The organism is Bacillus cereus (assembly GCF_002577405.1).
Classification (GTDB): domain Bacteria; phylum Bacillota; class Bacilli; order Bacillales; family Bacillaceae_G; genus Bacillus_A; species Bacillus_A cereus_AU.
On sequence record NZ_NULR01000001.1, the window covers coordinates 519,042 to 576,712 of the forward strand.

A 57,671-nucleotide genomic window follows, 5' to 3' on the forward strand; every position below is an offset into this window, starting at 1 on the left:
GAAGCTGTATCCCTTTTATAACTCTTTTATAAACAGACCCAAAATTTTCTCCTGATGTTGACTGAAAAAGATGTGGCTCATTCCAAAATAAATGTACTTCTTCTGGATATTGCTTTTCTATATCCGCGATTGTTTGTCCTTCCCATATACCCATATTAATTTCATAGAAGTGCTCATCCGCTATAATGGGTATATTACGTTCACCTTTTATTAACTCCGCAGTATGAAGGGTCCTTTCACTCGGACTACTATAGATCGCATGAATCGATAAATCTTTCATTCGATCCCCTAATTGTTTCGCTTGTAACATACCATTTTCAGTTAAAGCTGAATTTTTCCGTCCTTGCATTCGTTTCGCCACATTCCATTCCGTTTCACCATGCCTTGTTACATATATAGTTGTTTTCATTTCTTATTCCCCCTCACCATTTTGGTCGTAATTCCCACGGTTCTACTCTCCCTACAATCCATTCCGCTCGTTTACTTTCAATCCCTTTTATAACCCCATCCGCTATTTCTTCATTGGTAAGCCATCTTCCGTATGCATCTTCTAAAATAAAGCCTAATATAATTCTGTGATAACTACATTGTGTACCACCTATTTTCAATGCGGTCATACGCGATGCTTTACTGCCCAAAATATGAAATAAACTATATGTTTCAGACGACAAATCTAGTTCTTTACAGATGTTTGATAGAGCATGCTTTGCACTTGAGTGTACCCATGCGACAACTAATGTTATTGGGCCATTTTTCTCAATTGTACTTTTAATAGCTAACTTTACATGGTCATCATTATGATAATTTAACGAAAGGCATGTAATATTTTCTGGTGCAGAACTCATTCGCTTAACACTTTCTAATTTCACTTCATCTCGTCCAATAATAGAAACATGAAACCCTTGATCACAAAGCCACATAGACACTTTCTTTAACATCCCTGTTCCACCAATTACAAGTGCATGCAAATGTTCTATCCCTCCTTAGTAAAATGTCATATGAGGTTTCTCATCCTTATAATAATTTAGGCGGTCTTGTAGCGTCCCTGAATGAAACTCAAACTTGTGACCATCAGGATCAACAAAATATATAGACTCACAATCTCTTACATCACGTTCTCTTCCTTGTAAAATATGAACATCATGTTCTTCTAACCGCTGTAGTAAGCCTTCAAAGTCTTCTTGTTCAACAGAAAATGCAATATGTGTATAAGATCGGTGAATTTCATTTCTCGGAATATGTGCCTCTTCATTAAGTGCTATCCATATCCCGCATATATTAAAATATGCAAGTTTTCTCCCTTTGGCCAATAATTTTCCTTCTAGTACTTTTTCGTAAAACATAATAGATTTTTTTAAATCGGAAACTGAAAAGCAAAGATGATTGATTCCCTTTAACAACTATGGCTCCCCCTTATACAAATAAAAGATGAGCGAAAATTCACTCATCTTTTATTATACTATTTTTTTGTAATATATGCCCATTTATAACTGAAGTCTCCACCAAACGTATGATTAACAATACCTTTTACATACGGCTTCTCTAAATACGCTGTACTTTGCTGATACGCAGGTGAGATTGCAGCGTCTTGACCAATTAAGATTTTTTCTGCTTCTGCAAGTGCTTTCCAGCGTGCTGCGTCATCTTTTAGTAGTTCTCCTTTTGATTTCGCTACTAAATCATCATACTTCGGATTAGAATAAGCCATTTCATTAAATGAGCTTCCAGTAACGAACATATCAATGTACGTCATTGGATCTGGATAATCTGGGCCCCATGCAGATAACGAGAATTCATATTGTAACTTCTTCTCTAAATCTAGTTTTTGTTTGTATGGTTGTTGCTTTAAATTCACCTTTATGCCCGGTAAATTTTTCTCTAACTCTTCTTTAATAAAGTCGCCTACTTTTTTACGGCTACCGTTATCATCATTTAGGAATTCCACTGTTATTGTATCTTGACCAAGTTCTTTCTTCGCTTCTTCCCATAATTTTTTTGCTTTCGCTACGTTATCTTTACTGTCACGGAAATTTTTATTTACAGAACGGAAGTCTTTTCCATCTGGTCCTGTCGTAAACTTTTCAGGTACTAAGAAATACGCTGGCAATGAGCCGTCATTTAAAATAACATCAGCAATTCCCTTTTTATCATATGCCAAATCAATTGCTTCACGAACTTTTTGGTTTTTAAATGTTGCATTTTGTTGATTAAAGCGTAAGAAATACATACGTGGATCTAGCTTCGTTTTAAATTCATCTGGCTTACTCTTTTTATATTTGTCAACAAATTCAGAACTTAGAATAACTCGATCTGCTTGATCACTATCGTATAGATTTACTCCTGTGCTCGTTTCCTTCACAATACTTACATTAATTTCTTCTAACTTTACAGTATCTTTATCCCAATAATTAGGGTTTTTCTTTAACTGATAACTTTGCTCATGTTTCCATTCACTCATTGTAAATGGTCCATTGTACAATAATTTATCTGCCTCTAATGCGTATTTATCCCCCTGTTCTTTCACATATTTTTCATTTAAAGGGAAAAATGTTGGGAATGAAGTAAGTTCAAGGAAATACGGTGCTGGTTGTTCTAATTCTACTACTAACGTTTTATCATCCTTTGCTTTAACCCCTAATTGATCTAACGGTAATTCTCCCTTATTTACTTTCTGTGCATTTTTCACATCGAATAAAATAAATGCATACTCAGCGGCTGTTGCTTTATCTAAAGCTCGCTGCCAAGCATATACAAAATCTTGCGCTCGAACTGGATCACCATTAGACCACTTTGCATCTCGTAATTCAAATGTATATGTCGTTTTATCCTCACTAATCTTCACATCTTTTGCCATACCTGGCGTTGGCTTATTATCCTTATCTAAACGATATAATCCTTCCATTGCATTTACAAAGGCACGGAATGATACAGAATCTGTTGATTTTGATGTATCCATTGAAGGAATTTCTGCTGTTTCTAGTAAGTTTAATACTTGCTTATCTGCTACTTCCTTACCTGCTTCTTTCTTCGTTGTAGATGCCTTCTCCCCACTTCCGCAACCTGCAACCAATACACTCGTCGATAATGCAACTGCAGCAATCGCTGTTACCTTTCTCTTCATTCTTCATTCCCCCAATCTATATGTATAAATGAAAGCCTGTATAATACATACATTATACAAAAGATTCAGATTATTTTAAATATTTATTTTTATAAACTAAAAAAGAAGGGGATAGAAATTGCTTCCATCCCCTTCTTTTTTAGTACATTTACTTGTAATCCATCCTCTAAATCAAACGGATTTTGAACCTTGAATATTTCTTCCATCATCTTCAAAAACTCTTCTTCATTTTTAGATTCACCATTAACCGTAAGGGAGTATGGTTCAATTTCACTCAATTTATAATCAACAATAAATTGAATTGTAACTTTTTGTCTTGGCATCCCTGGGCTGTATCCTTGAAATTCTACTAAATCCATACCTTCCGATCCGCGATAATATATCCACCCTGAATTTTGAAAATAGTTTTCAAACGATTCACCAATCGAAAAGAACGGATATTCATAAAGCGAGCTTGTACGTACTTTTTGTATAATATCTCGATCGGTCGGAAAAAAGAAATGACTGAAAAAAATACTAGCAACTGCTAAAATCGTAACAATTGTCGCTCCCATTCTACTTGTTCCGCCACTATCACGAATGAGATAATTTTCAACCGATACATCTTTAATTCCACGTGCTTTTATTCTATATATACGCCTTTCTGCAAATTGATAATATAATCCATTCGCAAAAATCCCCATCCCAAATAGGATAAAAACGAGTAATAAAAACGTGAGAGGCACCATATTAATGATTGGCAATGCTACGTTGAACCCCATATAATAAGAAAATGCATCACATGCTACTAATAACAGTATAAATAAAGTAGCAGGTAAATAATACTTACGATACCCTAGCCAACCTACATTGAAAATAGTAGCCCATCCATTCCAACTCCACCTAGCAATTCGCTTATTTTCAAGATCCCATTTTCTTTTGTAATATGGATATTGCCTCCCTACATATACTTCTAATTCTTTATCTATTAGCGAGCTTTCTTCACCTTGTTCATTGTGCAAGTTTCGTTGACAATTTGGACAATTCAACTGACTACTCACGCAAGGTTGCCCACAATTTATACATTCCAAAACAATCCCTCTTTCCTTCCACACTTCACTTCAAAATACCTTCGTGTTTTAACAACCACTCTTTCCTCCATAAACCACCCGCATACCCTACAAGCTTTCCACTCTTTCCTATTATGCGGTGACACGGAACAATAATTGAAATGGGATTACGACTATTTGCTCCTCCTATCGCTCGTACAGCTTTCGTATTTCCAACCTTCTCCGCAATATCTAGATATGAAGCACTTACGCCGTACGGAATAGTATAGAGCGCATCCCATACATTCTTTTGAAATGCTGTTCCCTCAGCAGACAGCGGAATTGTAAACTCTTTTCTTTTTCCTTTAAAATATTCATCTAACTCATTTATACATTGATCTATCATTTCATTTGTATTTTCTTCTTTTCGTTCATCAACAAATATAACAGACGTAATCCCTTCTTCGTTCGCTGTAATTTCCAGCAAGCCTAATTCACTTCCATAATAAGCCTGGTACATATGTCATCCTCCCATTCATTTCATATTAGCCATTGTAACACGAATAGACAAAATTTTTCGTATAGGCGTTTTATTAGTAAAGCAAAAAAGTGAATGATAAAATATAAGAAAATTCAATCAAGTCCGTTTAACAAGCAGTAATAGGGGGGCATATTAAACATGACTAATATGTACCCCCCCTTTATTTTTTATGACTTTTTACAATTTAGGTCTTGATAACATACATTTTCCGCGTTTTGTTGGTAGGACACGAATTAAGATTGAGCTATGGTAATAATAATTCCCCCTAAGATACCACGATTTTCAGCATGTCGATGAGCTTCAACAATTTGCTCCATTGGATAGTAGGAAGAAACTCGTCATAATTCCTCCTTATATTAAATCCTGAAGAAATAATCCCAACAATATATTCGAATAATTATATTGGAATTTCTTGCTCTACACATCTATACGTATTTTGTGTATTATATAGCGGAAGAGTAAGGTAAGAGTTACTCTTTGCCATTTTAGGAAAGGTTCTGTTGGAGACAACAGGACCTTTTTTCGTAAAAGGATTATTTTGTTCAGATTCTGGAAAAGTGTTAATATTCTTCATAAAGGAGATATACTGATGAAAAATCTATAAAAAAAAGTTTCTTTAATTGCTTTCATAGTAATAGTCCTTTTAATAATTTTATATTTTTGCGGTGTGTCACTTTTCTGGAACCAACTCTAAATTACATAAAAAAATAAGCCTCCTTGAATAAAACTCAATATTCCGTCAATAATGCAGACAACCCATTAAGTTACTTTCTCCTTGTTCCCCCTTGGAGAACCAAGCAGTTAGCTTTTGCTAGCTGCTCTTTTGTTTGAGATTAAAGCAGCGTTTTTGTTCAAAATGATGCCCTATCCATTTGGACGCATTTACCAGTATTTTCACCAAAAAATTCATGATATCGTTAATTAGTCGAGTACGTCATTACTTGACGATTACCCTTAGGAGCCCCGCAGACAATCGGGGTTTCTTTTATTTAAATAAGGATTTTGTTCAAATTTATTTATCTTTGCTTCTATACGTCAACTTGTCATAACATGAGTCACAGTAATAATCGCCAGATTCTTTTGTTATTCCCTTTTCTTAATCCAATGCCATGATTTCCGCTAACGATCTATCCGATATATAAGTATCGATAATATGGAAGAAGATTTAGAAATATTGAGTAAGAGTATACAATTTGGAGAAGTGTTTCTTAAAAATTCAGAAAAAAGACTGATTTAGAACTAAAAGACAAAATCATTATAGCTCTTTATAGAAAGTTACTCGAACAGGCCGATGCAAGTTATGTGTTAGCAGATCACAATTTGGAAGGTCCGTTAACAGTAATGAAAAGAACTATTTTTGAAACTTATTTATCATTAAGATACATATTACAAAAAGAAGAAGCGATAACCTTAAGAGCGTATAGTTATTACGTTGGTTTTTTAAAAGATGCAAAAATTGATGGGGAAGAATGGCTTTCGCAAAGAAAAATAGATATTTCAGATTTGAGTATAGAACATGACATTAATGGTATTACAGAAATACTAAATAACCCACTATTAAAAAACACTATAAAAGAATAGGAAGATACAAAAACGAATTCCGAAAGAAAATTCAGAAGAAAATACAATCCTAAATGGTACTCTTTGTACAACGGTCCAACAAGCATTAAAGCATTGTCTAACAAACTGATGCAAAACGAATCACTTGTTTACAAAATGTACGGATCATTCTCTCAAGAAGCGCATGGTTATAAAGCTTTAGATGCGTCTAATAAGATGGAGTTAATCGATAAACCTCTTGTACTTAAATCAATAAGAAGTGAAATAGACCCTAGTAATATAAGGGTTTGTTGTTCTTTTCTCACCGGAGCGATGTTTGAAGTTGTATGTTATTTACTACCAGATCGAGTGGACGACTGTGTAGAATTTGCAAACACAATTGGAATGAAAGTAGAAATTAATAAGTAGTAAAATATAAATTCGAATCATATTTCTCAATGAACAAAATAACTTAACATGGTAAAATAATATTTGGATGGGAGTCCAATACATATTATTAAAATTAAGATGGATCAAGTCGGAGGAAGGCACCTTAGGGTGTCTTTTTTCACGGTAAGGCATTACTCCTCTTTTCTTTTCAATTTAAACTTAAAACCAAGTGTAGCCTTGAAATAAAGTTTGATTAAATTAACTTAATAAGCCTTGATAAAAGAGCAAATAAAAAAAGCGCAATTCGAAAACAGATTGTTCAAAACACGCTTTTTCTATATTCAATTAAATCATCCTTTTATAAAAAAATTTGATAATTTTTGTGACCATTCCTCCATTAAAGCGCCCAATTGTTGAAGATCAATTAATTCATGTTTTTAAAACTTCCCCCTATTAAATTTCAATAAGTATAGGAACAATCATTGGCTTTTTCTTAGTATGTGTATATACATATTGTCGTATTGATTTTTTTATTTGTTTTTTCATTACATTCCATTGGTTTCTATTTGCTTCTTGTAGCTCGTTAACAGTTTTTATAGTAAGTCGATTAACGTCTCTTCGGAGTTCCGAGAAATCTCTATCCACAAATCCACGAGAAATGGTATCGGGTTCAGAAATCAGTTTTCCTTCCGATTTGCTCATAGTTAAAACAATCATGAGCATCCCATCCTCTGAAAGTTGTTTGCGGTCTCGTAACACAATTTCCCCAATATTATCGACATCCCCACCGTCTACGTAAGTATTCCCCACCGGTATTTTCCGGGTCTGACGGGCAATAGTATGTTCAATATCGACGACATCGCCATTATTGATGATAAAAGTGTTTCCTTTCTCTACTCCAACGGATTCACCTAACAAACGGTGATGGTGTAGCATTCTAAATTCACCGTGAATGGGAATAAAATATTTTGGTTTCATTAATGTAAGCATTAGTTTTAAATCTTCTTGATAACCATGGCCAGAAACATGCATTCCGGATGTACTTCCTGATCCATAAATCACTTTGGCTCCAAGTGCAAATAAGTTGTCTACGATACTTGTGATATTTCGTTCATTCCCGGGTATTGGACCTGCTGCAAAGATAACCGTATCTTCAGGTAAAATGTCGACACCGCGAAAGTTTCCAGTGGACAGGCGAGCAAGAGCAGCCAATGGTTCTCCTTGACTCCCCGTGCATAAAATGGCCACCCTTTCAGGAGCCATTTCATTGATTTCATGTGGGGCAATTAACATTCCATCTGGAACTGTTAAATAACCACGTTCCATAGCAACCGCTACGACATTAACCATACTTCGTCCAAGCAACGCAAGTTTTCGATTTGTTTTTTGCACTGCATTCACGACTTGCTGAACGCGACTAATATTTGAAGCAAAGGTAGAAACAATAACTTTGCGTTCGGCTTTCATGAAAACTGCTTCCACATGTTCACCTACCATTTGTTCCGATGGGGTCAAACCAGGACGCTCTGCATTGGTACTCTCAGACAATAGAAGCAAGACCCCGTCTTTGCCGATTTCAGCCATTTTATGAATATCCGAATTCTCATTATTCGCAGGGGTTAAATCAAACTTGAAGTCCCCCGTATGTACAATATTACCCTCTGGTGTGTGAAAGACTATTCCCAAGCAATCAGGAATACTATGGGTCACTTTAAAAAAACTTACACTTATTTCTCCTATTGTCAAGTTTGAGTTTGAGTTGATTTCAATAAGTTCACTTTCTCCTAGAAGTTTATGTTCTTTTAATTTGATTTCAATTAATCCTAGTGTGAAGCGTGTGGCATAAACGGGTACATTCAATTTTTTTAAAAAGAACGGGATCCCCCCGATATGATCTTCATGTCCATGTGTGACAATTAAAGCCCTGACTTTATCTTTATTTTCTACTAAGTAAGCTATATCAGGGATAATCAAATCAATTCCTAATAAACTTTCATCTGGAAACTTATTGCCACAGTCGATAATCACGATATCGTTTGAATATTCGATTGCATACATATTTTTCCCGATTTCATTCAAGCCGCCTAAGGCAAAGAGAGAAACTGCATTTTCTATTGTACTCAAATTTATATCCTCCCATTTTTAATATAATCTTAGTATGCCCTTTGGGTTTCCTTTTATCAGTGGGTTGAATGCTCGATCTTCCTATAAAAAAGGAAACTCTAGACTTGTTTTTTCTGAAAAATAATGACTACAACATTGATGTCTTAGTTTCCCACATCGTTATCGAGGTCTTTCCTCCCAGTGAGGTAGCTTCTTGGGCATGGGTCCGATATTGTACCGGGCTCATGCCTTTTAGTTTTGCCTTTGCTGTTTTGTATTTTATATTGTGAATCCATTGACAGTTACTTTTGCGTCTATAGTAAATCCTAATCCTGCAGCTACAGATGCCTACAACATTATTATCCTGCCAATATGGAGAATCATAGAAACATAGGTTATCCACTTTAGACACGACACGTTTTCCTACATTTAAATTGTTTCGTTCCAATCGAATGCAAAATGAACGAATACGTTTCTCCCTGTCTCACCAGATTTCTTGGATTTAAAGCCATTTTCCCTTTTAGGGTGATATAGTCCTTAAAATCTTGAATTATGGTTGGAATTTCATTCTGTTTGACACATATCCCCAGGCTATCTGGACATGATAAAATTGGTGTTCTCTTTCAGTAGATTAATTTTGAACAATAAGAAGTTCTCTTATTTACAAATTTATAAAATAAAGAAGCACTCAAAATGAGTGCTTCTTTGGTTTATACTCGTACTTGTTGTACTTGTAAAACTTTTAAAGTAAGATCTAGTACAATTTTTTCACGAAGAGTATCAAATGGCTCGTTTAATTCTGTTGGACAAGGGGAAAAGTCTAATTCGAAAAATTGAGCGCTGACTAATTCGCAATACGGTTGCTCGTTATAAAAAACTCTATTTTCGAAGAAGTATTTGTCTAAACGTGGTAAATCACCATTTTTAGGATTAATAAAGTGAGACGTAGTGTCTGAGGAAGCAGCTACTAAAGCTTGTGATAGAAAATCACCAGCTGTTAAATCAGCAAAACCAGAAAATGGAACATTTGCAATGCGGTCATATAGCACTCCATTACACTCATCATTTGCATATTCAATATTTTTACGAATATATCCTTGTACAAATAATTTCGCTCTTGTAACTCGACGGTAAGGTGTACCTTCTACTGGAGTGAATGCTACAGGAACTAACTTACATTGTGTTAAAAATGCATTTTTTAAGATACGTTTAATTTCAACTGCTGGAGGATCTAATGAAATATCAGATTCTACAACAATTTGAATTGTTCTTTCTGCTAATACAACTGGTACCTTTACAATCGGTGCTCCTGGAGTAGTAATTGGTGTTGCAGCTGCATCACTTAATGGTGTTTGAGTTTGTCCGTCTACCTGACAAGGTACATTAATTGGACATTGTTCGCTCATATTATCTAATCTCCTTTTTGAAATTACTTTAGATTTTTAAAACTATTCAATGTCAATATATTCGTTTTTTTCATTTATGTATGAGCATGTATACTAGTTTTTGAAATTTATTAATCGAGGTTTATTAATGTACTACAGACAATAATCTATAATTATCAGTATTTTATTAATAGGAGATGTTTTTATAAGGTATATTCACTTTATATATTTTTTACTAATAAGATTTATAGAAAGAAAGACCTGAGTTTTTTATTTTGTAGTTTTTAAATATTTTTATATATAGTTTTTTCAATGTGTACTTTTCTATATAATTTTGAGAGTAATAGGTTGATTTAGATAAAGTCAATATTTTAGGTGATTTGAATGTAAAATAATGTTTGGATGGAAGTCCAATACATATTATTAAATTTAAGATGGTTCAAGTTAGAGGAAGGCACCTTAGGGTGTCTTTTCTTTAATAAGGTGGCATCTTTTTACATGGATAACACTTTTAAGAGATTGAATTTATTTAGGTGTAAAAAATTTGTGAAGTATTGTACTTAAAGTAAAGAAGGCAGTTTTAAAAGAAAGGACATAACATATTTATTGACTTAATGAATGTATTAATAAAAGTGGTAATAAAGAGTTTGAATGTAGCGATAAATGGGTGATAAAAAATAGGTGTATCAAGCAAAGTGTTGATACACCTTAAAACTACATTGTTAAACAACATGTGTTGTCGTGTAGTATATCTTATATATCTTTAATTATTTTAGATTCAGTATTACATATTCTTCTCGGTTTTATTTATTCTATCGTTGTAATTTCATTTGAATTATAAGTATAGATACCTGATTCTTCTCGCAGCGCAGTTATATACATCCCTTTCGCAACATCTTTAGCTGAAATGGGTTTATACTTTTTGAAAGCCCCTTTAAATATAAAAGGAATAATACGAGATAACTTTTCAGCCATTCGTTCACCGAAACGAAATTCTTGTCGATTGCCTACTAATAAAGATGGCCTAAAAATGTGAATACCACCGATCACTAACTTTTGCAATTCCTCTTCCATTTTCCCTTTTACTTGTGAATAAAAGAAAAACGATTTAGGATTTGCTCCCATTGAAGACACAACAAGGAAATTTTGCACCCCTTGTTTTTCAGCTAGACAAGCTGCTCGTAACGTATATTCATAATCTACTTTTTTAAAATTCGCCTTTGTTTTTGCTTTTTTTATTGTTGTTCCTAGACAACTAAAAACATCATCTACAGCAAAAAACTCTTTATATTCCTCTAATACAGAATAATCTACTTGCTTCTGCTGTAACTTCTCATGTTGCCATTGCATTGGTTCTCTTACAAAAATAGTAACCGAATCGTAGTAATCTGATTCAAGTAATAGACGCGTTATCTCTTGCCCAACTAAACCACTTGCACCAAGTACTAACGCTGTTCGTGTATTCATATATGCATATACCTCTTAGTTTCCTTTTATCTCCTTCAGCAAAATACAACTTTTAGGAGTTTCCTTCTTTTTATATTACCATAAGTAAAGCACTATGCGTATGCATAGTGCTTTACTTACTCTTTTTTCTTTTCTTTTTCTTCCATTGGCAATTTTGTTATTGTTGATGCATCCCCTAAATTACTTATTAACCTTCTTAAAAAAATGAGAACAAAAGATAATGGCAATACTACCGCTAATATCAATAAGATGGCTTCCATTACGTAACCCAAATACTCATCCCCCTCTTCTCCCTCCTTTCAAATATATGAAAGCAGCGTTGTCACATATGCATGCATTCATAAAAATAATACATCTATATTTGACAACTTTAGAACAAAATCAAATCGTAATGATTATTATTTATTGCAACTTTATTAAAGATGTATTATACTAAGTTCGCAAACTAAAACGTAATTATTCCGTTTTGTATTAAAATGATATTTTTCTTCTATAATTGGGGAAATATATCCGTAAAAAAAGAAAAGAGGAGAACTTCATGCCTAAAAGATTGACTATATTTTCATTCTTACTTATTTTCACTTTAATTTTTGCTGGTTGCTCAAATAAAAAAGAAGATACTGCCAAGAAGGATGGAAAGCTAACTGTTTATACAACTATTTTCCCACTTGCTGATTTCGCAAAAAAAATTGGTGGCGACTATGTAACAGTTGAAGCAATTTACCCACCCGGTGCAGATTCACATACATTTGAACCAAGTCAAAAACAAACAGTACAAGTTGCAAAAGCCGATTTATTTGTTTATAACGGCGCAGAATTAGAACCATTTGCCGAAAAAATGGAAAAATCATTAAAAAAAGAAAACGTAAAAATTGTAAATGCATCTAAAGGTATTGAACTGCGTGCTTCATCTGAAGAAGAGCAGCACGATCATGGAGACGGTCATAAAGAAGATGAACATCATCACGATAAAGATCCACACGTTTGGATAGATCCTACTCTTGCGATGAAACAAGCAGAAAAAATTAAAAATGCACTTGTAGAATTACAACCGGAACATAAAAAAGAGTTCGAAAAAAACTTTGCAGCACTACAAACAAAATTTACTGATTTAGATGATCAATTTAAAGCTGTCGTTGCAAATGCAAAAACGAAAGAAATATTAGTTTCACATGCAGCTTATGGCTACTGGGAACAACGATACGGTTTAAAACAAATCCCAATCGCTGGAATTTCAGCATCTGATGAACCATCTCAAAAACAGCTTGCTGACATTACAAAAACAGTAAAAGAACATAACTTAAAATATATTTTATTTGAAACATTCTCTACTCCAAAAGTAGCATCAGTTATTCAAAAAGAGACCGGTACAACAGTTTTACGCTTAAATCATCTTGCTACTATTTCTGAAGACGATGCGAAAAATAATAAAGATTACTTCACTTTAATGGAAGAAAACGTAAATACATTAAAAGAAGCGACAAACTAACCAATTATATTTTCTAGTCGGCTAAATATGTCATTTAGCCGACTTTTTATGTTCTTCTGCTTGACTAGACTGAATTAACAAGTAAAATTATCCATATTAGCTTTTAAGCTATATTAATTTAGAAGGTGAGTTGGAATTATGACTCTTCACATTTGTGAAGTAACAGCAAAAAATTGGCGTTCAGTAGCTGCTTTAAACGTCGCAAAAGACCAGCAGCAATTTATTGAAAGTAATGCGTTTTCTTTAGCAGAATCATTATTTGAAGGAAATGGAACGTCAGTAGGTTTATTTGATGGAGAAACACTTGTAGGGTATGCAATGTATGGATGGTATTCGGAAAAACATAAAAGTATTTGGCTAGATCGCTTTATGATTGACCAACAATATCAAGGAAAAAGATACGCAAAACGTTTCCTTCGCTTACTCATTCAATTCTTACAAGAAAAATTTGAATGTAAAATAATTTATTTAAGTTTACATCCAGACAACAAACTCGCAATGGGACTATATGAGTCATTCGGCTTCCGTTTAAACGGGGATATTGATGACGAAGGTCCAGTTGTAGGTGTTGTAATGGAATTACTAATAGATGAAAATACAAGCCTGTGAAAACAGGCTTTTTATTATCCTTCGTTTTTTTGCAATCTAGCATTTTTCTACAAAGTACTTAGTTAAGCCCAAAAAATAAGTCTGCAATATACGCAGACTTATTTCACACACTCCTCAAAATGTTCTTGGAACCATTCTTTATTAATATCTTTACCGATGAAAACGACTTCACTTACTCGCTCTTCGCCTTCTTGCCACTCTCTATCGTACGAAGCAGCAAACAGTGTATGTACACCTTGGAAAACGATGCGTTTATCTACTCCATCAATCGATAAAATTCCTTTGTAACGATATAAATATTCACCTAGCTCTTGAACGACAGCTGACATCCACTCATTCAGTTTTTGTAAATCTAACGGACGCTCTTCACGTAATACAAATGATTTTACACCTTCCAGATGATTATGTTCTTTATGAGGGTAAATTTGTAACGTATCTTTCGTTTTAAACGTTTGAATTTGTAGTAACGATGGAATATCCACCTCACAGTTAGTCGCCTCGATTAACTTTGCAGTTGGGTTAATTCCTTGAAGTTCCTGCAGAAGATTGTCTTTTTCACTCTCTTCAATTAAATCTAATTTATTCATTAATACAACATCAGCAAATGCAATTTGTTCCTTTGCTTCTAGACCTTTTTCAAAATGTTTATGTATATGATAACTATCTACTACTGTTACAACACCGTTAATTTGGTATGCAGATTGAATAACAGGATCTAAAAAGAATGTTTGAATAATCGGACCTGGATTTGCAAGACCTGTCGTTTCAATTACTAAGCCATCAAAGTCCATTTTCCCTTCTGCTTTTACGTCCAGTAATTGTTTTAACGCAACAAGTAAATCTTCACGTACAGTACAGCATAAACAGCCGTTTGTCATCTCCATAATTTCTTCTTCAACATTCATAATCAACTGATTATCAATACCAATTTGCCCTATTTCATTTACAATCACCGCTAATTTCTGGCCGTGATTCTCTGATAAAATACGATTTAATAATGTCGTTTTCCCTGATCCAAGAAAACCAGTTAATATTGTTACTGGAATCATTTCGTCCTCTCCTTCTAGCTATATGTTTTTACATTATAGCATATAGAGAAAATCGTTTTTGTAGCAAAACATATTTATTGTTTGTACGCACCTCAAACTATATAATAATACGTAGTAAGAAAGCCTTTTCAAAATAATAATCATTCATCAAGGGGGTACTTATAATGGAACGAGTTCACATGGCCGAAACTCTAGAATTTTCTCGTATTATTCAAGGTTTTTGGCGTTTAGCAGAATGGAATATGACGAAACAAGAATTACTTTCTTTTATTGAAGAATGTATGGATATGGGGATTACTACTTTCGATCACGCTGACATTTATGGCGGATATACGTGTGAAGGAATATTTGGAGAAGCGTTACAACTAAAGCCTTCCTTACGCGAAAACATGCAAATTATCACAAAATGTGGAATCGCTCCCCCATCACCAAAATTTCCAGAGCGATATGTTGCGCACTACAATACAAGTACTGAACATATTATAAAAAGCGCGGAGGATTCATTGCAAAACTTACATACAGATTATATTGATGTATTGCTCATTCATCGCCCTGATCCATTTATGGATCCGAATGAAGTGGCAGAAGCGTTCTCACGCTTAAAACAAGAAGGAAAGGTTCGTCACTTCGGTGTATCTAACTTTTTACCTTCACAATTTAATATGTTGAGTTCATATTTAGATTTCCCGCTTATTACAAATCAAATTGAAGTATCTGCGATGCAGCTTGAGCACTTTGAAAAAGGGACAATTGATTTATGCCAAGAAAAACGAATCAATCCAATGATTTGGTCACCTCTTGCTGGTGGAGAAAACTTTACTGGTCAATCAGAACGCACCGTACGTGTACGTGAAACTCTACAAAAAGTTGCAACTGAGCTAGGTGTTAATAGCATCGATACTGTTATGTACGCATGGTTACTCGCTCATCCAGCTAATATGATGCCAATCGTTGGCTCTGGCAAATTGGATCGAGTAAAAACGGCTGCGATGGCAACAAAAGTTAATTTAGATCGCCAACAATGGTTTACAATTTTCGAAAGCTCTAACGGTCATCCCGTACCATAATATAAAAAAGAAGAGCTGTTTTTTTACAGCTCTTCTTTTTCATATGTATTTCTCGTCATTGCAAACACACACATATCCCTTAATCCGTTGCTATCTACCGTAACACTGGCACTTTCTAAAATACCCTCTAATTTAAAGCCTAATTTCTCTGGTATCGCTCTACTCTTCTTATTTAGAGAATCACAACGAATTTCTACGCGGTTTGCTTTTAGTTCAGAAAAAGCGTAATCTGTTATACCTTTCGCAGCCTCTACCATATAGCCCTTTCCACTAAACCTTGAATCAATCCAATACCCGATTTCAAATTGAGGTATATCCCAGTTAATACGATGTAATCCGCTAGATGCAATAAATTCACCTGTTTCTTTCGAAAAAACTAACAATCTCAAATCCTCACGCTGCAAAAATTGAATATGTGATTTTCTAATACTCTCTTCTATTTCTTCCGCTGTTTGCTCTTTTTGTGCAAAAACCATCCAAGGTTTTAATTCTTGCATTGAAGCTTGAATTGCATCATATACCACTTTACCGTCACCTGGTTTCGGCATTCGAATAAATAGCCTTTCAGTATAAAATTCAGAAGGAAAATCAAATAATAACGGATTCACTGTCAACACTCCCTATAATTCTTTTGTATATATAATACTATCCATCTCAAATTATACAGTAAAGAAATTTCTGAATTTTAAACGTTTTGTTCATTCACCTCTACTGCAACACGAACTCCAGATTCAATCGCACCTTGTATCCATCCGTGATATAACGTTGTATGATCGCCGGCAAAGTATATTCTTCCCTCTGGTTTTACAATGACTGGCTGTAATTCAGATTCTTGACCAGCTTGAAAAAGAGCAAATCCTCCAAGTGCATATGGATCTAATGTCCAACTTTTTGATATTCCAGACAAGAACTCATCATATACTTGACCACCTAATATCGTTGCTAAGTTTTGTAATGTGTAATAAATTCGATCACCCTTTGATAACCCATCCCATAACAATGCATCATAAGACCATGTATAACTTCCTAACATCATAGCAGGTCCTTTCTCTCCAATTCCATGGCTTGGATAATAGGCGTAACGAATTGGCAAATCTGTTATAATTCTGCCACCTAATTGCCCCTGTTCCTCCCAAAATCGACTTTTAAATTGAATTCCTATTTTCGTCGCAGGCATATAATGTAATTCACGAATTGCTTTCCATTTTTCATGAGATATAGAATCAAATGGATCTACTTCCACAAAACGCATCGTCGAAAACGGAATGGTAACAATAACTAAATCTCCTGTTATACTACTATATTCAAAAGTTTCCTCGTCCCGATAGAAAGCTGTCACTCCATTATCGTGTTGATGTAGCTTCATGAGTTTTTGATTATATATAATATTTTCTTTTAATTGTGGCAAAAAAGACTTTGGTAATCTATCATTCCCACCTACTATTTCACAAAATCCGCTTTCTTCTTGCATAATATACAAAAAACGTAACGTCTCTACGAATGACCTTTCCAAAAATCCTTCTAAATCTAATAGAACACCAATCATTTCAATCGTTACTGGCGAAAAGTACGTATTATATTGATAAGGATAATACTTTAAAAATTGTCCTGTAGAGTATCTCCCAAAATCCTTTACTACAACATCCCAATTTTTCTCTGGGTTCTTTTTTATAAAATTTATAATGGGCTGTACCGCTAACAATAGTAGTTCCTCAGACGTTTTCCCCACTACATTCATTTCCACAGGATACTTTAATATACTTGGATCTTTTTCATATTGTTGTAATGTCGTTTTCCGACCATTTACGTAAATGATATCTGTCTCATTCCTATTAATAAAAGGGCTCACCTGTAGCCCAAACTTTTTTATATATACCATCGTTAAAGTGTGTGCATACGGAATTCTCATCGCTCCAACATCTAAATATAATCCGGTATCTTCCATTCTAACCGTCTCAATACGGCCACCTACCCGGTTGTTTGCTTCAAAAATCTTCACTTCATGTCCTGCAGCCTTTAATAAAGATGCTGAAACTAATCCAGCCATACCAGCCCCTACTACAATAATTTGTTTCGGACGTGCCGTCTTCTTCAATCCCTTATTTATAACTTGTAACATTTCATCCATCGCAGTGTTATACATTATATCTTTCTGCACAATTCCACCCCTCATTTCACCAAATGGGCATTAGTGGTTTAGTGCATTTTATTCATAAATCTCCATAAACATAACACCGTAGCAATTGAAATATTCACTAAAAGTACATAAGGAATAACTCTCACCTTTCTTCATGCTTCGTATAATATAGCAACTGCAAAAAAGGAGTGGTTAAAAATGAAACATACTTACGACTACCATGCTACAAAAAAGCATTTAGAATTAAAGAAACAAAATTTATGTAAAAAACTTAGCAATATGAAACTATCTGCAAAAGAACGTGAACAGATTAGACGTGAAATTGACAACTATGAATATATTTTAAACCTAGTCGAAATGAATCATTATGAGCGAGGGTTCTCTCGTTAAAAGTGAATATAGAATGTATCCAATTTCTATCCTTTTCGGCAAGAAGACTTCATCTGATTTGTGTTACGGGTGAAGCCCAACAATTCAGGTGGAGATGAATTGCCGTCAGCAGGTAGACGAAACAATTTTGTTTCTTTTGTCTTACGATATAACCTGCCCTAGATAAGGAGGGAATATATCGTAGGACAACGAAATTAGATAATGATAATCATAATCATTTGGATACTTGAACCAAAAGGAATTACGATGAAGACCATGTTCACATTTTGTTCCGTTCCAAATATTGATTTGTCAAAAGTAATTAACAATTACAAAATTTTTTCTTTCCTAAGAAAGAATTGTAATGAACTCTTTGAGAAAGGTGGTGAAAACAATGGCTAGAAAGAAAGCAGTGAAAGTATTACGGAAACAAAAGAAAAGAGAAACTATGCAACGATTCACGCAGAAACAGAATATCGGACGAGCTTGCCTCACAGCTAAAGAATTTCGTTTACTGCAGCGTATGTCGCATAGTTCAAAAGTGTTGCGAAATGTTGGATTGTACACGATGAAACAAAGTTATTTGAACAATAACAGGATGGCTACTGTAAAAGAAGTGGATACTGCTATGCAAGCCGATATAAACTACTGGGGTGTTCAATCAAACTCTGTTCAAGCGATTCGTAGAGCCTTATTTACAGAAGTGAAGAGCTTTTTTAAAGCGTTGGAACAGTGGAAGAAAAATCCTGAAAAGTTCACAGGTCGTCCTAAGTTTCCGAATTATTCTCGTTCCACTGACAAAAGAATTATTGAAATCTATCAAGTGCCAAAAGTGGATGGGAACGGATATTGGATCATTCCGATGAGTGTTGCATTCAGAAAAAAATTCGGTTCCATTAAAATACGTATGCCAAAAAATTTAAGAAACAAAAAAATCTCCTACATTGAGATTGTACCGAAGCAAAAAGGTCGGTTCTTTGAGGTGCATTACACATATGAGATGCACGTTTCTCAAATGAAGAAACCATCCACGACTACGAGTAACGCTTTGAGTTGCGATTTAGGTGTAGATAGATTAGTAAGTTGCGTGGCAAATACAGGTGATGCCTTCTTAATTAATGGAAAAAAATTGAAATCTATTAACCGATACTTCAACAAAATGATACGTAATCTACAACTAAAAAATGTGGAAAATGGACTTTCAAAACGCGTTGTAACGAACAAAATGGCTGAATTATGGCATAAACGAGAACGACAAATAAATGGTTACATTTCACAAACGGTAGGCCTGTTGTTCAAAAAAGTGAAAGAATTCGATATAGATACGATTGTCGTAGGGTATAACACTGGTTGGAAACAAAAATCTGATATGGGAAAAAAGAATAATCAAAAGTTTGTTCAAATCCCGTTTCATAAACTGCTTGCGGCAATTGAGAATAAATGCATAAAAGAAGGTATACGATTTTTAAAACAAGAAGAAAGCTATACTTCTAAAGCTAGTTTTCTGGATAAAGATAGGGTTCCAGTTTGGTCTAAGAATGATAAGACGCATTATCGCTTTAGTGGCAAACGAATCACGCGTGGCCTGTACCAAAGTAAATCAGGGAAATGTATTCACGCTGATATTAATGGTGCATTGAATACATTGGAAAAATCAAAAGTTGTAGAATTGGAAGAGAATCTTAAAGTGAAAACGCCGATTCTATTAGAAGTACAAAAACGTAAGGCTGTTGCTTTGCGCATAGCTTAGTGGGTGCGTCAACCATCCATGTGTACTCGACTTGTCGGGGCTTGTAGCACACGCCGGATTCATCTGAGTGGTGGCTTCTTCCATAAGGAAGAACCGCTCTTTTTCGAAAGGGCGGTGCAAGTGGGAAAACAATCGTTCGTTGCCAGTACCAACGAAAAACATACTTGGGGTGTTACCGTCAGGTGGCATGAATGCTAGAGCGTCAACTGTCTAGTGATAGACGAAAAGACCTAGCATTCAAACTCAAGCCCCCCACTGAAACGTTTTATCTCAGTGGGGGTAGTTGACTTTGAGCATTTCATTACGCATTTTTCGTAAGTAAATATATAATAGGATGTACATTAAGATTGAGAGGTATATTCTATGATCAAATTAAGTGTGTTAGATCAATCACCTATTTCAGATGGTAGCACAGCAGCCCAAGCTTTTTCACATACAGTTACGCTTGCACAAGAAGTTGAAAAACTCGGGTTTACACGTTTTTGGGTATCCGAACACCATAATTCTGTTAGCCTAGCTGGTTCAAGCCCAGAAATACTTATTTCTCATATTGCAGCGAAAACGGAGCATATTAGAGTTGGTTCGGGTGGTGTTATGTTACCGCATTATAGCCCATATAAAGTTGCGGAGAATTTCCGCGTTTTAGAAGCTCTTTATCCAAATCGTATCGACCTCGGTGTTGGTAGAGCACCTGGTGGTATGCCCATAGCAACTCGCGCACTTCAAGAGGGAAAAATGGTCTCGCTTGATCAATACCCAGAGCAAATTGCAGATGTTGCAATGTACTTACATGATCAAGTACCAGAAAATCATCATTATGCAAATTTAAAGGCTACTCCAGTTATTCCAACATCTCCTGAAATGTGGATGCTTGGTTCTAGCGGAGAAAGTGCTAAAATCGCAGCAAACAATGGAGCCTCTTTTGCATTTGCACAATTTATTAATGGCTTCGGAGGTCCGGAAGTTATGAGGGCTTATCAAGAACAATTCCAACCTTCCTATTTAGGAGATAAACCAAAATCAATTGTCGCTATTTTTGTTATATGCGGAGAAACAAATGAGGAAGCGGAAAGAATTGCTTCTAGTTTAGATTTATCAATCTTATTACTAGAGCAAGGAAAACGAACGACTGGTACCCCTTCTATCGAGACTGCTCAAAATTATTCATACAGTGCTTATGATTTATTCCGCATTAAAGAAAATCGCCAACGTATGATCATCGGTAATCCGTCTTCTGTGAAAGAACAAATAGTAAACTTAAGTAAAGCGTACAATACTGATGAATTTATGATTGTCACGATTACTCATCAATTTGAACATAAATTACAATCTTATCGCTTACTAGCAAATGCTTTTAATTTATAATAGTAAAAGGGAGATACATCACCTACGATGCATCTCCCTTTCTTACTACTTATTGTTATCGCTTTCTATATATTCAATAGCTTCTCTTAATAATTCATCAAAATGATTAGGATAATCATGATTTAAGTTAGGTACAACTTTATACTTATGCTCTATATTGTTATCCCTTAATAATTGTACAAATTGCTGTGTACATTCGAAACAATCTTCATCTTGATCACCGCATACTATATATCCCTTTATATGTTTATCTTGCAATACTCCCAACAACTCATTCCATTCTTCAATCTCCGGAAGCCACGGTGCCATAAAAATAAAACCATCCACTGCTATATCTTTTTGTAAAATGGTATATAAAGCTACTCTTGCCCCAGCAGAAAAACCACCAATTATTACATTTTCTACTGAATGCTTCTCTATAAATTTATTGTAGTGCTCTTTTAATTCTCCTCTCCCTCTCTCTATATCATCCCAAACAAACCCATCTGAAAACTGAATTTGCGAAGACTGTGGTAAAGCTAACGTATAATCTTGTGTCAAAACAGATTTCCAATATGGTTCTATTATTCCTATATTTTCTTGATCACCGTGCATTGCAATGAATAGATTCTCCTTTTTCTTGCTGTCTACATATTTCACGTCTGCTCGTTCCGTTTGCTTTGCTAATTCTTCTCTTTCTTTACATAATTGAACCATTGTATGGAATTCTTCAAATTTATGTAGTGGTTTTAAATCATCGTCGGAAATTAAATACTCATTTTCATACCAAAACCCATTGTCTATAATGGCCTCTCTCATTAAATGTAATGCTTCTTTTTCTAGTCCTGCTGCACTTGCGAGCGCATACTTAAAATTATATATTTGTGCCTCATTACCTACTACATCTGTAGCATGTTCCATTATATAAGTGTATGCTTCAAAACTTCCTTCATTTGTATAACAACGTAACGTTTCATTTAATAACTGAATATAACTCATACTATTTTTCATATTGTAATTCCCCCAAAACTTTTTATCCCGCATTAACGGGCAGTAAGACCCCCACCTCAAAATTCAGCGAAAGCGAAGAAGTTAGGTAGGGGGCGAGCTACCCGTAAAATCCCGATTGATGAAGGCTAATAATCAGTGGGGGATGGACAATCCCCCCACTGATTAAAGTTTCACTTTATACTCTTTATTTATCGAACTTCTATCCCATTGTGTGGTCGTTGTATATAACTCACGCTAACAATACTTTATCCTCAGAGCGCTACTTAATAATTACTTCTCCTAGTCCAATATGTTTAGTATAAAGTTAAATAAACTGAAAAATCAATATTTTAAAAGAAAAAAAAGACAACAATATATTTATTGTTGTTTTCATTATATCTATCCGCTCTTTTGTTTTTTTCTATCTGGCTTACTTGAAACTAAATAATGTTTTTCTGAAATATATAAGTCTCTTTTTAATATACGATTTAAATAAGGCCCTAGTTTAACTCCGCATATGAGGCGATCTTCGCTATCTTCAACAATTGGGAACATTTCTTTTTCTGTTACGTATTGATCTACCGCCTTTTGTACGATATCAATTTCTTTAACTAGGTTTAAGTTTTCTTCTGTATGTTCAAATACCTCAAGCGTTTCCTTCGTAATAAGAAAAACATTTGTTGGAAATACGGGTAAATACGGCTTTAACAAATCATAGTTTACTGTATAATCATCATTTACTAATACTGTATAAACGATATTAGCATTCGTTTCTAGAAATTTGGCCATCGCTTGTTCTAGTTCATCTTTCGTAATTTCCCGCTCTTCTTTTCCAGTTCTGAAAAAACGAAACATTGCATCGCCTCCTTTTTACTATATTATAGCATAAAAGAAAACTGAAAAATCATAAAAGAAAAAACCATTAAAAGAATTTTTAAATGGTTTTTTCTTTATATATTTATCGTTATTTTAAGAATGCACTTAGCATCCACACATGCTGTTCTAATGTCGTATGAATTGCTAATAGCATATCAGCTGATGTTTCATCACCTGCTTCACCAGCAACTTCCATACCTTCTTTTAATTCTTGAATAAGTGCAGAGTAATCATTCACTAATGTTTGCACCATTTCTTCTGCTGATTCTTTGCTTGTCCCTTCGCTGACACTAGATGTAGCAAGATATTCTTTCATTGTCGCTAACGGTTTACCTTCTAACGCTAAAATACGTTCTGCTAACTCATCAATATACGTTCCGGCTTCATTATAAAACTCTTCAAATTTCTCATGTAATGTAAAGAAGTGTGGTCCTGTCACATACCAGTGATAATTATGTAGTTTCACATATAACACATTCCAGTTCGCTACCTGCTTGTTTAATACTTCAACAACATTTGTTTTCGTACTCATACAATCCACTCCTCTTATCTTTTAATAATCCTATTACATTTTACCATACTTTTCCTATCCTTTCGAACGAACGGCTCATATGTAACAAAGTTTTAACACCTATAATATTTCCCTAATGTCATTTAATTCATGTACTTTTTCAACTACTTCATATGTCTAATTAGCCTAGCTCGTACATATGCATAATAGTAAGTCAAGCTCATCATAGTAGAAAGAGGGGTTATATGGACAATCAACAATGGCAAGTAGCAAAGAAAGTTGCTGCTACTTATATCGGAACTGTCGTTGGAGCTGGATTTGCTACTGGACGAGAAATTGTTGAGTTTTTTACAGTGAACGGATTATATGGAACGATTGGCATATGTATAAGTGGATTTTTTTTTATTTGGCTCGGCACGAAGATGATGTTACTCTCATCACAAATCGGTGCTTTTTCAGCTCAAGAATTTAACAAATATTTATTTGGGGATGTATTCGGAAATGTTGTAAATACTCTATTATTACTCGTATTATTTGGTGTAACGAGCGTTATGTTATCAGGTGCTGGAGCGGTATTTGAAGAGCAACTTCGGTTACCTAGACAACTTGGTATTTTCATTACAGTGATTGCCTGTCTCATTATAGGTAGCCGCGGATTACAAGGGGTTTTTGAAGTAAATACACTTGTCGTACCTATTATGATGATTTTTATTATCGGACTTGCTATTACAACCTTTTTTCACAGTACAACTCCTATTAGTAACACTATTCCCGCAGAAAGCTGGAATATGAAGTGGATTACTAGTCCTATTACATATGTCGCCTTAAACCTTTCTCTCGCCCAAAGCGTTCTCGTCCCATTAGCCAGTGAAGTAAAAGATCGAAAGGCCATTTTATGGGGCGGTATTTTAGGTGGTGCAGGACTTTCTTTAATTTTATTATGCAGCCATTTAGCTATCTTATCAGTCGACCAATTTTATCAATATAACATCCCGATGGCTGAAGTCATAAGAAAATTCAATGCAACTTTTCACTTTTTCTTTGTTCTTATCATTTTCGGTGAAGTGTTCACAACTTTAGTTGGCAATGTGTTCGGAATGACAAAACAAATGCAATCTATCACTGGATGGAAAAATAATAATATTATTATTTTCATTTTATTAATTAGTTATTGCTTTAGTTACATCGGTTACAGTGAATTACTCCATATTCTATATCCTATAATCGGATGGGTAAGCATCATCTTACTTCCAATCATTGCTTTTAAACAACTTCAAAAAACATAAAAAAGCAGCCATGTTATTGGATGCTTTTTTATGTTCATTCACAATCATCACATACTTCCCAATACGGCCCCATTTCCAATGCTAAATGTGGCTTTAATTGCAACCGAATCATTCGACTAGGCATACGCTCTAAAACGAATTGAATGCCTTCTTCATCTTCGTCTAATTCAACTTTTGAAATCGCAATTCTTTGCATAGTAGAAATAGGAATTCCATCTTTATATAAAGTGATTTTCACCTCATCATATTCATTAAAATACAATTCAACGCTCATTTCATTTTTCAACATTTCATCAACAATTTCATATTTATCATTTTGTTCCTGGATTATATATTTCCAGCCGCCTCTAGCTTCTTCCTTTGGAGCTGCTTGAAATAATGTCATCAAATCCTCGTATAGCATAAGATAACCCCTCTCTTACTAAAAAACGATGAGTATTTTATATACCCTTTATCTCTATCACTATCCATATGTATTGTACCATATATCAACGTTCTTACCGTATTCATTTGCTTCGTCAACCTACACAAAACACCTAATTCTATCCTCATCATTATGTATATTACCCATATTTTCCTAAAGGTTTCAAATATCGTTAACCTTTAGTGCATGAAAATTCTGCTCCCCCATTTTTTATTGGCTTATAGACCATCTTTTCCTTGATAGTAAGACCGCCACAAATAAAAAAGAAAAGAAGAGTGATTTATATCACTCTTCTTAAAAGAATTTCCCTGTAGCAGCTAATGCTAATACTATTATTAAGATTGTAAATAATAACGATACAATGAAACTAAAAATAGGTAATACTTTTTTTTCATTCCTCTTAAATAATAACTTTAAACTAAGAAGAATGTTTACTGGAACAAGTATAAAATAAAAATATTTAACAATTTGCACTGAGCTATTCGAAAGTGATTTTAATATAAACACTTCAATTAGAAAAACAATAAAAAATGAAATACTTAACCAAAATGAGACATAACTAAGCCAAGAATGTCTTTTTGTCCCCCAATACACTCCCATAACAATCTCCTTTATTTGTATTCTATATGATTATAATTATACACAAAGTTAACAAATACCTCTATTTTTCGACAAACATTATACAAAATACACCTTTAAATATCATAGAGATACTCTCCATCTCCATTTGATTTTACATAATAAAACAGACTATCTCAATAGCATACTGCTATTTTGGGAGACAGTCTGTTCTCTGTTAAACTTTAAATCTTTCAATTAATACTTGTAACTCTTCAGCCATTTGAGATAATGTGCCCGCTGCAGAACCAATCTCCTCCATCGAAGCTAATTGTTCTTCAGCTGAAGCCGCAACATTTTGTGTACTCGTCGCATTATTCTGTGCTGTCATTGCAATTTGACCTACAGAAATAGATACTTCATTTGCACCATTTGACATCCCATTTGCCGTTTCAACCATCGTTTTAATTTGATCAGCAATTTCATTTGTAGATTGTAAAATCTCAGCAAAGTTTTGCTTTGTTTCATTTGCGATAACAAGTCCAGATTGAACTTCTTCGTTTACATGATTCATAGATTTTACTGTCTTACTCATGTCATCTTGAATTTCACATATCAATTTACTAATTTCACTGGAAGATACACTAGACTGCTCTGCCAATTTGCGTACTTCATCTGCAACGATTGCAAATCCTCTTCCATGCTCACCAGCTCTTGCAGCTTCAATTGCCGCATTTAAAGCTAGAAGATTTGTTTGATCTGCAATATTTTGGATTACTTCTAATATGTCACCAATTTGCTTTGATTTATTATTTAATAACTGTATAACTGCATCTGATTGTGATACAGATTCTGCAATATACTGCATTTGATTTACTGTTTTTCCTACTAGTTTCCCACCATCTTCTGCTTTTTCACGAGTATGAGTAGAAGATGTATTAATAGATGTTGAACTATTTGCTACAAGCTGAATCCCTTCTGTTACATCAAACAGTAACATAGCACCCTTTTCTACGCTTGTTGTTTGTGTCGTTGCCCCACTTGATATTTCATCCATGGCCATTGTAATTTGTTCAGTCGCTTCACTTGCTTGTCTTACACTTGCAGTTAGCTCTTCTGATGCTGCTGCAACATGCCCAGCCGAAGTGTTAATCCTTCCAATTAACGTTCGCAATGCATCTGTCATCTCATTAAATCCTTTTGCAAGTTGACCAATTTCATCATTAGAATGAATTTCAATTGTTTGTGTTAAATCTCCTTCACTTATTTCTTTAGAAGTGACAACTAATCTCTTTAAAGGATTCGTAATAGAAAGTGTCACAAAATAAATAAGTGTTCCCCCTACTACTAATGCAATCAGCATAACAATTAACATATTATATAATACAGGCTGAGCAGCTTCAATTACTTCATTAGAGTACATCGTCCCACCGATTTTCCAACCTGTTTTTACATTTGTAGCAAATACCATTTTCTTTTCACTATCGCCATAAGAATATGAAAATGCACCGTGATTATCTTCATAAATTTTCTTTGCCCAAGAATCCGCCGCTTTATCTCCAGAGTTTTCTTGAGGATGAGCGATTATTTTTTGTTTTCCATCTAAAATGAAAGCATATCCTTTTTTACCAATATTGATTAATTTTGTTGTTTTTAATAAATTATCTAAGCTTAAATCTAATGCAACAACACCGTTTTTATCCTCTGTTTGTTTTGCAATTGTTACGACAATATGTCCATTTCCTTTTGCCTTATACGGCTCAGTAATAACAATACCACCTTGTTTTGCAACTGCATCTTTATACCAAGAACGCTCTGTTGGGTCATAGTCTGCTGCCATTTGTATATTTGGTTCTTGCACAAATTTCTTATCATTTCCGGCAACATATACTTGTTCAACATCTTTATTCAAATTAATATATTGAGATAATATTTTCCTTAATTCATCTTGATTATCTCCCTGATACATATTACTTTGAATCATGCGTGCAAAATTATTTACATCATTAAATTTTTCTTCAATCATTTGATTGATTAAATTATCTAATATTTTTATGTTGTCCTGAGCACTTCTCGTAATTTGCGATTCAAAATTCTTTTTAGCTGTTTGATAAGACATGCCCCCAATAATAGAGACTGCTGCGATTAAAATTACAAAAAATGAAATTAATAGCTTTTTTGCTACTTTCATATCACGAAACCAATTTAATAGTTTACCCATTCTGCTCCTCCTACTTTTCAATATTTAAATTGTGTTAATTGTGAATTTCCCCTATTCCCTAATTACTATTTTCATAACCTATTATGATGAATACTTTGTAAAGTTTAAACAATTAATTTCTCTTTGTCCATATATACAGATAATATTATTATAAAATTTACATACAAAAAAAACCAAAGGGGCACCCTTTGGTTTTTCACAATTTTTTATGCTGTTTAGAAATCTTCTTCCACTTATCACGTTCTGCTCTTGCAAGAATAGCATCTTGTTTTCTTATAAAATACGCCAGTTCTCTTTGCAATTTTTTATAGCTTTGCAAACGATCTATCGTAATACGTCCATCATCAATTGCATTATGCACTGCGCACCCTGGTTCATTCGCATGTTTACAATCCCGGAAACGGCATGTGTTTGCTAGTTCTTCAATATCAGAAAATGTTGTTTGAATTGCATCGCTTCCTTCCCAAAGCTGCAACTCCCTCATGCCAGGCGTATCAATGACTAAGCCCCCACTAGGTAGTTGGAACAACTCACGATGAGTTGTCGTATGCCTCCCTTTACTGTCTTCCTCACGTATATCTCCCGTTTTCGCTACATCAATTCCTATTAGCGCATTTAACAAAGTAGATTTCCCTACCCCTGATGATCCTACTAAAGCAATTGTTTTTCCTGGAGAAACGAATTGTTTCAACGAATCAATGCCTGCATTCTCTAAACTATCAACGACGAAAATAGGAACACCAATTGCAACAGCTTCCGTTTCTACAATTTTTTGTTCCACATCTTCACATAAACTACTTTTTGTTAAAACAATAACAGGCATTGCACCACTTTCATACGCTAATAATAAATAACGCTCCATTCTTCTTACGTTAAAATCATGGTTAAGTGCATTTACTAAAAATAGATAATCTACATTTGCTGCTATAATCTGTTCTTCCGTTCGATTACCAGCTTCTTGTCTTGAAAAGGAGCTTCTTCGCAGAAAAACACGATGAATAGTCGCTTTCTTTTCATTCTCTATTTTCTTTATATATACCCAATCACCAACTGCTGGGTAATCTCCCTTCGTTAACGCTTCATGACGAAACTTTCCAGACAGTTCTGCCATATATTCACCATCGTTACAAATTATGCGATATATATGCTTGTGCTCAAGTAAAATACGACCTACTTCAAAGTTCTCTACAGCTTGTTCTTCAAAAAAAGAATCCCAGCCGAACGATTCTAAAATATTTTGATTCAAATGAATATCCTCCCTAGTTTAAACTAAGTGGAAGGATTGCGCGCTACCTTACTGAATATCGCCCTTTCCATCCACCTTTGTATTTGGTTTATTATTCATATAAGTTATTTTCGCCATAATACATCACCCCGTTCTTATTTTAATTACTCTCATTATATGGAATATCCTTATAAAAAGCCACCTTATTTGACGTAATTTTCAAACAACTTATTTTTCGGCATTTTAAATTGCCACGATGACTAATGTCATCTTCTAGCACATGAACTCCTTTCTGCGGTCATTTTATTGTAGAAACTCTTCATATAATAAAATGAGATACATCTGAATTTTCCGTTATAATTAAATCGAATAAGGGGCATCCCCCAAACAAACTTTCTCAATATGGTTATATGAAATATTAAAAGGAATCAATATGTAAAAATCGAATCTTATTCACTAAAAGGAGTGGATTCGATGGAAATGTATCAATGGCTAACCGCTGTTCTCGTTGGTGGCATTACTGGCTTCGTTTCCCATCTAATCAATAACCAAGGTAAGTTATTGCTTCCACGCCGTTTGAAAACTTTTTTTCATTTTGGTTTTTTAACCGATATTTTTACCGGCTGCCTAGCTGCACTTCTCGGACTCGTTTTATTCGATGCCACCTTAATAAAAGAAATAATAAAGGTGTCCATTGTAACTGCTATTTCCGGTCAAACGTTTTTACTTCATCAGGCTCTTGGTGGTGAGCAGGCTAAAAATACGCAAATTGGGAAAGCTGATGAGAAGATTCAGGAAATTGACAAACTATTACGACGTTAATCTATACTTTCTTTAAAAATTATTGTTATAATGAAAAATAAATATTTTCTATTGCGTCGTTTGTCAGAAGAAAGGGTGTTTCGTATGACAAAAAAGAAAATAGAAGATTTCTTAACAAACTCCGAAAAAGAGGAACTGCTAGAAAACTATAAATGTTTACGAGAAGCCCGCACAAAAAGCGAAGCTAACTATTTTGGTGAAGCAATAGACCATCTATTAAATACAGTAAAAAAGCGAATTATTGAAGAAACAGGAATACATGATGAAAATGCAGCAACTGTACAATCAAAGAGAAAAGCACTGTTTTAGTTACATTAGCTAAAACAGTGCTTTTTATTTACAAGGATTTTCACCATAAACATTTTTCACATTACTTTCACATCTATTTCACAAATACTTGTACTTCAAAATGATAAACTAAGTACATCCTTTTCCAAGGAACGACATGCCGATATATAAATCCCTATCTCTATAGGGATTTTTTATTTATTCGCGATTTTTGTTGTAACTCCCCTCCAATTGAACTGACCCTTTCTTCTAATCGCTACGTTCATAAAATACTTCAATTAATATTTTTATACTATATGCTGTTTATATAGTATAAAAAGGAAGATTAGCATTTGTTCCTACTCTTCTAATATCGATTCAATCTGTTTCATGTCCTGTTCATTCAATGAAACATCCACCGCTCTTACACTTTCTCTTATTTGCTCTGCCCGCTTTCCTCCAGGAATAACAGTATCAATTCCTTGTTTGTTTAATAACCACGCTAAAGCTAAATGCGATACTTCGATATTCTTTTCTTCAGCTAAACCTTTTAACTTTTCCACTTTCTTAAAATTATTCTTATATGTATTTTCTTCAAATAAATTTACACTTTGGCGCCAATCACCTTCGTTCAATTTAAAATCTTCTGTATATTTACCGCCTAGTATTCCAAAAGCAAGAGGTCCATACGGAATAAATGAAATACCAGCTTCTATACAATACGGTAAAAGTTCCTCCTCAGCAGTACGATCTAACATGTTGTAAGGCGATTGTACTACATCTATATAACCATCTTGATTCGCTTCTTTTAATTGTTCTATGTTTACGTTTGATATTCCAATTGAACGAATTTTCCCTTCTTCTTTTAGACGAATGAGCTCTCCAATTGAATCTATGTAACTTGTTTCAGAATTTGTAAAGTGTAAATAATATAAATCAATATAGTCAGTCTGTAATCTTCTTAAACTATTTTCCACAGCATTTCTTAAATAACTTGGTTCATTATTAATATACGTTTCTCCATTTAATAACGGCTGAATTCCACCTTTTGTAGCAAGTACAAACTCATGGCGATTTCTTTTCAATACCTGGCCTACTAATTCTTCTGATCTACCAAAACCGTATGAATCCGCTGTATCAAAAAATGTAATTCCTTGCTGAATAGCTTCTTTTATTAATCGTTTTCCTTCTTCCTCATTCACATCAGCATATAAATTATGTCCCCCCACAGCATTCGTTCCTAACCCCAACTTAGAAATATTTAGTCCTGCCTTTTGCAATTTTGTATACTTCATTTTTTCTCCCCCTTTATTTCTATTGTTCGAATATATTCGAACAATAGAAATATACCATTTTATATGTTATAGTGCAAATAACTTAACTTATACAAGCAGGTGAAAAAATGCGTACACTCTATCATCCAAATCGAGAAGAAATTCAATTCTCTTCTGTCTTATATGCACTTAGTGATCAAATTCGTTTACAAATTGTAAATATGTTACTAGAGAAAAATGAACAATCTTGTGGCTCCTTAAACATTCCTATCGCCAAGTCAACTTTATCTCACCATTTTAAAGTTTTACGTGAGTCAGGTGTTATGTATACGCGTCTCGAAGGAACACAACGTTTTATTTCAATTCGTGAAGAAGATTTAAATGCTAGATTCCCTGGTTTGTTACAAGTTGTATTACATGCGACAGAGCCATACTAAAAAACCTCTCATATTCATACGAGAGGTTTTTTAGTAATTGCTATTCTTTTAATAAATCTATTAATCCATTTCCTTCAGATGTACGCTCATACCCTAAAGGTACGGTTCTTTTTATTAGTTGTGCATATATTTCTGGCTCTGATAACTTTCTACCATATTCTCTCTCGCACTGCTTAATAAGAAGTGCTAATGCTCCAGCAATATGTGGTGTCGCCATTGAAGTTCCACTTAATACAGCATATTTCCCCTCTGGATACGTAGATAATATTTCATCACCTGGCGCTACTAAATCAATTTCTTGATTTGAATTACTAAAACAAGAAATTTTCCGCTCTAAATTGACTGCACCAACTTCAATTACCTCAGAGTAAGCACCTGGGAAGTCAAGTTCCTCTGTGTCATCATCACAATCCCCATTATTTCCAGCAGCACATACAACGAGTACATCTTGCCTTACCGCATTTTGAATTGCTTCATGTAATTCCGGAACGTCTTGCGGACCACCAAGTGACATTGAAATGATTCTCACTCTCTCTTTATTCGGCCCTCTCCAATTTACAGCATAATGAATAGCCTCAATAATTTGCTCATAACTTCCAGAACCATCTCCCGCTAAAACTTTTAATACTAACATTTTAGCAAGTGGTGCCACTCCTAATACGCCAACACCATTTTCAGTCGCTGCAATCGTCCCAGCTACATGAGTACCGTGTCCGTTATTATCAAGATAAGTATTTGGATCACCTTCATAATCTTTCGTGAAATTTTTCCCACCTATAATACGATCTTTTAAATCTATATGGTTAATATCACACCCTGTATCTAAAACGGCAATGACAATATCTTGTCCTTTCGCGCTCTTCTCCCATACTTGTGGAGCGTGAATCAGTTGTACACCTGGTGGAATTTCATTTACTTGTTCAACAACCTTGTTTACGGTAAATGGAATCAAATGTATACCTTTTTGTTTATTCGCCGTACTACTGTTCATCGTAATCCCTCCTGAAAATGTATTATTTTCATTTCAGACCACTTTGGAATAGGTTTAAATGTAACATTCGTTTTATCCGTTCTCTTCTCCTTCATTTCAAATATTTCTCAATATAACTTACTAACTTTTTATTTCTCTTGTAATTCAACTACTAACAAAAATAAAAGGACCAATTTATGGTCCTTTCATAGTCTTTTAAAAGAATAAAATTTAATCTTTTAAAATAATATAAATGAAGACTAAACCTCACTCTTATTTAAAAATTTCTCTATTTCTTTTATTACATGTTTCGCTCCATCTATACTAACAGTAATGCTTCCATTTGCTAATGATATGTTCTGGTCTGAAACATCACCTGTTATTTGACACGCATTGTAAGGTTGATATTTTTGTAAAATGACTTTGTCTTCTTCTACAAAAATTTCAAGTGGTGATTTGATTTGTATCCCTAATACATCTCGTAATTCTTTAGGAATAACAATTCTTCCTAGTTCGTCTACTTTTCGAATAACTCCTGTTGCTTTCATATTACTCCCCCCTTACTCTCTATTAATTTTTCCACCTCGCTATTTCCATTTTATCACCATTTGGTAATCCTTGTCTCTTTTTATAAATTTTTGTACTCAAGTTAAAAACACACATTTAACGCATACGTAATCTCTCTTTCAATTGTTTTAAGTAACGAGATCTTATAATTAAAAAGTATACAACTTGGATTCCTATGAAAATACTTAATACAATCGCATTTTCTTTAAACAATGAGTACTCAAACATCTGCCCTAGCGCAGTTAACGCTACTGCTCCATGTAATGTTGCAACACCTATTGGAACGAAGAATAAAAGTGCTAAACGGATTGTAACTACTTTCGATAATTCCCCGCCCGTTAATCCCACTTTTCGAATCATTTCGAACAAGCGAGTATCGTCCTCTAAATCGGAGAATAACCGAAAGTAAAGAAAGCTTCCTGCACAAACGAAAAATACAATTCCGATAAAGAAACCTACGAATAAAATAGGTCCTGCGATTTGTAAACTTTGGTTTTGTTCGTATTCTTCTGCACTAAACGTTGCATGTTCTTCATAAGGCTTCATCTGATGCGTAAGTTCTTTACCAACCTCAATTTCATCTCTTGTTCCTTCTGTTTTGTACACATAATCTCTTTCCTCTTTAAATCCATCTTGTAATGCATCATACTGATTGTTAGAGATTACATAAACGTTTCCTCTTAGTATTTTACTTAATGAAGAAGTATTAACTTTTTTAACTTTTAAAGATTCATTCATATTTGGTAATGCAATTTCATTTCTTTCTTTCATCGGAGGTCCTGGTATATCGACTGACAAAAATAAAGCTTCTTTATTTGATATCGTATTAATGGTTTCTCCTGTTAACTTTGCATATTCCTTATAGTCTGATTCCTTTATAAAGGTGGCGCTTCTTAACGACTGCTCCTCCGTTTTTTTCGTCGAAATATTCGTTTTTGAAGCTACTATATTATATTTCTTTAATCCTTCGTCAATCATTTGTATATGCTGTGATTCATTACTATTTCCTTGCTTAGAATGATAGTGAAACGCAATTGGTCTCTCCATAATCTCCTTTGTCATTGATGTAAAGCCAACTAATGTACCTATTGCTGAAAATGCTACAGTTGAAATAATCGTCACAATAAAGAACATTCTTGCATTATCTCTCATCCGGTACGCTAAATCTGATAAAGTAATAATATTTGTCTGTGTCCAATAGAAACGTTTACTTTTTTTACATAGTCGAATAATAAATACGCTCAACTGCTTGTACAGCAAATATGTGCCAATGATGACTACCGTTGTTACTGGAATCATCATGAAAAATACCATCGCACCGTGTGACATAAGCGCTCCTGTATATCCCGCACTAAGCAGTATGACTGCTAATATAGAAGAAATAATGGATGCTTTCGGTTCCGGCTTCGCTTCTGCTGACCCTCTAAACAATTTCATAATTTTATTTTTCCGAATCATTCCTGCACTAAACAATGAAATGATCATAAATAATACGAAAAACATTATACTCGTCACAACAATGGCTTTCATTGGTATGTAATAGGATAAGGAAATATCTAACTTTAATATCATCGGGGCTACAAATATTAATATTCCGGAAAATAACATTCCTGCAAGAATTCCAAAAATAATTGCCCCTATCCCAATCATAATATTTTCAAAAAAGATAAGACGCTTTAATTGATATTTTGTCATACCTAACATCATTAATATTCCTAGTTCACGCTTTCTCGTTTTTAAAAACATTCCCATTGAATATAAAATAAAGAAGAATGTAAATAAGTAAATAATAGACTGTGCAAAAGACATACTTACGAATACGTACTGCCCCAATTCTCCTGCACTTAATGCCGGATGAAACGCAAAAAATGAATACACAAAAAAGGCCATAATAGCAAATGCGCTACTCAAAAAATAGGCTGAGTATGTCCGTCTATTTCGCGTTACATTCCGATATGCTAGTTCTCTAATGTTCATATTACTTCTCCGCCCTTCTACTAACTATGCTTTTATAGTAGTAAAGTACGGAAATACCTTCCATCGATTCAAATGACAAAAACCTTACATTATTGAAAGGTTTAAAAAATTGCTTATACGTTGCACTTTCATTATAATGACTACATTCATATTCATACACGCATCCTATTGTATATTCGTTAGTTTTGCGAAATAATAAAGGATATAAGTATGTATCAATATATACATAAAAATTTTTTACAGCTTTAATATGAATAGGAGGAAAATATAATGACATTACAAGAACAGATTATGAAAGCATTACATGTTCAGCCTGTAATTGATCCGAAAGTAGAAATTCGTAAACGTATTGATTTCTTAAAAGATTATGTAAAAAAAACAGGTGCGAAAGGATTTGTACTTGGAATTAGTGGTGGACAAGACTCTACATTAGCAGGACGCTTAGCACAGCTTGCAGTTGAAGAAATTCGTAAGGAAGGTGGTAATGCAACGTTTATCGCTGTTCGCCTTCCTTACAAAGTGCAAAAAGATGAAGATGATGCACAATTAGCATTACAATTTATTCAAGCTGATCAATCAACTGCATTTGATATTGCTTCAACAGTTGATGCCTTTTCAAATCAATACGAAAACTTATTAGGTGAATCATTAACTGATTTCAATAAGGGTAACGTGAAAGCACGTATCCGTATGGTTACACAATATGCAATCGGTGGACAACACGGCCTACTTGTTATCGGAACGGATCATGCTGCAGAAGCTGTAACAGGATTCTTCACAAAATTCGGAGATGGTGGTGCAGATTTATTACCATTAACAGGATTAACGAAGCGCCAAGGACGTGCTCTATTACAAGAATTAGGTGCAGACGAGCGACTTTACTTAAAAATGCCAACTGCTGATTTATTAGATGAAAAACCAGGTCAAGCTGATGAAACAGAGTTAGGTATTACATATGATCAATTAGATGACTATTTAGAAGGTAAATCAGTTCCAGCTGACGTTGCTGAAAAAATCGAGAAGCGTTACACTGTGAGCGAACATAAAAGACATGTACCAGCGTCAATGTTTGATGATTGGTGGAAATAGAGCATAAAAAAGAAGCTAATCTCTTTTAGCTTCTTTTTTATGTTTTAACGATATACCCCGATTCTTTTCTCCAGTAAATCCTGTAAGCAATCTTCATGTTGTTTATTGAACAACGGGGGCATTTCGTCTAACGGGAAAAACTTCAAATCCAACGTTTCATCACCGTCTACTTTTTTCTCTCCTCCAACAATTGAGCATGTAAAGAATATCACAATTGACTGGGCTCTGTCTCCATTTGGATATGTTTGAAAATATTTTGTATACACCCCGATAAGCTCATTTATTTCTACATCATAACCTGTTTCTTCTTTTATTTCTCGAATCGCAGTTTCTGCGGCAGATTCTCCGATTTCCATTGCACCACCAGGAAACCCCCAAGCATTAAAGTCTCCTCTTTTTTGCAGTAATACTTCTCCCTCTTTATTAAATACACAACCACCCGCAAAGTTTAAAAAAACATAATCATGCCCTACTTTTTTACGTAATTCTTTTATATAATTAGCCATCCTCTTCCCCATTTCATACATCTTTTATCGCTACTTCTTATCTTTTTCAAGCAATTCAATAATTCGATCTAGCTTCTGGTTCATATTCATCACATGCTGTTTCTTTGCGGCGTTGTTTTGCAATAATCTTTTTATAAACAAAGTAAATGATAGGAAAAACAAAACGATAAGTCCAATTACAAAACAAGTATATATCAATGTAAACATATTATTCTCGAACAAATTCATTTAGATTCCACATCCTTCCACTTTTATTTTATCACATAATTCTGTTTTTTGAAGTAATGCATAATAAAAGAGCATCTTTTACAGATGCTCTTTTTCATTCCTTAATACGTAAATGTAATTGTCGCTAATGAATAACCTGCCATTGCACTATAAGGCGCCACTTGATAAGATACACGCTTGGCACCTTTTGGCCAATTTATCTCATTTAACACTTTCTTTATATCTTGCATTGTTCCATCCATAGACTGCTTATATCGTACTTCTACCTTTTCTGGCTTGGAAGAGAATTGTTGCTGTAATTTTTTCTTAAATTCACTGTAATTTTCTGCCCCATATTGTGCAGACAAATATATTAAATTTGTTTCTTTTAACATTTGTTCATATGCAGCAGTTTTTGAACTACCAGCTTTTATTTTGTTTGTTAATTCACTAAAGTAACTTGTAGTTGCTGCTGGATATTTACTACGATCCCATTCATGATCTTTACTTAATTGCTCATCAGACATATTAAAATATGAATATGTTACGTGCCCAGCTTTATCAGGTACTGGATCATCGAATGTCGTATCAAGGTGGTACCACTTGTTTTCAATGTTCACTAAATTCCAGGCGTGAGCTTGTCCATTTCCTGTACCTGTTACAATATGATTTTGAATACCCGCTTCTTTTAGTAACTCATATGTTAATAATGCATATCCTTGACAAACGGCAGAACGATTCGCTAATGCTTCATATGCTGTATATGCTTGATAAGAAGTATCATAGGATACATGTTTCACAACATAATCATGAATAGCTTTCACTTTTTCATGTTCATCCATGCCTTGTTTAATGATAGAATTTACAATTGATTTCACCTGAGACTTTACATACTGTGTTTGTTCTTTTGATTCACGATATTTCACTTGTAATGTAAATGTATAATTCCCAGGCCTCCCTTTTATAGAATATTTAGTAGACTCTACATTATATTTCACATACTCATCGGCATCTACAATTTTATTATATTCTTTGTATAATTGGTCCATAACATCTCTAGCATTTCTATCTTTTGTTTTATATACGATTGTAATATTTTCGTCTCGATTATCAATATGTTTTTTTAATTCTTTGCGAAAACCTTCTAACTGCTTAGCATCTGATTGTGTAGTCACTGCAGTCGATGTAGTTACCGCATAAGATACAGACGACGCGTGTAAGCCACCCATTACAATTGTTGAACAAAGTGCGGCAACTGTCACATACTTACTTGTCTTTCCCATCTTGTCACCCCTTACATTCTATAACTATACGAAAAAGCATCGTATAGTTTCAGAGTATACAATATTTTTTAAAATAGGTCATATGAGATTATGCATATTTAACATTTTAAAAATGGTTGTTCTTTTAGAAAAAGAACAACCATTTTTTTAGCAAGTTTGTAACACACAGCATGTATTTTCAAAACATCGATTTTTTAAATCTTCATTTCCAATACAGAAATATAGCATTCCTAATTCTCCCCAAACCATATTACAATTTTTATGATCTGAATCGATTTGGAATAACAGTGTCATTTGCTGTGGATCTATCCCCATATATTCTCCTGTCTCATGTAATACTTCCTCTTGTACAGAGAATGGCTCACCAAACACTTGATGATTATCATAGTTGTCTGGGATTAGCTCTTCAAGTAATTGCAAGAAACGATCTGAATCTGCCTCATCTTCAATGAAAAGCTCTGGTAATTTATACGTCAGTTCAAAAGTAATTGCGCATTGTATATATTTCGCTTGCGTTTCATCTGCTCTTCGTAATTGCTCTACAGGTATATCATAATAAAGTACACGCCCAGCTTTAAGTGGATCCACATCTTCTTCAAAGTAATTTTCAATACTAAAGAAATATAACATTCCTGTCTTAGGAAGATTATGATCCATACCAACGTTTTGCAAATCACTTAAATTAAATTGCGCGACAAAATGTAACGGATTTCCTTTATACATTGGATATTCAAATGAATCCGGTAAATCAGGAACTCCCCCCATTTTCGAACTACCTATCGCTATTGTTTCCTGCTGATTCGGCACAACTTTTATACAAGGAAATACAGTATTAATAAGTTCCTCTTTTAAATGTGTCAGTCCATATTTATCAATTAATACTTCAATTTTCTTTTCCATAAATTCTCCTTACATTTCTATACTTATTTGTATCATAGCACAAAGATTATACTCCATTCATCGTAAAACCAACAAGCCTTCAAAAAACGGGCTCATCCTTCATACGCGAACAAGTTTAAAAAAGCATAGTATACATTGTTCCTACAAACACGATAGTTCATTATTTCTTCCAGTACATTTTCCCCTCGTTCATTTCATTTTTAATTTAAGGAGGAATTCCACATGGGTTACGGATATAGTTGCGGCGGTTACGGCGGTGGTTACGGTTACGGCGGTAGTTGCGGTGGTTGTGGTTATGGAGGTTTCGCTTTATTAATCGTTTTATTTATCCTTCTAATCATCATCGGAGCTAGCTGTTGGGGCGGCGGATTCGGCTGCTAGTAAAATTAAAAACTATTGAAAAAAGCACGTACAATACGTGCTTTTTTTCCATTTTCAAATTTTCCATCTGAAAGGAAGTATGTTTAATGAAGATTGATGGTGTTTTTGAAGGAGGCGGTGTACGCGGAATTGCACATGTAGGGGCAATTTGCGCGTTAGCTGAAAAAGGTTATGAATGGGAGCGCGTAGCAGGGACATCAGCTGGTGCAATTATCGCAGCGCTTGTAGCTGCAGGCTATTCTTGTTCAGAGTTAAAAACCATTATAACTGATATTGATTATAACAAATTTACGAAAAAAACTTTTATTGACAGAATTCCATTTATCGGAAAAGGACTAAGCGCTTGGTCTACTCTAGGTATTTATTCTAATGTATTTTTAGAAGAATGGCTCGAAGAATTACTTCGAAAAAAAGGAGTTCATTTATTTACAGATTTACCTGATCTAAACAAACTTAAAATTATCGCTTCGGATATAAGCAACGGTAAAATGGTTGTCTTTCCAGATGACTTACCAAGCTACGGATTTTTAAATTATCGCTTCTCTATCGCTAAAGCTGTAAGAATGAGTAGTACAATCCCTTACTTCTTTGAACCAGTAAAATGGAGAACTCCAAAATGGAAGCAACCTTGTTATATGGTAGATGGAGGCATTTTAAGCAATTATCCAATTTGGATTTTCGACTCACCTACCTCGCCTCGCTGGCCTACCTTTGGATTTCATTTTGTAAAAGATGAGATTCAAGCTGACCCTGCCCACTATGAAGAACCTATTTCCATGTTCAAAGGACTATTTAAAACAATGATGCAAGCTCATGATTTACGTCATTTAGATAAGGAATCAAAAGCAAGAACAATCACAATTCCAACAGGAGCTATTACAAGTACAAATTTTGAGTTAACAAAAGAAGAAAAAGAATGGCTTTACAATTCTGGTTATAATGCTGCTAATAAGTTTTTAGAATCTTGGAACTTCAGACAATATGTTGATGAATATAGAGACGGAAACCAGGATCGCAAAACAAAGCGGTATTTCCGTCAACTTGACTCATAATACTATTATTTTTCATACGTAAACACGTAACGCTTTCAAAAAAAATAAGCCTAGTAATATCATATATTACTAGGCTTATTTACCTCCTATATAATTATTATACGTTTCTTAAGGATACGTTAACCCCTCAGCTTCCTCCGCAGTAATAACAGTGTATCGATTTCCCGTTCTTAATCCTAACAATTCTGCTTTTTCAATTGCTTCCTGCTTCGTATCCGCATAAGCAGCTAAATATTTATCCCCATTGATAATTTGGCAAATTACATATTGTTTCATTATTTTCTCCTCTTACTTTTTCATTAGTTGTGCAAGCTTTTTTATACCTATTTCAATTTCTTCTAACGTTGCGTATGAATATGATAGGCGCAAAAATTGGTTTGCACTTCTATCATACAAAGTACCTGGATTTAATAAAATCTTTTCTTTCAAAGCTTTGTCAAATAAACTACGATTTGAAACTGGAACACTCATATGTAGCCAAATATAAAAACCACCTGCCGGTTCATACCATGTCGCTATTTCACTACAATACTTCTTTAACATACTCACCATAAAGTCCCTACGTTTTGTAAGCTCCCCTCTTACAAACTGTAAATGTTCTTCATACAATCCATCTTTAAACCACTCTGCGGCAATTTGCTGAGATATAGAACTCGATCCATAATCTGTTTGCATTTTTATGTCTGCCAATCTTTGAATGACTGGCTCAGGTCCAACAATCCATCCAATTCTTAATCCTGGACTAATTACTTTAGACATGCTTCCAATATGTAGTACGATTCCATTTTTATCATATGCTTTTAAAGGTTTCGAAATAGGGGTATCAAACCATAAGTCTTGATACACTGCGTCCTCTATAATAGGCAATCCAATTTCATTGCATATCTCCATCACTTCTGTCCGCTTCTTCGTATCCATGCTAAAATTCGTTGGATTATGAAAAGACGGGATTGTATATAAAATAGAGGCATTAAATTGCTTCTGATATTTCGCAATATATGACACATCTAGCCCACTCTCATCCATTGGCATTCCAATTAAACGTATTCCTGCTGATGGAAAAACATTGAGAGAGTATAAATATGATGGTTTTTCTAATAAAATGGATGCTCCTTTCGGAAGAAGCCCAATAGAAATAAGTTGAAGTGCTTGAATTGCTCCTGAAACAATCAATATAGAGTCAGGAGATACATATATGCCATGCCTTTTTAAATAATCCGCAATTTGCTTCCTTAAATTAAGATTACCTTTTGGCTGTTCATACCCAAGTATCACGTTTGATTTTAAAAGCTTATTCATTACTACTTTCATCTTTTTTTCGGGTAAAAGACTTGGCGCGAGCTCACCTGTTCCTAAACGAATTACATGCGGATAAAATTCAGCTTGATTAATCTCTTGAATAGCAGGCAGATTCGGATAATGAAGTCCTGTTTCTACATAAGACTGCCAATTAGGCGGGGGTGCGTATGTTGAAGCATTTTCATTATTATTTACAACAATTGTTCCTTTCCTGCCATTCCCTTCAATGTATCCCTTTGCGACTAGTTCATCAACAGCCATGACAATCGTACTTCGATTCACACCAAATGTGTGTGCCAAATCTCTTTGTGAAGGTAATTTCGTTCCAACAGTCCATTCTCCATTAACAATTTTTTCTTTTATATACGTTTCTATTTGTTTATACAAAGGAGTCGCTAGAGACGTATTCGGTTTCCAAACGAATCTTTCCATCATATCACCTTACATTCTTTTTGGTTGGCAACCTCCCCAACCATATGGATGGATACAAATCTTCTTTTCTTCTATACAATATACACTATCATAATGAATTTAAGTAGGAGGTAATATGATGAGTGAAGCAATTATTCATGGTATCATCCTTGCATTCGGTCTTATCATCCCATTAGGTGTCCAAAATGTTTTCGTCTTTAACCAAGGTGCAAGTCAACCAAATATTTGGAGAGCAGTACCTGTAGTATTAACTGCCTCTATATGTGATACGTTACTAATATTAATTGCAGTGCAGGGGGTCTCCCTTGTACTCCTTACTTTTTCTTGGCTAACTAACGCGTTATATATGATTGGTTTTTTCTTTCTCATATATATGGGCTTGGTCATTTGGAGAAGTAACCCTTCTAATGATGTAAAACAAGAAACAAGTATGCCGTTAAAAAAACAAATACTTTTCGCTGCATCGGTTTCGTTATTAAATCCACATGCAATTTTAGATACGATCGGTGTAATTGGAACAAATTCAATTCAATACATAGGAAGTGAAAAATGGGCTTTTACAGCTGCCACTATTATCGTTTCTTGGATTTGGTTTATTAGCTTAGCTTTAGCTGGGAAATTTTTAAAAAGGCTAGACTCGACTGGAAAAACAATCGCATTATTAAATAAATTTTCAGGACTCATCATTTGGGGAGTCGCGCTTTATATGTTAAAACAAGTTATTTTTAACTAAATACAGAGAACCGCATGCTAATTACACATCATGCAGTTCTCTTTGTAATTATGAAGTCGGTTCCGTGTTCTGTTTTACCATCTTTGTATCTTTTGCTGGTTTAATCCAAATCATTGCTATAACAGCACCAATAACAGCGAAAACACTCGTTAAATAAAACACTTCATGATCCGCCCCTTTCATAAAAAAAGAATATAGGGGCGGTCCAGCTGCTACACCAATAAATCGCATTGAACTATAAAATGACGTAACTGTTCCCCTCTGCTCCTTTTCAATCCCTTGTGTAATTAAGGCATCTAAACACGGGAGTGCCATCCCAATTCCTATTCCCATAATAACGAGACAAAGAAGTAGTAAATAGATTCCTTTTATAAATAAAGGTATTACGACTGATGCAGCAGCCAGTAAAAAACCAATATAAATACACTTCTTCATAACACTTTGATTATCTCCAATTTTTTTACCAGCCATATATGAACTAAGTGATAGTACAAGCAAAGGAATAGCAAGTACACATCCTTTCCATATACCATGAATGTCATACTTTGACTCCAGTATAGTAGACAAATAAAAGAGAATTCCGAATAAAATAAGCATAATAATTGCACCTAGTACAAAAATGGCAATTAACCATCTTCCTTTTTCTCGAAACGTAGAGATAATAGATTGAATAAATTCTTTTAGTGGTGGTATTTCTCCTTCTTGTTTCTTCGCCTTTACTAATACCAATAATAAAACAATCGATATTACACATAAAACTGGAATTGCCCAAAATGGTAAGAACCATACAATGGCAGCTAGAGCTGATCCCAATATGGGACTCAATACTTTTCCAAATGTATTTGACGTCTCAATGATTCCTAAGCCTGCACTAACCTGTTTTTCATCTTTGTATAAATCACCTACACATGGTATGACAACTGGCATAGCACCAGCAGCCCCAATACCTTGAATTGCTCTACCTATAAGTATCCAAGTGTAGGGATTATCAACTTTCCATGACACCCAACCAGTTACCGCTCCTCCGATAGCTGCAATCAGTAAACTAGGAACCATTACCATCTTTCGTCCCCATCTATCTGATAAATAACCAGCAATCGGAATGAGCAAAATTGCAACGATAGAATAAATTGTTATAATCATGGATACTTGAAACGATGAAATATGTAATTTCTTTTCAATAGTCGGCAGGATTGGAATAAGCATTGAATTCCCTAATGTCATAACAAGTGGAACTGATGCAAGCGCAATCAAACAACAGTTTTCTTTTTTTAACATGTTGATTTCTGAACCTTTCATCATATATTTCTTACCATATAATAGCCCTGCTGGAACGTAATGTTCATTCCACCAGGGCTATTACATCGTTACTACCTTCCCATTCACAACAAAAGAAATAGGTTAAAATATAGCGTTATTTCTATTCTTTGAATCCAGTTCGTTATATATCCATACCAATTAATTGAAAATAAAAAAGAAAGGAAGGATCCTTCCTTTCTCCTATAACCTTCTACATTTAGCGAGTATATCCGCCACCAAGCTGTTGTTCTGCCATCGCTACAAGACGTTTTGTGATTTCACCGCCTACAGAACCGTTTGCACGTGAAGAAGTATCAGCTCCAAGTTGTACACCGAACTCTTGTGCAATTTCATATTTCATTTGATCTAGAGCTGCTTGTGCTCCATGTGATGCCAATTGATTAGCGTTACGATTTCTAGCCATTACCGATCACCTCCTTATTTATATATAAATTGTGTTAAATTTGAAATTAAATACATGGTAATTTTTGGTTATTTTTCTTCATAAAAAAAGAGTCTCTAAACGAGACTCTTACATCATTTCACTTTAAGAAGTTACTACTACCAAATTTCTATTTGTTAATACTTTCATTTCTTCTCTTAATATCTCTTTCGCGTTATGTCCAAACCATTCGAGTGAAGCGAAATGGTCAGTATCTCTTACTTCCTGAATAATCTCATCATAATTTACGATACCTTCAAATAATGGAACCATACCAATTCGGCTTCCTGCTGCTGCATATACATTATTAGGTTCAAACACATGTAAATAATCCGCTGACGATATATTCTTAAAATGATAATGTTGTATCCACGGCCTTAATCGTTGGAAACTGTCTATTGGATCTGCACCAGACTCCCATATATGAAGAAAATCAAGGTTTATTTTCAAATTTGGATGATTTACTTCTTCTAATAATTCCAGAGTAGAGGGCAACGTATCCGTTAACGTATTCGGATGTGTTTCTAACAGTACATACATATTATGCTGAGCAAATAAATCACAAATCTTGCGAATTCGTTTTACATACTCTTTCCTCTCTTGGTCCGAAAAATCTTCGCTACCTTTTTGTCCAGCAAATGTACGAATTTTGTTCGTTTTAAACCAATTAGCTAATATTACAAGTTGTTCACATTTCTCTATCGTTTTTTCAAAATCTGCCGATAATGATAAGTCTAAGTAATCACTTATCATCGTAATTTCCAAGTTTTTATCCTTTAAACAATTCAATTCTCGTTCTGTCGTTTCATACTCTTGCATATACAAATTTTGTGCATGAGTCCCCCACAATTCAATCCCTTCAAAACCGTTTTCGTATGCAAATTGAACAATATCAGTAAATGAAATTAATTGATGGCGAAATGAAATGGTACATAGCGAATATTTCATAGGTTTAAACTCCCTTATCTTAAATTCAATTAACTTTTTAAAGAGTTATGACAGACTGACTTGTCTTCATATCTTTCCATAACAGAAACTGTCTCTCTAATTCACCCTTAATTTGCAGTTCCATTGTATTCATTTCATCTAACTTTTCAACAATTGATAATAACATATCCTTATTGTTCGTCATCGCCATCTTAATTGCACGATACTGTACATTTGTAAATCCTTGTACAATATCTTCCACCCGATCACACCAATAATCAAACTCTTGCTCTGAATATTGTAACGTTTCGCGGAAATATGCAAAGGCATGTTCATAACTATATTTACGAATTGCAAGTACTGGTATTTGTTTTACTGCTGCTACAAGCCCAGAAAGCGAATACCCATCTTCCTCGTTTGCCATTTTTACAATTAAATTTTTTAATTCCATAGTCAATTCATTATCATATTTTTTGAATGTTTCTGCGAAATAACTAGCTACCATCTCTTTTGTTGGCTCCTGAACTCCTTCAATATCAATGTAATACCCTCCACCAAATGGGTTGTCTTGAACAGAGTGAAGCACTTTTTCTCTTTCCATATTCCCTTCCCAGCGAAAATCAGGATCTAGCATAAACCATTCTTCTTCTATCTCTGTTTTCGATATCATTAAATAATGAGGAAACGGTTTTTGATGAAATTTATTTTCCCTCTCTGGTAATAGAGACATATCAACCATTACAATTACGAAACGATTTTCAGGCTTATTTTCTACTAATTCTAAAAATGTTTCTACATTACTACTTTTATCTTTTGCATGATCATACCATTCGTTCACTTTAATACCATACAATTTTTCAAACCAAAGTAAGTAATTATCATGGTTAATATTTTCAGAGTGATACGAAATAATTCCGCCTTCTGTTATATCAAAATCTCCATCCCATAATCCAAAATAAAATGGACGAAAATCTATATCGCTACGCCTTTTAATAATTTCACAAAAACAACTCACTAAACAGTGAACTTTAATTGAAGTCATATTCTCATCCACTTTCCTAAATATTAGTTATACACATTTACTTCTTGTAACGGCTGTAACTCCTCCATGAAATCAAGCAAAGATCCTACAGTAAGAAACGCCTTTGGATCTACCTCATCCTCTGGGACACATAACTTCAAATCCATTTCTATGTATACGATGAGCTGTAACATCATTACCGAATCTATATATAAATCTTGATTTAATCGCATCGTTTCTTCTAAATGCGTTACATTTTTCAGTTCCATTTTTTCTTCCATAATTTTCAACACTGCACTCTTTAACGTTTCACGTCTCATACTGTAACCTCTCCCATCTCTAGTAACTTTCTACTTACTTTTCCAGTTTTATTTTTCGGGATTTCAGTTACACTTTCAATTTCATTCGGAACTTTATAAGACGGTAAGTGCTGAATACACCATTCTCTTATTTGCACTGGATCTATATGAGAGATCACTTTCGCTTTAACAATTTCGCCCATCACAGGATGTTTCCCGCGATATACAATTGCCTCTTGAACGCCTTCTAATCGAAGCATCGTTTCTTCTACCTCTATAGGAAAGACTTTTAATCCTGAAACATTAATTACATCATCCATGCGTCCCATAAAATGAAGGCCGCGCTCAGATTTATACCCTAAATCTTTCGTATAAATTTCCTTCTCGTTCATTTTCACTACGATTTCTTCAGGTACATTTTCATCTGAACATATGCTTATACTCGCATGAGGTAGTGGCTTTCCTAAATCTAAATGGCTTTCCATATCATGGCATATACTAATACAACCAGCTTCAGAACAACCATATTGCTGCATCATATACGTTGTCATTTCTTTTAGTTTATAAAATAATGCTTCTGGCAAAGGGGATCCTGATGTCATAATTTTGTGAAACTGAAACGTTCCTTGTGGAAAACTCCCCATAATATGCAGCATAAGTGGTACTGCATATATAATATGTTTTTCTGTATTTCGAATTATATTTAATGCGAATTTAGGGTTTTTATTCGTAATGATTATTGGCTTGCTACCTCTCGTAATTGCAGATAACGTACCACATATTAATCCGTATGAATGTGAAACAGGGGCCATAACGATTGGCACTTCATCTACTTCACAGTTTAAAGCTTCATTATAAGCAGTAATTTCTGTGTCAACTTCCGTCCATGCTCGGCAAATCAGTTTCGGTTCTCCCGTAGTTCCTGAGCTATATTGTAATAAAGAGGGCTCTTCTAATAATGTTTTTACTACTTCTAATTTTGTGAAGTCGCTATATTCTCCATATAAAAGCCCCGTACAAGTTGCACGTCTTGCCATTTCAATAGCCGTATCTTTTGGCGTATCTTCATGTATAAGCAGTACAGACGATTGCTTTTCTTTTAAGAAACGTACAAGTGTAATAATATCAAATGGATCTTTCAGACAAAGTGCAAATCTATGTCCCTTTGCTTCTTGAAATTGTTCCATTTCCTCGTAAACTTGTACTCTCGATTCAAAATCACTTTTGCTATACTCTTGTTTATTAACGATTAGCATAATTTCCCCCTGTAACAACTGATTTTTGTATTGTAAGTTGCTTTGCCCTATACAATGGATTTGGAACTTCATGAACAAGTGATTCCACATCCAAATATAATCGACGCTTCGTTAATTGCTCGGCATAGAATGTAGGAGTGTATAATTGAATGTTTTCAAATCTATCTTTTAAATGTGGATATTTTCTTAGATGGTTTTCAATTTCTTCGACAACCATCATCCAAAAACTGTCTTCGTTCCATTCATATTCATCCGCAAGTACGAAAGCTAATTCTCCTAAATTAAATAAGAAAAGTGCATCTAATACCATCTCTTGCAAACATTCGATACGATCCATTTCAAAGAAATCATTCATTTTTCCATTCGCATACGTTTTATGTATTTTAGTAAAATCAGGACATTTTTCAATTTCTTTTAAGAATGGACGATAAAACTCAATTCCTTCATGAAAGTCCTTTAATGCAATACGGACAGGGACTCCTTCTTTATGAACTAAAATCATATTTTGACCGTGTGATTCTAATGCAATTCCATGCTCTACAACAAGATGTAAAACCGGTATTATCGCTTTTTGAATGAGTAATTGCAGCCAATTTTCTATTCCATATTTGTTTAACCATGCATCAATAATTGGCGTCCCATCTTTCCCTTTTGCATATAAGCCGTTAAAAGGAACTGCATCCTCTTTTGTATCTAAATACTCATGAACGCTTTCACGCCAAATACACCCTAATGAACCATATACAGATTTCTTATTCGTATCATACGTTACACTCGAGAACTCATGTAACAAAATCATGCGCGATTCATCTCTTAAATATGGATCATGACTTACGACATCATGTAACCAATTCGATATAGCTGGTGCACTCACAACAGAATATGGTTTCAACGTACGGAGCGTTGAAGTGTTGAGTATATTCAGCGATAACTTCACATATGGTTTCTTTAGATTCGTAACATTTCTTAATGTCCTCATAGATTGTTGTGCACAATAATCATCTTCTGATTTTCCTAAATAAATAATACATTTATCCTGTATATGATCAGCATAATTCGGAATGATGAAATTCTCCCACTGCCAAGGATGAACAGGTATAAACACGTACTGTTTTGGATTACATCCCGCGCTGTGAATTCCTTCCATAAACTCTTCTAATTTACGCTCGCCAATCTCATCTATTAAAATTTTGTCATAAATTACTTCATTCTCATAACCTACACTTGTGTATTTTTTATGAGCTGCAATCCATATGAGTTTCATTGGCTGCATAAACTCATATCCGTATTGAAAATTATCACGATATTGAAAGCCAATACGTGCTTTATAGCTAGGATGATAGGGATGACCATCTATTAAATGACTTTCAAACTCATCGTAAGATTTTCGAGTGTATTCTTCCTTATTATTTCTTTCATATTGTGCAATCGTGTCTTTAAATATCGTTTGTTCTAATTCGTAAATAAAAGAATCTAATTTAGTTCGTTCCACGTTAACAACTCGAAAAACTTCTTCCAAAAATTGCGACACAGATTGTATTTCTTGTTGTTCATCTTGGACTCTTACTATTAATGAGTCTAAAGAGATACGTCCGAATGTCACTCTTTCTCTTCCATAGCATTGGTACGAAACACTTTTGTTTTCTTCATCAAGTCCTTGTATAATAAACAGAATTTTTTCTTCCTTCTCTACACGAACTGGTGTTATAATCCCCTCATAAATTAACGATTCTACTAATTGACGTAACACTCTTCTTCGCACTGAAATGTAATCTTCTGATTCGAGTGCCCTCAATATTTTCGTGTGATACATGCCCATGCTCATAAATCCCTCCACTTTATGACGAAACACAAAATCCCATTATTTGTATTACGTGAAATTTTATCGTTACTTATGAACGAACTGCCACTTCTCTTACAAGTGGATTATCTACTTGTACATAAATTGCTTGTTCTAAAGGATTTGTCAGTTCATCAACATCAAAAAATCTCGTGAGTAAATTCGCTTTACATGCCAACTTATCCTCTTCCAACAATTCTCTTAAAAATGTAGAAGGTTCACGGTTATATGGAAGGAATGATTCAAGTACAGACCTTAATTCCAAGAGAAGAATTTCCTCCTTAATTAATCCCGCTGCACCAAAACCGTTAATGAGTCCAAACATATGATTAAAAATTAAATAGTAACGAAATCTTTCATCTACAATATAATCGTCATATAAATTTCCAGTTCGTTCTCCAATACCAGATAACTCTTTATTAAGCAGCTCTTTCATTGAATTACAGAAATAAAACCCTTGATTATCACGGAAATAATATTTTACTGGATAACCATCCTTTAGCTGAACAACGCTATTTTGCTGATGTGCCTCTAATCCAACTCCATACCGTAAATACATCCATACCATCGGCTTTAAAGAAATATCTATATACCTTCTAAACCACTCTAAACTTACTTCTTCACAGCTTCTACCTTCTAAATTTGCTAGGCGATGAATGATATTCGATAAACGAGTACGTTCCCCAGGTATAGCGTCTTGAACTAACCCAGCAATTAATGTAGCGTCATTTGCATATTCACCATAAAAAGGATTCTCTCGAATAATCACTTCAAATCCAGATTCTTCTGTTCCGTAATGTAGTGTAATAAATGCTGGATCACAAATAAAATCGAAGCCTGGAAACTTTTCTAGCACTTCACCAATTGCCGTATTTAACATTTCCTTTCCTTCAAGACCACTCTCAAGTTCTTTCAGTTTATTAATACGCATTGAATTCGTTACTTTCACTGGAAATGAAAACTTAAGCATATATTTTGAATGGGGATGATATAGCGTCCTAAGTGATGATGTTGCCATATAATACTTTCCGGCAGGTCCAATATATTCAAGTACTCCTTGATCTATCCAATCCTGTACGTAAGGTTGGTGTAATAGCCATTCTGCCTGAAGCGGATGAATAGGAATTAATGAATATTCATCTTCCTTACAGTACTTCGCTATAAATTCCTTACTAACTATCTCATCATTACTTAATTCTTCTTTTATAATCTTTGTTGTAGAATCTGATAATAACGATTTTTCATTTACTATACTTTTATGTGCCCGAAAATAATGAAGCTGGCATTCTCCTTTTAATTCTGGAGAATACATTGCACTTTTCCAATCCAATATACCTTGTCTACTTTTTGGTGTAGGATGAGTTAAATGCCCAAATAATAAAGACTGCTCCGCCTCTATAAAAGTTGTATGGAAACCATATAATGCAGATGTATCTTCTGTTCTCTCTTTCATAAATTCCTCAATATTTTGACAACTACGAATAACTCGAAGCATCAGTTCAGCAGGATTAGTCCCTTCTCCGTAATTGATAGACATCTCTTTTGTTAAAAATGTAATAACTGTAACGTAATCTGCTTTTATAAAAGTTTTACTTTCTCCAATTTGATAATAAAACTGTTCTCCAAACAAATGACGATCTGTTGGAGATTTATATATAACCTCTCCATACAAAGTAACGTTCTGTGCCGATAGCCGACAGCATAAATATGTGGGAACTGTATTTCTATTTAACGTATTACTGAAGATATTTTCCATTCTTTCATCCTCTGTAATCCATTCTCCACTTCCTGTTTCTCTTAAATAACAGTTTAAAAAGCTTTGTATTGTTGCATGTTCTGCGATTTGTTTCGCATGCTGCATACTGCTCCTCCTCTTTATATTAAAGCTATCGAAATTTTATATTATAAACAATAATTGAATATCATTATCAATNNATTGATAATGATATTCAATTCAAGAGTATATTTCAGAATTTTTTCATCTAATTAAATTTTTCTTTTTTTCTATCATATCTTTAATCTTGTTAAAAACATGATCAGAAATATCTTCCTTTCAAACTAATCGCTTAATATTTTCTGCATTTTTCATCATTATTGATCCTAAACGATAAAAAAGGTACACCCCTAATTGGTATACCTTTTTGTTTACATAATATTATTATTTTGCATTAGTCCTATAATTGCTTATATACAAGATTTAAATCTCTCCAACAATACGCTGTTTCTTCTACATTTAGTCTTTCTAAAAATTTCGTATCAATTTTTTCAGGATTAAATTTTTCATAAAACTTTTTAGAAGGATTATTCGTAACGACCCAAACTACAAGAGATTGTATATCATGTTTTATACATTCCGATAGTAACGCTTGAAATAACTTTTGTCCTATTTTCATTCCTTGATACGTTTGTAAAAGGTATATCGCATACAATTCCCCATCACAATTATATGCACCGCTTCTTTCAACTCCCCCGTCAATAAATCCAATTATTTCTCCATCTAACGTCTCTGCTACAAATCTATATTGGTATTTATCTTCTTGTTGAAAAATGTTTTCCCACTGTTTTTCTCGTTGCTCATATGTTATATTTTCTAAAATTTCGTCAGCAAATATCCCTTTATACGTTGTTTTCCAGCTATCAACATGTACCTTTACTATACCTGGTATATCCTCTTTTATCGCTTTTCTAATATGTATCTCCATCATTTTCTCCCCCTTGTTTCCTCATCATTATATCAATTTATCCCCTTAAAAATCCAAATAAAAAAAGAGTGAATTCACTTCAACTTCACTCTTTTTTTATTACAATTATCTACTTTCAACTTCAACTGAGACAACACGATCAATCTCTTTTAGAGAACTATATAACTCCGTTGTATATAAATCTTCTGGAACTAAAATAACCATCTCCAATTGCTGAAACGCTCCACTATCAATGTCTTTAATTTTCACTCGTTTCACATGCATACCTAATTTTTTAATCTGCTTAAATATACCATCTAATTCTTGATGCTCTTTTACAGTAATTTTTATTGATAAGTCCTTTTGTCTTAATGAATACGGGCCTGCAATTTTAACAAGATGAGGCAGTACATTAATCGCTAAAATAATTAAAACCATAGCAACTGTCGCTTGTATATAAAATCCTGCTCCAATTGCAATACCTAAAGCTGAAGCAGCCCACACCATAGATGCTGTCGTTAATCCAGAAATAACATCATTACTTCTTCGTAAAATAACACCTGCCCCTAGAAAACCAATCCCACTTACAATTTGAGCAGCAAGACGCATTGGATCCATGTTTGTATGTCCTGGAACAGAGTATACATGCACTGATTCAATTGAAACTATCGTAATTAAACAACTTGCCACAGAAATAACCATACTTGTTTTCACACCAAGTGGTTTATTCTTTAGCTGCCTATCTATTCCGATGAATAATCCTAAAAAGAGTGCTAAACCTAATTTGAGTAAAAATTCATATGACATATTTGATTCTCCTTACTTTACAATGTTTCCTTTAGAATAATTCACTATAACTCTTTTATGATATCAATTCTAGTCTTTTCTATTCATTTAACACAAAAAACCGCAAAAACACTTTTGACGATGTTTTTCCGGCTTTTTATTTCGATTAAAATCTTTTTTATTTTTGCTCTTTAATCTTAATCTGTGCATCTTTGTAAAATGCTAATTTGTTGTCATTATACTCTTTTGTATAATTGTTAAATTGCTCTTTCGACTTTTGTGCTTCCACATTTAATTCATTAACAGCTTTAACCTTTTCACCAATCTCTTTTAATTTCGTTTCTTTTACCTTTAATTTTTCATACAGTTCTTTTTCAGTCGCTAACGCCTTCGTATAATTTTCATTCATCTTTTGGAATGCATCATAACGATTTTTATACGACTCTTCTACTGCTTTCGCTTGCTTTTGTAGCTTTTTATCTTCAAGCTTCTCTATATTACTTTGAACAGATTTCGTTTCCTTCTGAGCTTTTTCTAGCATTTCTTTCTCATTTTTCAATGCTTTTTCACGATCATCTACATTTGCAGTAGCTTGCTCTATCTTTTTCATAACTGCTTCATTATGATCTTTGCCTTCTTGTAAAATTTGAGAATATAGTTCTTGGCCTTGTTTTTCCAAATCCTCTAATTTTTTCGCTTCATCAACTAAAGACTTTTCTTGTGTCGCTGCTGTTTCAAAAGCGGTATATAAAGTTTCTTCTGGCTTTTCACCGAAACAACCTGTTAATAAGCCTACTGATAATGCTCCAACTACTGCTACTTTTCCATACTTCAACGTCCATTCCTCCATTACATACGATTATCATGCCAGAAGTTCACTGGGAAGTGACTCTCTTCATGATAAGCTTCAAACTCATAACCCTTTTCTTTTAACCCTTTTAAAATTGCTGGCACTGCAGCGACTGATTGCGGATGAATGTCATGCATTAAAATTACCTCTTGTGGTTTTGTTGCATTTGTTATTACATTTTGAGCGATTTGCGCTGCCGCTGCATCAACTGGCATTTTATTATATTTCCAGTCTAATGAATCAATTGTCCAATCCCATACTTTAAAACCGTCCTCAACCACTTTATTTCGAAGACCTTCATTTAATCCAGGCATTGAACCATATGGTGGACGTGTTAATTTAGGTGATTTCCCAATAATATTAGCGATTAAGCTTTGATCTTCTTTCATCTCATTTACATACTCGCCATTTTTATATAACTTTGCAAAACTATGTGTCATACTATGCATGCCCACATAATGCCCCTCTGCATTTTCACGTTTCACTAAATCCGGAAACGCCTTTACATTCGCTCCGATTAAAAAGAATGTCGCCTTCGCATCATGCTGTTTTAACATATTTAATAATTCAGCCGTATATTTTCCAGGCCCATCATCAAATGTAAGATAAGCAACTTTTCTTTCTTTCCCATTAAAACGACTCGGTGCCGTTTTATTCATTTCAACTTTCGGTTGTTCACTTGCAAGCTGTACTACATTTTCTTGTTTCGCAACAGCCTTTGCTGGTGAAGTAATTGATTGAAACATAAAATACCCAATAGCTACTACTGCAATCGCTATTAAAACGACTACTACTCGTTTAATATTAAAAGCTTTTTCCATTCTATCAAATCCCTCTCCCTATTAATCTTATATACAAATCACCCAATATAATTATACATTTATTTATTTTATTTCACTATATAAACAGACTTTATATGTATTATAATGGGAGTTTTATCAAAAATGTTGTTCCTATTCCTTCTTTACTTACGATACTAAGCGTACCTCTATGAAGCTCCACCATTTTTTTTACGATAGCTAAACCAAGACCTGCACCTGCAGCATGATTATTAATCTGGTAAAACGACTGTTCTATATATGGTAAATGCTCTTTAGCAATTCCAATTCCTTCGTCTTTCACCTTTATTACTGCTTGTCCTTCATTTTTAGTCGCTTCAATGTATACTGTACCATTTTCGTGAGAATATTTAATTGCATTTTCAACGATATTTAAGAAAACTTGCTTTAGCCTATTTCGATCTCCCATCAATTCAATTCGTTCTATATTATTGATGAATTGCATTTGCTTCTTTTCAGCTTTAGGAGTTAATTGCCAAATCGTCTCCTCTAGTATATCGTATAATTGCACCTTTTGTTTATATAAATTAAAATGATTTGATTGTAATCTTGAAAAATCTAGTAATTCTTCTACTAAATGAATCAATCGGTCTGTTTCACCTGAAATAATTCCCATACCTTGCTTTATTTCTTCTTCCGTTAAATGATCGACTGTTTTTAACGTCTCACTCCAACCTTTAATTCCCGTTAAAGGTGTCCGTATTTCATGAGATATAGAAGCAATAAATTCATTTTTCACCTGTTCTGCTTTTTCTATTTTATCAGACATATAGTTTAAACTATGTGCTAATTCACCTAATTCACCAGGATAATCTTCTTTAATTTTATTTTTCAGTGTTCCTTCTGCGATTTGTGAAGAAGCTTGAATGATAGATTCAATTGGCTTCACAAATGAATTTGCCAAGCGTCTGCTTATTAAGAAGACAATACCTGAAATAACAATACCTACGGAAATAGTAAACATAATGATTTCAATAATCTTTGCATTCACATGTGTTAATACTGTCGTATATTTTAAAACACCGATAGTTTGTCCTTGATGTATAAGTGGGCTCAGCACTTCTAGCTGTTTTTCATTATCTTTCGTAGTAGTAACCTGATTATACATTTCACCTTCCAATAAAGATTGTGGGATATTCACTTTACCTTCTACCTTTTCACCACTTGAAGATTGTATAACCGAACCATGACGATCAATTAACTGTAATTCCGTTCCTTCTAATTGAAAACTACTAATTATGTCACCACTATATTCTTGCAAACGAATAAAATATAATGAATTGTATTCAGAGAAGAATCGTGTACTCGTCTTCGCATGTGATGCAACATATTGCACAATGCCATTATAATAATATCGATAAATGGAAAGTGAAAATACTATTTCAAACAAAACAAGCATTAACGTAATGACTGTCATAAAATATAAAGTCACTTTCCGTCTCATGTTATACTTTCCTTCCACACATATCCTTTTCCCCACACAGTAAGAATAAATTCGGGTTCTGATGGATTATATTCTATCTTTTGGCGTAATCGTCTCACATTTACATCTACTACTTTCGTCTCGCCTACGTAATTGGTCCCCCAAATCATATTTAAAATTTCATCACGCGAAACTGGCTTTGAAGCCTGATTCATTAAATACTGTAATATCATATACTCTGTAGGGGTTAAATCAACTAATTGTCCATCTTTATACAATCTTTCTTCTATAATATTTAACGAAAACGGACCAGACGTAATTGTATTCGTTTTT

Annotated in this window: 60 protein-coding genes and 2 pseudogenes (2 of these 62 cut by a window edge); 17 read left to right on the forward strand and 45 right to left on the reverse strand. The window is 34.1% G+C overall.

Annotated elements, in window-relative coordinates; genetic code table 11:
• The 6 genes from COC96_RS02760 to COC96_RS02785 form a co-directional block, all read right to left on the reverse strand.
• Positions 1 to 409, reverse strand: the 5' portion of a protein-coding gene (locus tag COC96_RS02760; protein ID WP_098768250.1) for a phosphoserine phosphatase 1. It extends 209 nt beyond the left edge of the window; the window shows 409 of its 618 coding nt (coding positions 1-409); its start codon is at positions 407 to 409; the stop codon falls past the left edge of the window.
• A 13-nt stretch (positions 410 to 422) separates the two neighbouring features.
• Entirely contained in the window at positions 423 to 968 is a 546-nt protein-coding gene (locus COC96_RS02765) for a short-chain dehydrogenase (RefSeq protein ID WP_098768251.1), read from the reverse strand.
• Between the two features lie 15 nt (positions 969 to 983).
• The gene (gene fosB / locus COC96_RS02770; RefSeq protein ID WP_097905877.1) at positions 984 to 1,400 is read right to left on the reverse strand and encodes a FosBx1 family fosfomycin resistance bacillithiol transferase; all 417 of its coding nucleotides are present in this window, start codon (positions 1,398 to 1,400) and stop codon (positions 984 to 986) included.
• A 59-nt stretch (positions 1,401 to 1,459) separates the two neighbouring features.
• Positions 1,460 to 3,121 (reverse strand): peptide ABC transporter substrate-binding protein, encoded by a 1,662-nt coding sequence (locus COC96_RS02775; protein ID WP_098768252.1) that lies wholly within the window; start codon positions 3,119 to 3,121, stop codon positions 1,460 to 1,462.
• Positions 3,122 to 3,210: 89 nt separating this feature from the next.
• Positions 3,211 to 4,191 carry a DUF2628 domain-containing protein gene (locus COC96_RS02780; protein ID WP_098768253.1) on the reverse strand — a complete coding sequence of 327 codons (981 nt, stop codon included), beginning with the start codon at positions 4,189 to 4,191 and terminating at the stop codon, positions 3,211 to 3,213.
• Positions 4,192 to 4,216: 25 nt separating this feature from the next.
• Positions 4,217 to 4,669, reverse strand: a complete 453-nt coding sequence (locus COC96_RS02785) for a methylated-DNA--[protein]-cysteine S-methyltransferase (RefSeq protein WP_098267663.1) — start codon at positions 4,667 to 4,669, stop codon at positions 4,217 to 4,219.
• A gap of 1,278 nt (positions 4,670 to 5,947) precedes the next feature.
• Here COC96_RS02785 and COC96_RS02790 point away from each other — a divergent pair.
• Together COC96_RS02790 and COC96_RS27460 are read left to right on the forward strand one after the other, a co-directional pair.
• Complete coding sequence (locus COC96_RS02790) at positions 5,948 to 6,271, forward strand: DUF5677 domain-containing protein (protein ID WP_257201443.1); 324 nt, start codon at positions 5,948 to 5,950, stop codon at positions 6,269 to 6,271.
• 63 nt (positions 6,272 to 6,334) lie between these two features.
• On the forward strand, positions 6,335 to 6,658 hold the full coding sequence (locus COC96_RS27460; protein WP_098768255.1) for a hypothetical protein: 324 nt from the start codon (positions 6,335 to 6,337) through the stop codon (positions 6,656 to 6,658).
• A gap of 414 nt (positions 6,659 to 7,072) precedes the next feature.
• On the opposite strand, the gene COC96_RS02800 is transcribed toward COC96_RS27460, so the two are convergent.
• From COC96_RS02800 to COC96_RS27465, 5 genes and pseudogenes are all read right to left on the reverse strand, one after another.
• Positions 7,073 to 8,743, reverse strand: a complete 1,671-nt coding sequence (locus COC96_RS02800; protein WP_098768256.1) for a ribonuclease J — start codon at positions 8,741 to 8,743, stop codon at positions 7,073 to 7,075.
• 143 nt (positions 8,744 to 8,886) lie between these two features.
• Positions 8,887 to 9,149, reverse strand: a pseudogene (locus tag COC96_RS27860) (hypothetical protein); the annotation flags it as partial.
• Between the two features lie 283 nt (positions 9,150 to 9,432).
• Positions 9,433 to 10,128 carry a CsxC family protein gene (locus COC96_RS02815; protein WP_098564493.1) on the reverse strand — a complete coding sequence of 232 codons (696 nt, stop codon included), beginning with the start codon at positions 10,126 to 10,128 and terminating at the stop codon, positions 9,433 to 9,435.
• 786 nt (positions 10,129 to 10,914) lie between these two features.
• Entirely contained in the window at positions 10,915 to 11,574 is a 660-nt protein-coding gene (locus COC96_RS02820) for an oxidoreductase (protein WP_098768258.1), read from the reverse strand.
• A gap of 116 nt (positions 11,575 to 11,690) precedes the next feature.
• A complete protein-coding gene (locus COC96_RS27465; protein WP_176538782.1) occupies positions 11,691 to 11,846 on the reverse strand; it encodes a hypothetical protein in 156 nt (51 codons plus the stop codon).
• A 266-nt stretch (positions 11,847 to 12,112) separates the two neighbouring features.
• On the opposite strand from COC96_RS27465, the gene COC96_RS02830 reads away from it, so the two are divergent.
• Both COC96_RS02830 and COC96_RS02835 read left to right on the forward strand, forming a co-directional pair.
• Positions 12,113 to 13,063: a metal ABC transporter substrate-binding protein gene (locus COC96_RS02830; protein ID WP_098768259.1), complete on the forward strand. Its 951-nt coding sequence runs from the start codon at positions 12,113 to 12,115 to the stop codon at positions 13,061 to 13,063.
• Positions 13,064 to 13,201: 138 nt separating this feature from the next.
• On the forward strand, positions 13,202 to 13,672 hold the full coding sequence (locus tag COC96_RS02835; protein WP_098267670.1) for a GNAT family N-acetyltransferase: 471 nt from the start codon (positions 13,202 to 13,204) through the stop codon (positions 13,670 to 13,672).
• Between the two features lie 98 nt (positions 13,673 to 13,770).
• On the opposite strand, the gene COC96_RS02840 is transcribed toward COC96_RS02835, so the two are convergent.
• Entirely contained in the window at positions 13,771 to 14,721 is a 951-nt protein-coding gene (locus COC96_RS02840; protein WP_098267671.1) for a CobW family GTP-binding protein, read from the reverse strand.
• Positions 14,722 to 14,885: 164 nt separating this feature from the next.
• Here COC96_RS02840 and COC96_RS02845 point away from each other — a divergent pair, with 164 nt between their 5' ends.
• On the forward strand, positions 14,886 to 15,788 hold the full coding sequence (locus COC96_RS02845) for an aldo/keto reductase (protein WP_098768260.1): 903 nt from the start codon (positions 14,886 to 14,888) through the stop codon (positions 15,786 to 15,788).
• A gap of 23 nt (positions 15,789 to 15,811) precedes the next feature.
• On the opposite strand, the gene COC96_RS02850 is transcribed toward COC96_RS02845, so the two are convergent.
• Together COC96_RS02850 and COC96_RS02855 are read right to left on the reverse strand one after the other, a co-directional pair.
• Positions 15,812 to 16,396 (reverse strand): GNAT family N-acetyltransferase, encoded by a 585-nt coding sequence (locus COC96_RS02850; RefSeq protein WP_098267673.1) that lies wholly within the window; start codon positions 16,394 to 16,396, stop codon positions 15,812 to 15,814.
• A 77-nt stretch (positions 16,397 to 16,473) separates the two neighbouring features.
• Positions 16,474 to 17,946 (reverse strand): flavin monoamine oxidase family protein, encoded by a 1,473-nt coding sequence (locus tag COC96_RS02855; protein WP_098267674.1) that lies wholly within the window; start codon positions 17,944 to 17,946, stop codon positions 16,474 to 16,476.
• A gap of 177 nt (positions 17,947 to 18,123) precedes the next feature.
• Between COC96_RS02855 and COC96_RS02860 the strand changes: the two genes are divergently transcribed.
• From COC96_RS02860 to COC96_RS02885, 4 genes and pseudogenes are all read left to right on the forward strand, one after another.
• Positions 18,124 to 18,315 (forward strand): DUF3896 family protein, encoded by a 192-nt coding sequence (locus COC96_RS02860; protein WP_098267675.1) that lies wholly within the window; start codon positions 18,124 to 18,126, stop codon positions 18,313 to 18,315.
• A 239-nt stretch (positions 18,316 to 18,554) separates the two neighbouring features.
• A pseudogene (locus COC96_RS28660) lies at positions 18,555 to 18,639 on the forward strand (transposase); the annotation flags it as partial.
• A gap of 49 nt (positions 18,640 to 18,688) precedes the next feature.
• Positions 18,689 to 20,044: an RNA-guided endonuclease TnpB family protein gene (locus COC96_RS02875; protein WP_098267677.1), complete on the forward strand. Its 1,356-nt coding sequence runs from the start codon at positions 18,689 to 18,691 to the stop codon at positions 20,042 to 20,044.
• Between the two features lie 363 nt (positions 20,045 to 20,407).
• Positions 20,408 to 21,409 (forward strand): LLM class flavin-dependent oxidoreductase, encoded by a 1,002-nt coding sequence (locus tag COC96_RS02885; protein ID WP_098267678.1) that lies wholly within the window; start codon positions 20,408 to 20,410, stop codon positions 21,407 to 21,409.
• Positions 21,410 to 21,454: 45 nt separating this feature from the next.
• Here COC96_RS02885 and COC96_RS02890 read toward each other — a convergent pair whose 3' ends face one another.
• The 3 genes from COC96_RS02890 to COC96_RS02900 all read right to left on the reverse strand — a co-directional run bounded on the left by COC96_RS02890 (position 21,455) and on the right by COC96_RS02900 (position 23,786).
• Positions 21,455 to 22,399, reverse strand: coding sequence for an alpha/beta hydrolase (locus COC96_RS02890; RefSeq protein ID WP_098267679.1), 945 nt, complete (start codon positions 22,397 to 22,399; stop codon positions 21,455 to 21,457).
• Positions 22,400 to 22,777: 378 nt separating this feature from the next.
• The gene (locus COC96_RS02895) at positions 22,778 to 23,233 is read right to left on the reverse strand and encodes a DUF3939 domain-containing protein (RefSeq protein ID WP_098267680.1); all 456 of its coding nucleotides are present in this window, start codon (positions 23,231 to 23,233) and stop codon (positions 22,778 to 22,780) included.
• Positions 23,234 to 23,342: 109 nt separating this feature from the next.
• Positions 23,343 to 23,786 (reverse strand): Dps family protein, encoded by a 444-nt coding sequence (locus COC96_RS02900; protein ID WP_000105199.1) that lies wholly within the window; start codon positions 23,784 to 23,786, stop codon positions 23,343 to 23,345.
• 224 nt (positions 23,787 to 24,010) lie between these two features.
• Between COC96_RS02900 and COC96_RS02905 the strand changes: the two genes are divergently transcribed.
• Positions 24,011 to 25,051, forward strand: a complete 1,041-nt coding sequence (locus COC96_RS02905; RefSeq protein ID WP_088230533.1) for a YkvI family membrane protein — start codon at positions 24,011 to 24,013, stop codon at positions 25,049 to 25,051.
• A 34-nt stretch (positions 25,052 to 25,085) separates the two neighbouring features.
• Here COC96_RS02905 and COC96_RS02910 read toward each other — a convergent pair whose 3' ends face one another.
• From COC96_RS02910 to rsgA, 4 genes are all read right to left on the reverse strand, one after another.
• Positions 25,086 to 25,454, reverse strand: coding sequence for a DUF3979 family protein (locus COC96_RS02910; protein ID WP_088230534.1), 369 nt, complete (start codon positions 25,452 to 25,454; stop codon positions 25,086 to 25,088).
• A 315-nt stretch (positions 25,455 to 25,769) separates the two neighbouring features.
• Entirely contained in the window at positions 25,770 to 26,075 is a 306-nt protein-coding gene (locus COC96_RS02915) for a hypothetical protein (protein WP_098267681.1), read from the reverse strand.
• Between the two features lie 196 nt (positions 26,076 to 26,271).
• Positions 26,272 to 28,254, reverse strand: coding sequence for a HAMP domain-containing methyl-accepting chemotaxis protein (locus tag COC96_RS02925; protein ID WP_098768261.1), 1,983 nt, complete (start codon positions 28,252 to 28,254; stop codon positions 26,272 to 26,274).
• Positions 28,255 to 28,450: 196 nt separating this feature from the next.
• Positions 28,451 to 29,500, reverse strand: coding sequence for a ribosome small subunit-dependent GTPase A (gene rsgA / locus COC96_RS02930; protein WP_098768262.1), 1,050 nt, complete (start codon positions 29,498 to 29,500; stop codon positions 28,451 to 28,453).
• A gap of 453 nt (positions 29,501 to 29,953) precedes the next feature.
• On the opposite strand from rsgA, the gene COC96_RS02935 reads away from it, so the two are divergent.
• Entirely contained in the window at positions 29,954 to 30,301 is a 348-nt protein-coding gene (locus COC96_RS02935) for a DUF4257 domain-containing protein (protein WP_002118502.1), read from the forward strand.
• An 84-nt stretch (positions 30,302 to 30,385) separates the two neighbouring features.
• Positions 30,386 to 30,610, forward strand: a complete 225-nt coding sequence (locus COC96_RS02940) for a hypothetical protein (protein WP_141535979.1) — start codon at positions 30,386 to 30,388, stop codon at positions 30,608 to 30,610.
• A gap of 317 nt (positions 30,611 to 30,927) precedes the next feature.
• Here COC96_RS02940 and COC96_RS02945 read toward each other — a convergent pair whose 3' ends face one another.
• Entirely contained in the window at positions 30,928 to 31,863 is a 936-nt protein-coding gene (locus COC96_RS02945; protein WP_098768263.1) for an aldo/keto reductase, read from the reverse strand.
• A 107-nt stretch (positions 31,864 to 31,970) separates the two neighbouring features.
• Between COC96_RS02945 and COC96_RS02950 the strand changes: the two genes are divergently transcribed.
• Positions 31,971 to 32,279, forward strand: coding sequence for an ArsR/SmtB family transcription factor (locus tag COC96_RS02950; RefSeq protein ID WP_098662530.1), 309 nt, complete (start codon positions 31,971 to 31,973; stop codon positions 32,277 to 32,279).
• A gap of 40 nt (positions 32,280 to 32,319) precedes the next feature.
• Here the strand turns inward: COC96_RS02950 and COC96_RS02955 are convergent, their stop codons facing one another.
• The 3 genes from COC96_RS02955 to COC96_RS02965 all read right to left on the reverse strand — a co-directional run bounded on the left by COC96_RS02955 (position 32,320) and on the right by COC96_RS02965 (position 35,793).
• Positions 32,320 to 33,270, reverse strand: coding sequence for a serine protease (locus COC96_RS02955; protein WP_098267687.1), 951 nt, complete (start codon positions 33,268 to 33,270; stop codon positions 32,320 to 32,322).
• A gap of 239 nt (positions 33,271 to 33,509) precedes the next feature.
• Positions 33,510 to 33,797, reverse strand: a complete 288-nt coding sequence (locus COC96_RS02960; protein ID WP_097906030.1) for an AbrB/MazE/SpoVT family DNA-binding domain-containing protein — start codon at positions 33,795 to 33,797, stop codon at positions 33,510 to 33,512.
• Positions 33,798 to 33,912: 115 nt separating this feature from the next.
• Entirely contained in the window at positions 33,913 to 35,793 is a 1,881-nt protein-coding gene (locus COC96_RS02965) for an FtsX-like permease family protein (protein WP_098768264.1), read from the reverse strand.
• A gap of 270 nt (positions 35,794 to 36,063) precedes the next feature.
• Between COC96_RS02965 and nadE the strand changes: the two genes are divergently transcribed.
• A complete protein-coding gene (gene nadE, locus COC96_RS02975) occupies positions 36,064 to 36,882 on the forward strand; it encodes an ammonia-dependent NAD(+) synthetase (RefSeq protein ID WP_098267690.1) in 819 nt (272 codons plus the stop codon).
• Positions 36,883 to 36,926: 44 nt separating this feature from the next.
• Here the strand turns inward: nadE and COC96_RS02980 are convergent, their stop codons facing one another.
• The 4 genes from COC96_RS02980 to COC96_RS02995 all read right to left on the reverse strand — a co-directional run bounded on the left by COC96_RS02980 (position 36,927) and on the right by COC96_RS02995 (position 39,778).
• The gene (locus COC96_RS02980) at positions 36,927 to 37,388 is read right to left on the reverse strand and encodes an NUDIX hydrolase (RefSeq protein WP_098267691.1); all 462 of its coding nucleotides are present in this window, start codon (positions 37,386 to 37,388) and stop codon (positions 36,927 to 36,929) included.
• Between the two features lie 30 nt (positions 37,389 to 37,418).
• The gene (locus COC96_RS02985) at positions 37,419 to 37,616 is read right to left on the reverse strand and encodes a DUF4083 domain-containing protein (protein ID WP_098768266.1); all 198 of its coding nucleotides are present in this window, start codon (positions 37,614 to 37,616) and stop codon (positions 37,419 to 37,421) included.
• 101 nt (positions 37,617 to 37,717) lie between these two features.
• Positions 37,718 to 38,878, reverse strand: coding sequence for a transglutaminase domain-containing protein (locus tag COC96_RS02990; protein ID WP_098267693.1), 1,161 nt, complete (start codon positions 38,876 to 38,878; stop codon positions 37,718 to 37,720).
• A 147-nt stretch (positions 38,879 to 39,025) separates the two neighbouring features.
• Entirely contained in the window at positions 39,026 to 39,778 is a 753-nt protein-coding gene (locus tag COC96_RS02995) for a YwqG family protein (protein ID WP_098267694.1), read from the reverse strand.
• Between the two features lie 222 nt (positions 39,779 to 40,000).
• Between COC96_RS02995 and COC96_RS03000 the strand changes: the two genes are divergently transcribed.
• Together COC96_RS03000 and COC96_RS03005 are read left to right on the forward strand one after the other, a co-directional pair.
• A complete protein-coding gene (locus COC96_RS03000) occupies positions 40,001 to 40,159 on the forward strand; it encodes a YjcZ family sporulation protein (RefSeq protein ID WP_002118476.1) in 159 nt (52 codons plus the stop codon).
• Positions 40,160 to 40,245: 86 nt separating this feature from the next.
• A complete protein-coding gene (locus COC96_RS03005) occupies positions 40,246 to 41,211 on the forward strand; it encodes a patatin-like phospholipase family protein (protein WP_098267695.1) in 966 nt (321 codons plus the stop codon).
• A 108-nt stretch (positions 41,212 to 41,319) separates the two neighbouring features.
• Here the strand turns inward: COC96_RS03005 and COC96_RS03010 are convergent, their stop codons facing one another.
• Positions 41,320 to 41,487 carry a DUF3933 family protein gene (locus COC96_RS03010; protein ID WP_000816374.1) on the reverse strand — a complete coding sequence of 56 codons (168 nt, stop codon included), beginning with the start codon at positions 41,485 to 41,487 and terminating at the stop codon, positions 41,320 to 41,322.
• A 12-nt stretch (positions 41,488 to 41,499) separates the two neighbouring features.
• The gene (locus COC96_RS03015) at positions 41,500 to 42,942 is read right to left on the reverse strand and encodes an aminotransferase-like domain-containing protein (RefSeq protein ID WP_098768285.1); all 1,443 of its coding nucleotides are present in this window, start codon (positions 42,940 to 42,942) and stop codon (positions 41,500 to 41,502) included.
• 118 nt (positions 42,943 to 43,060) lie between these two features.
• Between COC96_RS03015 and COC96_RS03020 the strand changes: the two genes are divergently transcribed.
• Complete coding sequence (locus COC96_RS03020; RefSeq protein ID WP_098768267.1) at positions 43,061 to 43,675, forward strand: LysE/ArgO family amino acid transporter; 615 nt, start codon at positions 43,061 to 43,063, stop codon at positions 43,673 to 43,675.
• Positions 43,676 to 43,723: 48 nt separating this feature from the next.
• Here the strand turns inward: COC96_RS03020 and COC96_RS03025 are convergent, their stop codons facing one another.
• The 14 genes from COC96_RS03025 to COC96_RS03090 all read right to left on the reverse strand — a co-directional run.
• Positions 43,724 to 44,953, reverse strand: a complete 1,230-nt coding sequence (locus COC96_RS03025) for an MFS transporter (protein ID WP_142339948.1) — start codon at positions 44,951 to 44,953, stop codon at positions 43,724 to 43,726.
• Positions 44,954 to 45,191: 238 nt separating this feature from the next.
• The gene (locus COC96_RS03030) at positions 45,192 to 45,398 is read right to left on the reverse strand and encodes an alpha/beta-type small acid-soluble spore protein (protein WP_000113539.1); all 207 of its coding nucleotides are present in this window, start codon (positions 45,396 to 45,398) and stop codon (positions 45,192 to 45,194) included.
• Between the two features lie 123 nt (positions 45,399 to 45,521).
• Positions 45,522 to 46,364: a sugar phosphate isomerase/epimerase family protein gene (locus COC96_RS03035; protein ID WP_098267698.1), complete on the reverse strand. Its 843-nt coding sequence runs from the start codon at positions 46,362 to 46,364 to the stop codon at positions 45,522 to 45,524.
• Positions 46,365 to 46,401: 37 nt separating this feature from the next.
• Entirely contained in the window at positions 46,402 to 47,385 is a 984-nt protein-coding gene (locus COC96_RS03040) for a DUF6005 family protein (RefSeq protein WP_141535978.1), read from the reverse strand.
• A gap of 23 nt (positions 47,386 to 47,408) precedes the next feature.
• Positions 47,409 to 47,684, reverse strand: a complete 276-nt coding sequence (gene asbD / locus COC96_RS03045; RefSeq protein WP_098267700.1) for a petrobactin biosynthesis protein AsbD — start codon at positions 47,682 to 47,684, stop codon at positions 47,409 to 47,411.
• Positions 47,681 to 48,919 carry an AMP-binding protein gene (locus COC96_RS03050; protein ID WP_098267701.1) on the reverse strand — a complete coding sequence of 413 codons (1,239 nt, stop codon included), beginning with the start codon at positions 48,917 to 48,919 and terminating at the stop codon, positions 47,681 to 47,683. Before COC96_RS03050 ends, asbD begins: the two co-directional genes overlap by 4 nt.
• Positions 48,906 to 50,744 (reverse strand): IucA/IucC family protein, encoded by a 1,839-nt coding sequence (locus COC96_RS03055; protein WP_098768269.1) that lies wholly within the window; start codon positions 50,742 to 50,744, stop codon positions 48,906 to 48,908. Before COC96_RS03055 ends, COC96_RS03050 begins: the two co-directional genes overlap by 14 nt.
• 67 nt (positions 50,745 to 50,811) lie before the next feature.
• Positions 50,812 to 52,620 carry an IucA/IucC family protein gene (locus tag COC96_RS03060; RefSeq protein WP_098768270.1) on the reverse strand — a complete coding sequence of 603 codons (1,809 nt, stop codon included), beginning with the start codon at positions 52,618 to 52,620 and terminating at the stop codon, positions 50,812 to 50,814.
• 313 nt (positions 52,621 to 52,933) lie between these two features.
• Entirely contained in the window at positions 52,934 to 53,461 is a 528-nt protein-coding gene (locus COC96_RS03065) for a GNAT family N-acetyltransferase (RefSeq protein ID WP_098267704.1), read from the reverse strand.
• 105 nt (positions 53,462 to 53,566) lie between these two features.
• The gene (locus tag COC96_RS03070) at positions 53,567 to 54,247 is read right to left on the reverse strand and encodes an MgtC/SapB family protein (protein ID WP_097904346.1); all 681 of its coding nucleotides are present in this window, start codon (positions 54,245 to 54,247) and stop codon (positions 53,567 to 53,569) included.
• A gap of 157 nt (positions 54,248 to 54,404) precedes the next feature.
• Entirely contained in the window at positions 54,405 to 55,061 is a 657-nt protein-coding gene (locus COC96_RS03075) for a YkyA family protein (protein WP_098768271.1), read from the reverse strand.
• A gap of 14 nt (positions 55,062 to 55,075) precedes the next feature.
• Positions 55,076 to 55,897 (reverse strand): peptidoglycan-N-acetylglucosamine deacetylase, encoded by an 822-nt coding sequence (locus COC96_RS03080; RefSeq protein ID WP_098768272.1) that lies wholly within the window; start codon positions 55,895 to 55,897, stop codon positions 55,076 to 55,078.
• 100 nt (positions 55,898 to 55,997) lie between these two features.
• Complete coding sequence (locus COC96_RS03085; protein ID WP_098768273.1) at positions 55,998 to 57,359, reverse strand: sensor histidine kinase; 1,362 nt, start codon at positions 57,357 to 57,359, stop codon at positions 55,998 to 56,000.
• Positions 57,356 to 57,671, reverse strand: the final stretch of a protein-coding gene (locus COC96_RS03090) for a response regulator transcription factor (protein ID WP_098267707.1). 374 nt of this gene lie beyond the right edge of the window; only the last 316 of its 690 coding nucleotides appear in the window; its start codon lies beyond the right edge, outside the window; the stop codon is at positions 57,356 to 57,358. Before COC96_RS03090 ends, COC96_RS03085 begins: the two co-directional genes overlap by 4 nt.

Bases quoted from the DNA above. Each gene is read 5' to 3' on its own strand.
- COC96_RS02815 (WP_098564493.1), bottom strand. From the start codon at position 10,128: ATGAGCGAACAATGTCCAATTAATGTACCTTGTCAGGTAGACGGACAA.
- COC96_RS02995 (WP_098267694.1), bottom strand. From the start codon at position 39,778: ATGGAAAAGAAAATTGAAGTATTAATTGATAAATATGGACTGACACAT.
- COC96_RS02935 (WP_002118502.1), top strand. From the start codon at position 29,954: ATGGAAATGTATCAATGGCTAACCGCTGTTCTCGTTGGTGGCATTACT.
- COC96_RS02910 (WP_088230534.1), bottom strand. From the start codon at position 25,454: ATGCTATACGAGGATTTGATGACATTATTTCAAGCAGCTCCAAAGGAA.
- COC96_RS03015 (WP_098768285.1), bottom strand. From the start codon at position 42,942: ATGGAAAGATTCGTTTGGAAACCGAATACGTCTCTAGCGACTCCTTTG.
- COC96_RS03030 (WP_000113539.1), bottom strand. From the start codon at position 45,398: ATGGCTAGAAATCGTAACGCTAATCAATTGGCATCACATGGAGCACAA.
- COC96_RS02835 (WP_098267670.1), top strand. From the start codon at position 13,202: ATGACTCTTCACATTTGTGAAGTAACAGCAAAAAATTGGCGTTCAGTA.
- nadE (WP_098267690.1), top strand. From the start codon at position 36,064: ATGACATTACAAGAACAGATTATGAAAGCATTACATGTTCAGCCTGTA.
- COC96_RS02955 (WP_098267687.1), bottom strand. From the start codon at position 33,270: ATGAACAGTAGTACGGCGAATAAACAAAAAGGTATACATTTGATTCCA.
- COC96_RS02830 (WP_098768259.1), top strand. From the start codon at position 12,113: ATGCCTAAAAGATTGACTATATTTTCATTCTTACTTATTTTCACTTTA.
- COC96_RS02950 (WP_098662530.1), top strand. From the start codon at position 31,971: ATGCGTACACTCTATCATCCAAATCGAGAAGAAATTCAATTCTCTTCT.
- COC96_RS02945 (WP_098768263.1), bottom strand. From the start codon at position 31,863: ATGAAGTATACAAAATTGCAAAAGGCAGGACTAAATATTTCTAAGTTG.
- COC96_RS02875 (WP_098267677.1), top strand. From the start codon at position 18,689: ATGGCTAGAAAGAAAGCAGTGAAAGTATTACGGAAACAAAAGAAAAGA.
- COC96_RS02985 (WP_098768266.1), bottom strand. From the start codon at position 37,616: ATGAATTTGTTCGAGAATAATATGTTTACATTGATATATACTTGTTTT.
- asbD (WP_098267700.1), bottom strand. From the start codon at position 47,684: ATGAGACGTGAAACGTTAAAGAGTGCAGTGTTGAAAATTATGGAAGAA.
- COC96_RS02860 (WP_098267675.1), top strand. From the start codon at position 18,124: ATGAAACATACTTACGACTACCATGCTACAAAAAAGCATTTAGAATTA.
- COC96_RS02980 (WP_098267691.1), bottom strand. From the start codon at position 37,388: ATGGCTAATTATATAAAAGAATTACGTAAAAAAGTAGGGCATGATTAT.
- COC96_RS02990 (WP_098267693.1), bottom strand. From the start codon at position 38,878: ATGGGAAAGACAAGTAAGTATGTGACAGTTGCCGCACTTTGTTCAACA.
- COC96_RS02885 (WP_098267678.1), top strand. From the start codon at position 20,408: ATGATCAAATTAAGTGTGTTAGATCAATCACCTATTTCAGATGGTAGC.
- COC96_RS03040 (WP_141535978.1), bottom strand. From the start codon at position 47,385: ATGACTTCAATTAAAGTTCACTGTTTAGTGAGTTGTTTTTGTGAAATT.
- COC96_RS03025 (WP_142339948.1), bottom strand. From the start codon at position 44,953: ATGTTAAAAAAAGAAAACTGTTGTTTGATTGCGCTTGCATCAGTTCCA.
- COC96_RS02900 (WP_000105199.1), bottom strand. From the start codon at position 23,786: ATGAGTACGAAAACAAATGTTGTTGAAGTATTAAACAAGCAGGTAGCG.
- COC96_RS03000 (WP_002118476.1), top strand. From the start codon at position 40,001: ATGGGTTACGGATATAGTTGCGGCGGTTACGGCGGTGGTTACGGTTAC.
- COC96_RS03050 (WP_098267701.1), bottom strand. From the start codon at position 48,919: ATGCTAATCGTTAATAAACAAGAGTATAGCAAAAGTGATTTTGAATCG.
- COC96_RS02845 (WP_098768260.1), top strand. From the start codon at position 14,886: ATGGAACGAGTTCACATGGCCGAAACTCTAGAATTTTCTCGTATTATT.
- COC96_RS03005 (WP_098267695.1), top strand. From the start codon at position 40,246: ATGAAGATTGATGGTGTTTTTGAAGGAGGCGGTGTACGCGGAATTGCA.
- COC96_RS02895 (WP_098267680.1), bottom strand. From the start codon at position 23,233: ATGTTTCGTTTTTTCAGAACTGGAAAAGAAGAGCGGGAAATTACGAAA.
- COC96_RS02890 (WP_098267679.1), bottom strand. From the start codon at position 22,399: ATGAAAAATAGTATGAGTTATATTCAGTTATTAAATGAAACGTTACGT.
- COC96_RS02925 (WP_098768261.1), bottom strand. From the start codon at position 28,254: ATGGGTAAACTATTAAATTGGTTTCGTGATATGAAAGTAGCAAAAAAG.
- COC96_RS03080 (WP_098768272.1), bottom strand. From the start codon at position 55,897: ATGGAAAAAGCTTTTAATATTAAACGAGTAGTAGTCGTTTTAATAGCG.
- COC96_RS02775 (WP_098768252.1), bottom strand. From the start codon at position 3,121: ATGAAGAGAAAGGTAACAGCGATTGCTGCAGTTGCATTATCGACGAGT.
- COC96_RS02905 (WP_088230533.1), top strand. From the start codon at position 24,011: ATGGACAATCAACAATGGCAAGTAGCAAAGAAAGTTGCTGCTACTTAT.
- COC96_RS03070 (WP_097904346.1), bottom strand. From the start codon at position 54,247: ATGTCATATGAATTTTTACTCAAATTAGGTTTAGCACTCTTTTTAGGA.
- COC96_RS03060 (WP_098768270.1), bottom strand. From the start codon at position 52,620: ATGCAGCATGCGAAACAAATCGCAGAACATGCAACAATACAAAGCTTT.
- COC96_RS03010 (WP_000816374.1), bottom strand. From the start codon at position 41,487: ATGAAACAATATGTAATTTGCCAAATTATCAATGGGGATAAATATTTA.
- COC96_RS02820 (WP_098768258.1), bottom strand. From the start codon at position 11,574: ATGAATACACGAACAGCGTTAGTACTTGGTGCAAGTGGTTTAGTTGGG.
- COC96_RS02940 (WP_141535979.1), top strand. From the start codon at position 30,386: ATGACAAAAAAGAAAATAGAAGATTTCTTAACAAACTCCGAAAAAGAG.
- COC96_RS02915 (WP_098267681.1), bottom strand. From the start codon at position 26,075: ATGGGAGTGTATTGGGGGACAAAAAGACATTCTTGGCTTAGTTATGTC.
- COC96_RS03035 (WP_098267698.1), bottom strand. From the start codon at position 46,364: ATGAAATATTCGCTATGTACCATTTCATTTCGCCATCAATTAATTTCA.
- COC96_RS03020 (WP_098768267.1), top strand. From the start codon at position 43,061: ATGAGTGAAGCAATTATTCATGGTATCATCCTTGCATTCGGTCTTATC.
- COC96_RS03065 (WP_098267704.1), bottom strand. From the start codon at position 53,461: ATGGAGATACATATTAGAAAAGCGATAAAAGAGGATATACCAGGTATA.
- COC96_RS02840 (WP_098267671.1), bottom strand. From the start codon at position 14,721: ATGATTCCAGTAACAATATTAACTGGTTTTCTTGGATCAGGGAAAACG.
- COC96_RS03085 (WP_098768273.1), bottom strand. From the start codon at position 57,359: ATGAGACGGAAAGTGACTTTATATTTTATGACAGTCATTACGTTAATG.
- COC96_RS02965 (WP_098768264.1), bottom strand. From the start codon at position 35,793: ATGAACATTAGAGAACTAGCATATCGGAATGTAACGCGAAATAGACGG.
- COC96_RS02960 (WP_097906030.1), bottom strand. From the start codon at position 33,797: ATGAAAGCAACAGGAGTTATTCGAAAAGTAGACGAACTAGGAAGAATT.
- COC96_RS02785 (WP_098267663.1), bottom strand. From the start codon at position 4,669: ATGTACCAGGCTTATTATGGAAGTGAATTAGGCTTGCTGGAAATTACA.
- COC96_RS03055 (WP_098768269.1), bottom strand. From the start codon at position 50,744: ATGAGCATGGGCATGTATCACACGAAAATATTGAGGGCACTCGAATCA.